Origin of the sequence: Robinsoniella sp. RHS (assembly GCF_001029355.1) — a bacterium.
Lineage (GTDB): Bacteria > Bacillota > Clostridia > Lachnospirales > Lachnospiraceae > Robinsoniella > Robinsoniella peoriensis.
In genome coordinates this window covers 1-57,671 of record NZ_JNGB01000004.1, presented here as the reverse complement: position 1 = coordinate 57,671, position 57,671 = coordinate 1, and the positions used below count along the sequence as shown (strand labels likewise).

38 protein-coding genes and 1 pseudogene (1 of these 39 running past the window's edge) are annotated in these 57,671 nt (G+C 39.8%); 17 read left to right on the top strand and 22 right to left on the bottom strand.

The genetic code is table 11. The annotated features are described in order from the left end of the window. Positions 1-67: the 5' portion of a site-specific integrase gene (locus RHS_RS03295; RefSeq protein ID WP_044297570.1), read on the bottom strand. It extends 1,067 nt beyond the left edge of the window; only the first 67 of its 1,134 coding nucleotides appear in the window; its start codon is at positions 65-67; its stop codon lies off the left edge, out of view. A 386-nt stretch (positions 68-453) separates the two neighbouring features. On the opposite strand from RHS_RS03295, the gene RHS_RS03290 reads away from it, so the two are divergent. Continuing rightward, positions 454-1,194: a LytTR family transcriptional regulator DNA-binding domain-containing protein gene (locus RHS_RS03290; RefSeq protein ID WP_047832297.1), complete on the top strand. Its 741-nt coding sequence runs from the start codon at positions 454-456 to the stop codon at positions 1,192-1,194. A 5-nt stretch (positions 1,195-1,199) separates the two neighbouring features. On the opposite strand, the gene RHS_RS29995 is transcribed toward RHS_RS03290, so the two are convergent. The 7 genes from RHS_RS29995 to RHS_RS03255 form a co-directional block, all read right to left on the bottom strand. Beyond that, positions 1,200-2,066 carry a sensor histidine kinase gene (locus tag RHS_RS29995; protein ID WP_395021117.1) on the bottom strand — a complete coding sequence of 289 codons (867 nt, stop codon included), beginning with the start codon at positions 2,064-2,066 and terminating at the stop codon, positions 1,200-1,202. Between the two features lie 1,182 nt (positions 2,067-3,248). Next, positions 3,249-4,160 (bottom strand): helix-turn-helix transcriptional regulator, encoded by a 912-nt coding sequence (locus tag RHS_RS03280; RefSeq protein ID WP_242849024.1) that lies wholly within the window; start codon positions 4,158-4,160, stop codon positions 3,249-3,251. A 178-nt stretch (positions 4,161-4,338) separates the two neighbouring features. Next, complete coding sequence (locus tag RHS_RS03275; protein WP_027292344.1) at positions 4,339-5,481, bottom strand: glycoside hydrolase family 88 protein; 1,143 nt, start codon at positions 5,479-5,481, stop codon at positions 4,339-4,341. 20 nt (positions 5,482-5,501) lie between these two features. Next, entirely contained in the window at positions 5,502-6,497 is a 996-nt protein-coding gene (locus RHS_RS03270; RefSeq protein WP_395021115.1) for a glycoside hydrolase family protein, read from the bottom strand. A gap of 211 nt (positions 6,498-6,708) precedes the next feature. Further along, on the bottom strand, positions 6,709-7,539 hold the full coding sequence (locus tag RHS_RS03265) for a carbohydrate ABC transporter permease (RefSeq protein WP_027292345.1): 831 nt from the start codon (positions 7,537-7,539) through the stop codon (positions 6,709-6,711). Between the two features lie 14 nt (positions 7,540-7,553). Next, complete coding sequence (locus RHS_RS03260; protein ID WP_047832428.1) at positions 7,554-8,438, bottom strand: carbohydrate ABC transporter permease; 885 nt, start codon at positions 8,436-8,438, stop codon at positions 7,554-7,556. A gap of 116 nt (positions 8,439-8,554) precedes the next feature. Further along, on the bottom strand, positions 8,555-9,958 hold the full coding sequence (locus RHS_RS03255) for an ABC transporter substrate-binding protein (RefSeq protein WP_395021112.1): 1,404 nt from the start codon (positions 9,956-9,958) through the stop codon (positions 8,555-8,557). Positions 9,959-10,214: 256 nt separating this feature from the next. Between RHS_RS03255 and RHS_RS29990 the strand changes: the two genes are divergently transcribed. Both RHS_RS29990 and RHS_RS03245 read left to right on the top strand, forming a co-directional pair. Further along, positions 10,215-11,960 (top strand): sensor histidine kinase, encoded by a 1,746-nt coding sequence (locus RHS_RS29990; RefSeq protein ID WP_395021110.1) that lies wholly within the window; start codon positions 10,215-10,217, stop codon positions 11,958-11,960. A 35-nt stretch (positions 11,961-11,995) separates the two neighbouring features. Then, the gene (locus tag RHS_RS03245) at positions 11,996-13,603 is read left to right on the top strand and encodes a response regulator (protein ID WP_047832295.1); all 1,608 of its coding nucleotides are present in this window, start codon (positions 11,996-11,998) and stop codon (positions 13,601-13,603) included. Between the two features lie 298 nt (positions 13,604-13,901). Here RHS_RS03245 and RHS_RS03240 read toward each other — a convergent pair whose 3' ends face one another. From RHS_RS03240 to RHS_RS03195, 10 genes are all read right to left on the bottom strand, one after another. Continuing rightward, a complete protein-coding gene (locus RHS_RS03240; protein ID WP_044297575.1) occupies positions 13,902-14,915 on the bottom strand; it encodes a uroporphyrinogen decarboxylase family protein in 1,014 nt (337 codons plus the stop codon). Between the two features lie 45 nt (positions 14,916-14,960). Next, positions 14,961-15,605 carry an SIS domain-containing protein gene (locus tag RHS_RS03235; protein ID WP_044297576.1) on the bottom strand — a complete coding sequence of 215 codons (645 nt, stop codon included), beginning with the start codon at positions 15,603-15,605 and terminating at the stop codon, positions 14,961-14,963. Positions 15,606-15,680: 75 nt separating this feature from the next. Next, positions 15,681-16,649, bottom strand: coding sequence for an ROK family protein (locus RHS_RS03230; RefSeq protein WP_047832294.1), 969 nt, complete (start codon positions 16,647-16,649; stop codon positions 15,681-15,683). Next, positions 16,646-17,566 carry a glycyl-radical enzyme activating protein gene (locus RHS_RS03225; RefSeq protein ID WP_081999065.1) on the bottom strand — a complete coding sequence of 307 codons (921 nt, stop codon included), beginning with the start codon at positions 17,564-17,566 and terminating at the stop codon, positions 16,646-16,648. Before RHS_RS03225 ends, RHS_RS03230 begins: the two co-directional genes overlap by 4 nt. Further along, positions 17,547-19,805: a pyruvate formate lyase family protein gene (locus RHS_RS03220; protein ID WP_395021105.1), complete on the bottom strand. Its 2,259-nt coding sequence runs from the start codon at positions 19,803-19,805 to the stop codon at positions 17,547-17,549. Before RHS_RS03220 ends, RHS_RS03225 begins: the two co-directional genes overlap by 20 nt. Before the next feature lie 29 nt (positions 19,806-19,834). After that, positions 19,835-22,984 carry an alpha-mannosidase gene (locus tag RHS_RS03215; protein ID WP_047832292.1) on the bottom strand — a complete coding sequence of 1,050 codons (3,150 nt, stop codon included), beginning with the start codon at positions 22,982-22,984 and terminating at the stop codon, positions 19,835-19,837. An 18-nt stretch (positions 22,985-23,002) separates the two neighbouring features. After that, positions 23,003-25,537, bottom strand: a complete 2,535-nt coding sequence (locus RHS_RS03210) for a glycoside hydrolase family 2 protein (protein WP_047832291.1) — start codon at positions 25,535-25,537, stop codon at positions 23,003-23,005. Between the two features lie 31 nt (positions 25,538-25,568). Further along, entirely contained in the window at positions 25,569-26,402 is an 834-nt protein-coding gene (locus RHS_RS03205) for a carbohydrate ABC transporter permease (protein WP_044297581.1), read from the bottom strand. After that, positions 26,399-27,349: a carbohydrate ABC transporter permease gene (locus RHS_RS03200; RefSeq protein ID WP_395021101.1), complete on the bottom strand. Its 951-nt coding sequence runs from the start codon at positions 27,347-27,349 to the stop codon at positions 26,399-26,401. The genes RHS_RS03205 and RHS_RS03200 overlap by 4 nt, the downstream gene beginning before the upstream one ends. A gap of 174 nt (positions 27,350-27,523) precedes the next feature. Continuing rightward, on the bottom strand, positions 27,524-28,834 hold the full coding sequence (locus RHS_RS03195) for an ABC transporter substrate-binding protein (RefSeq protein WP_044297582.1): 1,311 nt from the start codon (positions 28,832-28,834) through the stop codon (positions 27,524-27,526). 265 nt (positions 28,835-29,099) lie between these two features. Here RHS_RS03195 and RHS_RS03190 point away from each other — a divergent pair, with 265 nt between their 5' ends. The 3 genes from RHS_RS03190 (at position 29,100) to RHS_RS03180 (ending at position 35,990) form a co-directional block, all read left to right on the top strand. Then, positions 29,100-30,836: a histidine kinase gene (locus RHS_RS03190; RefSeq protein ID WP_047832290.1), complete on the top strand. Its 1,737-nt coding sequence runs from the start codon at positions 29,100-29,102 to the stop codon at positions 30,834-30,836. After that, positions 30,829-32,328: a response regulator gene (locus RHS_RS03185; RefSeq protein ID WP_047832289.1), complete on the top strand. Its 1,500-nt coding sequence runs from the start codon at positions 30,829-30,831 to the stop codon at positions 32,326-32,328. Before RHS_RS03190 ends, RHS_RS03185 begins: the two co-directional genes overlap by 8 nt. Before the next feature lie 2,435 nt (positions 32,329-34,763). Beyond that, positions 34,764-35,990, top strand: coding sequence for a hypothetical protein (locus tag RHS_RS03180; RefSeq protein WP_027292349.1), 1,227 nt, complete (start codon positions 34,764-34,766; stop codon positions 35,988-35,990). 3,290 nt (positions 35,991-39,280) lie between these two features. On the opposite strand, the pseudogene RHS_RS29985 reads toward RHS_RS03180, so the two are convergent. After that, positions 39,281-40,044 (bottom strand): annotated as a pseudogene (locus tag RHS_RS29985) (IS5 family transposase). A 412-nt stretch (positions 40,045-40,456) separates the two neighbouring features. Here RHS_RS29985 and RHS_RS03165 point away from each other — a divergent pair. From RHS_RS03165 to RHS_RS03155, 3 genes are all read left to right on the top strand, one after another. Then, positions 40,457-41,374, top strand: a complete 918-nt coding sequence (locus tag RHS_RS03165) for a sugar ABC transporter permease (protein ID WP_027295297.1) — start codon at positions 40,457-40,459, stop codon at positions 41,372-41,374. Between the two features lie 14 nt (positions 41,375-41,388). Beyond that, positions 41,389-42,279, top strand: coding sequence for a carbohydrate ABC transporter permease (locus RHS_RS03160; protein ID WP_027295296.1), 891 nt, complete (start codon positions 41,389-41,391; stop codon positions 42,277-42,279). A 66-nt stretch (positions 42,280-42,345) separates the two neighbouring features. Then, entirely contained in the window at positions 42,346-43,893 is a 1,548-nt protein-coding gene (locus tag RHS_RS03155; protein ID WP_047832287.1) for an ABC transporter substrate-binding protein, read from the top strand. 411 nt (positions 43,894-44,304) lie between these two features. Here RHS_RS03155 and RHS_RS03150 read toward each other — a convergent pair whose 3' ends face one another. Then, a complete protein-coding gene (locus RHS_RS03150) occupies positions 44,305-45,324 on the bottom strand; it encodes a S1 RNA-binding domain-containing protein (RefSeq protein ID WP_081820319.1) in 1,020 nt (339 codons plus the stop codon). Between the two features lie 320 nt (positions 45,325-45,644). On the opposite strand from RHS_RS03150, the gene RHS_RS03145 reads away from it, so the two are divergent. The 6 genes from RHS_RS03145 (at position 45,645) to RHS_RS03120 (ending at position 52,651) form a co-directional block, all read left to right on the top strand. After that, positions 45,645-47,297 carry a putative manganese-dependent inorganic diphosphatase gene (locus tag RHS_RS03145; RefSeq protein WP_027295293.1) on the top strand — a complete coding sequence of 551 codons (1,653 nt, stop codon included), beginning with the start codon at positions 45,645-45,647 and terminating at the stop codon, positions 47,295-47,297. Positions 47,298-47,318: 21 nt separating this feature from the next. Next, complete coding sequence (locus RHS_RS03140) at positions 47,319-47,897, top strand: flavin reductase family protein (RefSeq protein WP_027295292.1); 579 nt, start codon at positions 47,319-47,321, stop codon at positions 47,895-47,897. Positions 47,898-48,105: 208 nt separating this feature from the next. Beyond that, on the top strand, positions 48,106-49,530 hold the full coding sequence (locus RHS_RS03135; RefSeq protein ID WP_047832286.1) for an ABC transporter substrate-binding protein: 1,425 nt from the start codon (positions 48,106-48,108) through the stop codon (positions 49,528-49,530). A gap of 81 nt (positions 49,531-49,611) precedes the next feature. Beyond that, the gene (locus tag RHS_RS03130) at positions 49,612-50,478 is read left to right on the top strand and encodes a carbohydrate ABC transporter permease (RefSeq protein WP_027295290.1); all 867 of its coding nucleotides are present in this window, start codon (positions 49,612-49,614) and stop codon (positions 50,476-50,478) included. A 1-nt stretch (position 50,479) separates the two neighbouring features. Beyond that, positions 50,480-51,304 (top strand): carbohydrate ABC transporter permease, encoded by an 825-nt coding sequence (locus RHS_RS03125; protein WP_044296944.1) that lies wholly within the window; start codon positions 50,480-50,482, stop codon positions 51,302-51,304. Between the two features lie 105 nt (positions 51,305-51,409). Next, positions 51,410-52,651, top strand: a complete 1,242-nt coding sequence (locus RHS_RS03120) for a Gfo/Idh/MocA family oxidoreductase (protein WP_047832425.1) — start codon at positions 51,410-51,412, stop codon at positions 52,649-52,651. A 195-nt stretch (positions 52,652-52,846) separates the two neighbouring features. Here RHS_RS03120 and RHS_RS03115 read toward each other — a convergent pair whose 3' ends face one another. After that, positions 52,847-54,061 (bottom strand): DNA polymerase IV, encoded by a 1,215-nt coding sequence (locus RHS_RS03115; RefSeq protein WP_047832285.1) that lies wholly within the window; start codon positions 54,059-54,061, stop codon positions 52,847-52,849. A gap of 106 nt (positions 54,062-54,167) precedes the next feature. Continuing rightward, positions 54,168-55,226, bottom strand: coding sequence for a uroporphyrinogen decarboxylase family protein (locus RHS_RS03110; protein ID WP_047832284.1), 1,059 nt, complete (start codon positions 55,224-55,226; stop codon positions 54,168-54,170). A 64-nt stretch (positions 55,227-55,290) separates the two neighbouring features. On the opposite strand from RHS_RS03110, the gene RHS_RS03105 reads away from it, so the two are divergent. Together RHS_RS03105 and asnS are read left to right on the top strand one after the other, a co-directional pair. Next, positions 55,291-56,148: an AraC family transcriptional regulator gene (locus RHS_RS03105; RefSeq protein WP_047832283.1), complete on the top strand. Its 858-nt coding sequence runs from the start codon at positions 55,291-55,293 to the stop codon at positions 56,146-56,148. 107 nt (positions 56,149-56,255) lie between these two features. Beyond that, positions 56,256-57,647: an asparagine--tRNA ligase gene (asnS, locus tag RHS_RS03100; protein ID WP_044296949.1), complete on the top strand. Its 1,392-nt coding sequence runs from the start codon at positions 56,256-56,258 to the stop codon at positions 57,645-57,647. Positions 57,648-57,671 lie beyond the last annotated feature (24 nt).

Below are 57,671 nucleotides of genomic sequence, written 5' to 3'. Positions count from 1 at the left end.
CGGTAACATATCTTCCTTCCCATCTTCCATCCTTTCGTTTATATATATTCTCTCCACGTCTTGCCACGTTATCTGTCCCCTTTCTATTTGACGGCTTATTGACGGCTTAAAAATTTTCATCTGATATTTGCTTTTGATCCATAAAGTCCATATATTTTTCTACTTGTCCATTAATCAATACATTTTTATTTAGATATTGACATTATTTGACAAATATGGTAGATTATTACCATAAACAGTGATATTACAAATGGTATAGATCATATTTAATATCACGAAATCAGTAATTTTGCGAACGGGTCATTGGTTTTTAATTCCGATGAATAGTTCGTTTTTTTATGCCTTTTCCTGGGTCATTATAATGAAATAAATTCTTATATGTTAAATCATGGTATAAGCGGTATTTCTTTTGCCCTAATTGGTTAATTGGTGATGGGAAGGATTTGTGGATTAATGATTACAGTGATTTTTTGCGATGATGAATTGAATGTTATACAAAGATATATTAAGTTGTTTGACAACATTAAAAAAAAGATAAATGAACAGATTTGTATAGAAATATATACCAGTGGTGAACAGGTATTATTTCATATTTCAGAAAGGCCGGAAGCGGTAGCTGTGCTGTTTCTAGATATTCAAATGACTGGTTTAGACGGCATTGCTACCGCTAAAACCCTTCGTAAAATGGGATGTTTTGCAGAAATTATTTTTCTTAGTGCTTATAAACAATATGTGTTCGAATCTTTTGAAGTACATCCATTTCATTATTTATTAAAAGATATAATAAAACCAAAGTACTTTGAAACTGTCTTCTTTAAGGCTTTGGAAAAATACAAACAACGGCGGGATCATTTTTATTCCTTTCGTACTTCTGATTCATTTGTTCATCTCGATATTGCACATATTTTATTTATTGAGGTTTATCAGAAAATGATAACCATCCATTGCCAGGATCAGGTTTATCGTTTTAGAGGTACGATTTCGAAGCTTTGCAATGAATTTATTCCCCATGGTTTTCTAAAACTCAGTCAGAGTTGTTTAATTAATTATGATTATCTGGATTTTATAAAAGAAGGTACCGCTTATCTTTCTACAGGAGAAGCTCTGCCTATATCGAGGCGGTACCGTAAGGATGTAAACACAGAACTCAACAGTCGGGTTTTATCAAATTATTCGTCTCTATATAATATATAGAAGGATTATACATTTTTTTCTCCACACTCTAAATGTACTTTTGCCAGACATCTGCCCTCATGGATACAAATATCAAAACTGCCTTGATAATTTTTCAAAGCTTTTCTAATGCTTAGTAAACCATAACCATGCTGCATGGAATTCCTTTTAGAGGTAACCTTAAAATTAACATACGGAGATTCCACCGTATTTTCAATCTGGATAAATAAAATTCTATGGCGATATACCATTATCATTGATATTTCTTTCGGAGATAATTTTAATTTTTCAGTTGCTTCAATGGCATTATCTATCAGGTTTCCCATAATAGAAATCCAATCATCATCTTTGATATTTAACTGGCGGGGTATTTCTAATTTAGTTTTAAAAGCTATATTTTTATTTTTTGATTCCATTTGTTTTTCTGTTAAAATCGCATCCAGTACAGGATTTCCTGTTTCAAAATATTTTTTCGGACGTTTCATTTCATTTATTAACTTTCCCATATAATTTAAGCATTCCTTATTCATCCCCTGTTCCACCATAGTATAAATAGATAACATTCTATTTTTCATATCGTGCCGAAAAACAGTCAGGTCTTTATAGGATTGTATCATTCCAGCATAATGCCGTACTTGTGTTTTTAAATGTATTTTTAATGCCTGATTCTGAACCTGCTCCCGGACTGCTCCCGAAAAAAAAGTGCAATAACGATTTAAAATAAAACATAATAATATAAAAATAGTGATATAACTTGATCCAACTCCTATTCCAAAACTACGGTATACCTTTGGATAGAAAAAAAATCCATCTATAATAAAAGTAAAAAAATAAAGGACCGATATCAGCTGCCTTCCTCTATCTTTCGATCTTATATGTGCTAATACTGCCATTCCAAGACCGATTGCGGCGGCTGGATACCAGACCATCTGCATGTCCAGATAACCAAATTTATGCGTAAATTCTCCCAGGGTTCCTATGTAAAATAAATACCTATAAAAAGTTGTTGTTGTTTTCAGAATTTTCCTCCACTTTTTGTTTTCCACATATCCTAAATATTGTATTAAATAAATAATGCCAAAATAGAAACAGAAATAATTGATATAATAGATTAATACATAATTATTGAGAAATTGCAAAATTAACCTGCATTCTGTTAGGAGCCATACACCGATACACATATATGCTTTTCCCACATAATTTCCCTCCTTAACCGGTATACAATAAAAAATATTTAGAATCGCAGATGTTATAATTGATATACTTCCCATAAGAAAAATCAAAATGCCAATTATAGATTGCGGCAGTTCCTTTTTTAACTGAGCTGTCACTATATCCGTCCTGTTACCAATTAATACGGTTGGTTCTCTCATATACGAGATCGGGTAACTAGAACGCATTTCCATTACCAGTTCCATACCATTATACTCTTTTGGAAGGTCTACAAACAAATAGAGCATCCTTGTGACCGGGAGTTCATGTGTGCCGCAACTAAAATAATATATTTCTTTCCCATCCAACATTACTTGTAATTTCGAATACGTTGAACCTATCAACAGACACGGGTTGTTGTACTCTTTCGCATTCAATACTTTACTAACTGTAATCCTGTGTTCTTTTCGATAACTTAATGTTTGTGATAAACCCTCTTTTTGAAAAGAGTCCCATACGACAAGCTCACTCTTGACTAGGGATTTCTTCATAACATCCGGCATTTTGCCTCTAAACGATAATCCTTGAACTAATAAAAAAATAAATATTACAAAAATAAAACCGGGAAATACTTTTCTTACCTTCACCATACTAGCCATAATCTATGCCTCCTAATTAATCTAATTTTTTGCACTGCTTATAGGAAAACCTTTTTCAAAGTATTCTTAGGTTTGCAGTACAAACAAATTATATAATAAAAAACACATCTTAATTGAAGTATGCCAAAGTGAATTTTCAAAAAACGCAGGTCAGATGCAAGTAAAGGAGCTTTTCTCCCTTTCCGCTTCTGCCTGCGTTCTTTTTACTTAATATTTGAACTAACCTGCCCTGTCTCTCAATCCACTAGTATAGCTGAACTAATCCTATAACCTACAAACCGGAACTGCCTGCTTCGCCCCCATGACCGTATTCGCTCCATAATTGAACTTCGGTGCCAGCGTGGAATCCAATTGATATCCATAAGCTTTCGCATTATACTTTTCAATGGCATATTGGACACTGTCAATAGCTACACAGAAATCCTCTTCCTTTTCATATGGTTCCGATTGAAAATAAAGCATTTCACAAGGTTCCAGTTCAACCACATCGCATCCATTTGGAATAGCTCCTGCATAATCGTAAGGCACTTCCACTCCTGCCGCTACGGCAGAGGTTCCTTCTTTCACCAGATGTGCCGGAAGTTCCAAAATGGCCGCCAGATCATATTTCTCAGGAATGCTGTTAAATAAACCTTCCCAATCACACCCTGCTTCCTGGCAGAAAGAAAAGTAATCCACAGCTGTTGCCGAACGCATCAGTATTATCTTTCTTTTTGGTCTTGATACTGCAGTAATCATACATAATTTCATTTCTTTACACATATTTCTGTCCTCCTTGTGATTAATTAACGTAAAATAATTTCGGATCGGGTACTGAACAAACAATGGAATAGGATCCGGTGAATTCCGGTACGAACTGGGCGTAACATGGAAAGCCTCCCAAAATGCCTTTACATATCCCTCATGGGATTGATAACTGCAGTTCAGTGCAATATCCAGAATTCGCTGGCTGCTATTCAATAATTCCAGGGAACTATCCGACAGACGGATTGCCCTGACGTACTCTTTCGGCGTCTTTCCGATAAACTCCTTAAATATTCTGTCTCCGTGCCTTTTCGAATATCCTCCGCAGGAATACATTTCTTCAAAAGAAAATTCTTCACTTTCCACATGATCCCGTATATAATCCTGCATCCTTTGTACAGCATTTACTTTTTCCATGTCCCACTGCTTCATTCCGATACCTCTTTCTCATTTTATATCTTTTCAAATTTATTTTCTTGAACTGATTGGACAAGATTTTTTCTCCTGCCGCTTCCTCTTTTATTATAATGCTTTTTCTCCTAACAGTGTTAAAAATTAAATATCATAAAGGCAAAGCAAAACCGGGCGCGTCCTGCGCCCGGTTTTATCCCTACCAGTAAATCTCCCAATCCTTTGACAATCTCGTAAGCAGCTCCATATAGAAGTAATCTCCCCAGATAACACATTCATCCACACCCCTTGCTGCACTTTCCGGGATTGGGTTATAAGGCGTGGATTTCGCATACACACCATGAAGCAGTAACCCGTTGGATTCCCTCACATCACGGACACTATAGTCTTCTGCCAGTGACTGCGCAATCTTCTCTGCAAATTCACTATATCTTTGAGCTTCCTCTTTTGGCAGATACTTTGCCATTTCCAGCATACCGCAAGCTGCTATAGCGGCCGCTGAGGAATCCCTTGGCTCCTCGCCATCCATAAATTCCAAATCCCAATAGGGAATCAAATCATCAGGAAGACGTTTGATAAAAAATTCTGTTACCCTGTGGAACAGGTCAATACATGTTTGATCTTTCGTATAGCGATATCCCAGTGCCATACCATATATTCCCCAGGCTTGTCCTCTTGCCCACGCGGATCCGTCCCGGTAACCCTGATAGGTACATCCCCGTACAGGAGCACCCGTTTTGGGGTCAAAAAAGAAGGTATGGTAAGTAGAAGAATCCGGGCGTATCAGATTTGCCATACTGGTTCTAGTATGTGCCAGGGCAATCGCCCGGTACTTTTCATCTCCCGTAACATCCGATGCCCAATATAAAAGGGGTACATTTAAAAGACAGTCAATAATCAGACGGTAATTTTCTTCCACTCCCATAGTGCCCCATGCCTGTATAAACTGTCCTTTTTCCTGAAAGCGTGTCAGGAGCTGGTCCGCTGCCAGAACCGCTGCCTTCTTAGCGGCTTCACTACCCGTTAATTTGTATCCGGCAACGCAGGAAAGGGAATAAAGAAATCCCAGGTCATGGTGATCCACATCAATTTTTCTTTCCATACGGTCTAAAAAGCTGTCCACCTCTTTTAAAGCTTCTCTTTTGAAATCCTCATTGCCTGTCCGCTCATATGCCAGCCAATACTCACCGGTACAGAATCCGGTAGTCCAATCCACATTCTTTACAGACGGATAAAAGTTATTCTCACTGCAGGAATGCCGGAAGCAATCTCTAAAGTTGTCCAGATTTTCATGCAATAGCGCACATGCCCGATCCAATGATTTATTTAAATACTCAGTCATCTATTTCCTCCATCTACTGTCTACGCTAATGGGATACATGCATTCCATGCCCGATTCATGGTAATAAAGTCTACATCCGTTCCGTCATTTGTGGCTACAAACAGATGTGTTGCTTCTCCATTTTCATCTATGAGCAGAAATGGCCGGTCCATATTTCCCATCTTCCGCACTTTTCCATCATCCCAAAGTATGTCACGGGTGAATGACGGTCCTGACCGGACATTCCATTTGACACCGTCTTCACTGGTTGCATATACACCGTCTCCGATATTTCCTGTATAGATGCCGTTAAAGTCTTTGGCAATCATGGCATACCCCGTGTCCGTTCTCCAGATAAAAGGATCTTCCACTTCACCGCCATCCTCAAATAAAGGTTTATCCGTGATTCTTTCATAAGGTCCCGACCAATGGGGTGCCCATGCTGCCCCTAATTTCATTCCGCTATACATCTCATTGCCTGATTTATATTCTCCATCAGGAGGTTTCTTCCAGCTTCTGGTCTTATATACTAACAGGCAGCTGCCATCCGGATTGATACAAGGTGCCGGATTAGAAGTGAAGAAATCATCAAAGTGTCCCGGGCGGACATCCAGTAAAGGGCGGTCAGAACGTTTCCATGGACCGAAAATGCTCTTTGACGTTGCCATTCCAATCCGCTTATTGCTGCGTGAGCAAATCCACTGATAGCTTTCAAAATTCAGGCTTCCATCCTGGGGTATATCCGGATATGGATATGTAGACCCCATGTAGAACAGTACGTAGGTATCACCATGCTTTTGAATTACCGGGTTGTGTGTAATACGTCCATCCCAGTATCCTGCTGACCTGGAGGGTAACACTACTTCCTCGAATATGTATGGACCCTCCGGCGTCCTGGATACAGCCCTGACAATTTCACTGTCGATTCCCCATCCCGGATGAAATTGATAAGTCTTTTTCCACCTGGAAGCAAACATATGGTAATTTCCATCTTCGCCTTTTATTACGCTTCCACACCAAACCCAGTAATCCTCCATGGAGAATCCACCCTTCAACGGTGCGGGTTTAAAAAATTTATGTAATTGACATTCCTCTCGTCTCATATTTATTCCCATTGCATATTGCAGGCAAGCCTGCAATACTGCCACAATTAAACAGGTTGAAAGAAACACATCGTGGCGTCCTTTCTGCATTGTAATTTTCTTTCAACCTTACCCTGCTTTTCAATCTTTATTTTATTTTGTCTGATTACCCTTTTAATCCACTTGTAGCAATACCTTCTACGAAATAACGCTGACAGAACACATACAATATTACAATGGGAATCAGGCTGACCACGCTTGCCGCCATAATAAGCTGGTATTCCGTAGAATATTGTCCTACAAACATCCGGATTCCAAGTGGTATGGTTTTATTAGCTTCACTGCTGAAATAAATCATGGGACCCATAAAATCATTCCACACAGTTACAAAAGTAAATATCGTCAGTGTAGCCATTGCCGGTTTAGCCAGTGGAACTACAATTCGCCCAAAGGTTCCATACTCCGACAGACCATCAATACGTGCTGCCTCTAAGAGCTCATCTGGAATCCCCTGGAAAAACTGTTTTAACAGGAATACACCAAATGCCGCAAAGCTTTGAAGCAGAATATATCCCAAATGGGTATCTACCAGTCCCATTTTTTGCAGCATTACATACTGGGGAAGCATAAAAATCTGCCACGGAATCGCAATGGTTGCCACATAACACAGAAATAATGTATCCCGTCCTTTGAATTTACACTTCGTAAATCCATATGCTGCAAAGGCACAGGTTGCCAGCTGAATAATCGTGACAATTACTGTCAATTTTGTACTATTAAAGATAAACAGGGCAAAATCTATTTTCTGCCATATTTTGATATAATTTCCCCATTGAAATACCTCCGGAATCCATTGTATCGGACTGGTAAATACTTCATTAGAAGTTTTGAGGGAAGCAGACAACATCCATATTAACGGCAGCAGCGTCACCACTACAATGATACTTAGTCCTGCATATATCAAGGTGCGCACTACCGGATTTCTCTTTTCTACCATTTTCTCTTACTCCTTTACATATAATCAGAAAACTTTTTCTCCATTCGGAACATCACTACCGTAATCGTTCCCACTATGAGAAATAGAATCATAGATGCAGCACTTGCCATTCCAAAACGCATATAAGAGAAAGACTGGTCGTAAATATATGTACTAAGCAAGGTAGTCGCAGTACCCGGTCCCCCCTCCGTAAGTACAAAAATCAGGTCAAATGTCTTGAAGCTGTTAATCGTAAGCATCATAAATACAAAGAAATGATTTGGTGTCAGCATTGGAAATGTAATTCCTTTAAATATCTGCCACTTAGATGCTCCGTCAATCTTAGCCGCTTCATATACGGAGGAAGGAATGCCCTGAAGAGCCGCCAGATAAATAATCATAAAATAACCCATATTACGCCAGATACTGACGATAATAACTCCAGTCAGAGCCCAGTCCGTAGAAGAAAACCAACCCGGAAGATATTGTACTGCAAATCCCATTGCTTCCAGAGCTACGTTAACAGGACCGCCGTCTTTCATAAACATAGCTTTCCATACTGCTCCGATCGCTACAACAGAAGCTACATAAGGAAAAAATATGGCACTCCTGAAAAATGTAGTTCCCTTTAATTTCTGATTTACTAAAATAGCAAGTCCTAACGCAGCCGCCATACTGAGTATGACGGTAAAAAAGCTGTATTGCAGAGTCTGTGTTAAGGATGCTTTGAACACCCGGTCACCGAAAATAGCAAAAAAGTTATCCAATCCTGCAAACTTCATTTCTGTAAACCCATCCCACTCCATAAAGCTGAGAACAAATGAAAATACTACCGGGATTAATACAAAAACTGCAAAGCCAATAAAGTTCGGTAGAATAAATGACATACCAACCAGGGTATTCCGTGTTCCCAGAGACATTTTTCTACGGCTCTTATCCTTTTCTCTTTTAATACTCAAACCTCAATTCCTCCTTAAAACAACGGTGGGCACTTACATACCTTTCCGTAATATTATCATTTATCCACCTTAAACGTTTACTTCTGGATTTCTTCACTCCGTTCAGCCATTTCAGCCAAACCTTCTTCAATACTTACCTCTCCTAACATAATAAGACCATGAACCTCTGTCAGCACAGAATCCACTTCCGTAACGTTTTCCCCAATCGGTCTGTCTGCTGCAATGCTCTTCACCTTGAATGCTTCTGCAAGCCCTTCCGGCATACCTTCCAATGAAGCAATTTCCGTTAAAACGCTGTCATTAAGCCGAGCCGGAACAGCGCCGACTTTCGCATATTCGCCAGCACATTCATCACTGCTTAAGAAATTAATAAATTTCCATGCAGCATCCTGCTTCTTGGATGTAGGGTTTATAACCAGTGGTGTACTTGCTCCAACGGTATATCCTGCTTCTACGTTTTCCGGGTGAGGCATTGTCGCTACTCCCCAATTGGTTACTTCTGTATCTCCGGCTTTAATAGCAGCTGTTAAGGTAGTCACATACCAGGTTCCCATAGGCATCATTGCAACATTACCTGCCTGAAAAGCACTGGAGTAATGAATATTAGCACTTTGCAGCGAACCAAAGTCCTGTATAATTCCATCATCCTGCATACCTACAGCCATTTCATAATAAGGTTTAAAGAAATCATATCCGGTGCTGAAGTCAAGTGTATCATGCTTTCCGTCCTGAATACCTAAATTCTGTACCTGTGTCTGCCATGTATGGATATAAGCGCCGTATACATCCTCACTAGCCACTTCTCTGGCTGTCTTTTCAAATTCTGCCCAGGTCATATCATTTGTCGGATACGCAACCCCTGCTGCATCAAATAAGTCCTTATTGTAATACAATACATAATAATCTGTACGAACCGGCATCGCGTACTGTTTTCCTTCAATATTAAACGGCTGGTCCGTACCGTTAAATCCGGTCATGTCCACATTATCTTTTGCAATTCTATCCGTCAAATCTAGCATCTGGCCTTTTTTGTACAAGTCATACGTATTAGGCGCATCTTTAATGAAGTATGCATCTAATTCGCTTCCCCCATTTAACATCACATTTAATTTTGTATTATAATCTGTAGACGGGATATCAATAACCTCTACCTTAATATCAGGATATTTTGCTTCAAATGCAGCAATTGCATTGGAAGTACTGTCATTAGAGGTATAATCCCATGTTGCCAGCTTAATACTTGTCACCTCACCGGAACCACCCGTTTCTCCTTTGTTTTCCCCTGACGTATCCCCGGCGGTTTCTCCTGAACTTTCTCCTGAACTTTCTTCTGACGTATCTCCTGAATTTTCTGATGCTGTTGTGGTTCCTTCTGACGCTGCCTTGCTGCTCGTCTCCTTAGGAGCGCCTGTCCCACCGCATCCACTTAATAATGACCCGCAAATACTAATCCCCATAATGATTGCTGCTAATCGTTTCATACTTACCTTCTCCTTTTTTGTATTTTCTACTTTTTTGTTGGCTTTTCTTTCTGTCATTATTATATCAATTTGCATAACAAAAAGTAAACTCAGCATATTTTTCCGTTATAATACTATTTTACATTTTGTTATTTTCATCTATTACTTTTTTACGATTTAATACTATTTTTTGAATTTTTTTCACGAATTGAAACGTATATTCTTTTATGTTATAATGCGAATTATAAAAATAAATATATGTTTCTTCGGAGGCTGAATGAAAATTTATAAAATACAATTCAAAATTTTTATATCTACCGTTTTATGTGTTATGCTGGTAAGTCTTTTAGGAACAATGTATCTGTATCAATATATTAATAAGCTGATCTATGAAAAGTCTCGTCATATCGATGAGATTTATTTAAATACTGTATCGGAGCAGATCACTTCCTATCTGGATAATTCCATCGAGTTAGGTATGCGCTGCGCCAACGATACTTCTGTAATTCGTGCTCTTAATGCTTCTTCCCCCGATAGCAGTCGTTCAAAAGTATATTCCATTAATGCTCAAAAGCAGCTGAATGCCTATCTGGATAGTTTTATCGCCTATGCCTACGTGGACAAGTTAATTGCCTTTAACACAGACGGTACCATCGTTCAATCTATCAGCGCCCGTGAATTCGGTTCCCCAAATGATTATAATGAGTTGATTAATACCAAAATAGCCGACATACGCTATTTAAAACCAGATCAGTTAAGTCCTTATACCATTAGTCTGGATACTTCCATAACCAGGCAAAACCGGACCGCTCTCACCTTGCTCTGCCCTGTCTATGGAAAAAGTAATCAGTCCGTATACGGATATATTTATATCGAAATAGGCCTTAGCTTATTTTCCGACCTGCTATCGCCCTATGCCCAGGTAAACAATCTGTTTCTGATTGATGATGAAGGGAAAGCCCTGTCACAGCGTCCGAATATTTTACCTGCTGATATCTCTCTTTCCTCTATTGGAAATGGAATATATAACTTCGGAGATGCTTCATATGAGTTTTCCGGTAATCAATTTCCTGATATCGGCATGACTTTGTACAGCTGTGCCCCATTTCCTGTAATGGGAAATGACCGGAGCCATTTAATTTATATTATTATCCTGGTATTAATTATGGCACTATTAGTTGGTGCAGTGCTTGCGTTCCTTTCCTCCTACATTCTATCTCTGCCTATTCAGCGGCTGAATCAGCGGCTATGCAAAATAACCCAGGGTGATTTTTCGTTTGATGCCGAAATCGAACGTCCCCATGATGAAATAGGCGCGATCGGACACACGGTAAACGAAATGTCCAGCAGCTTCTTAAATCTATTGCGCAATACCCAGGAAATGTACAAGCAGCAAAAAAATATTGAAATTGCCCTGCTGCAAAGTCAGGTTAATCCGCACTTTTTATATAATACTCTGGATTCTATTTATTGGATGGCAGTCATTCAAAAGAACACCGGCATTCAGCAAATGACCCGCAGCTTAAGTAATTTATTAAAAAATCTTGCCAAAGGAACCGAAGATCACATCCCCTTACAAGAAGAACTAGCCCTGCTAAATGATTATATTTCGATACAGGCAATCCGCTATATGGATGCTTTTGAGATGAAAGATCTGATTCCCCGAGACTTATACCATCGCCGGATTTTAAAATTTACGCTGCAGCCGTTAATCGAAAATGCCATATTTCATGGAATTGAACCCAAAGGCATTTGCGGTATGATTTTATTAAAAGGGCATACCCAGGATGGTTACTTGTATATCGAAATCGAAGACGATGGAATGGGAATTACTCCTGACAAACTGGAAACTCTGTTAGATACACCAAATCCGGTTAAAAATAAGGCTTCCTTAAATAGTATTGGTATCTATAATGTAAACAAGCGGCTGCAGCTGATCTATGGAAAAGAATGTGGTCTTCACTACGAAAGTGAACCTGGTCATTATACAAGGGTAACGATTAAAATCCCTTTGGAAGATTAATCCAATTATAGAATATGTAAAGAAGGTGAATTTGTATGTACAGTGTACTCTTAGTAGATGATGAACCACTTATTTTGTCCGGAATTAAATCCCTGCTAAACTGGGAAGCAAACGACTGTAAGATCGTAGATACGGCCCGAAATGGACAGGAAGCTTCTGATAAAATTCGTGCGTTAGAACCGAACATCGTTTTTTGTGATATTAATATGCCGGCAATGTCCGGTATTGATCTCCTTCAATTAATATCCAGGGATTATCCTTCTATTGTATTTGTAATGTTAACAAATCTGCAGGACTTTGACCTTGTTAAGAATGCTCTCCATTATCGTGCCGTAGACTATTTGGTAAAAAGCCAGTTGGAACCGGATGTGCTGGAACATTCCCTGACCAATGCGAAAAAGGAATGGGATAACCGAAATCTTTTAAACAATGCAGATTATATAAAAAACCAGGGTAAAGTGATCCAAGAACTATTATGGAAAGAGATTTTTTTAAGACCTACTCCTCAGGCGCTCAGCAATGCCCCTTTGAGTGATAATGGCCACCCTTTTGATTTGGAATCCTATACTGCTATTTATCTGATCATGGATTATAGCTTACAGGATCATACGAAAGACCATGGTGAATTATTTACCTGGGAAAAAGACCTGGTCAATGCAATGGCTCAAAAGCATTTTTCATCCTTCTCCTTATTTGAGCCGGATCATTCCAGTGACAGCCTTGTAATACTTTGTTCCACGCCCAGGGACCCAAGGGCATTCAAACAATTAATGGAACAGTTTTATCAAAAACTATGCTCTTCTTCCGCTAATATTACACAGGTATCCATTTGCATGATGGCAGCAGAATGCTTTCATGGCTTACAGGCTATGGCTGATTGCCGCGCACAGCTTTTTGCAATGGTCGACCATTTTTACAACACCGAACAGCCTTTTTTACTGGGAAGCAATATTACTCCCATTTCCTATATGTCACTAGGGCTTACCGGTATATCCTCACATTTACTGGAAGCTCTGCGTGAAAAGAATGCAGTAAGATGCAAGTCCCTGCTGGATAAGGCAGCTTCCCGTATTCAGAATATAAATCATGAACGCAACAGTGCTATCTGGCTGTGCAGTGAACTGTATACAACAGTGGCGGAAATATTCCATAAAAGTATTCCTGATACCAGACTAAGTACTTATTTTTCCCAATCAGAAAACATGCTGGATCAAATAGAACATATGCATACACGATCCCAGATTTTAGACTGGCTGGAACATCTGAATAAATGTACAATTTCAGCAATTGAACAGGCGAATGCTGACCGGTGCAGTTTTGTGGATTCCGCCAAACAATACGTGGAAGATCATATTGAAGAACGTATCAGCCTTTCCGATGCTGCCGATTATGTGAATATATCTCCCGCCTATCTGTCCTCTATATTTAAAAAAAGATATGGAGAAAGTTTTATTGATTACGTCAATAAATGTAAGATGGAATATGCATGTAAACTTATTAAGGAAAGGAAATACTTAATATATGAGATTTCATTTCGACTAGGCTTTAATAATGCCTATTATTTTACGAAAACGTTCAAACGTTATACGGGATTGACTCCTATGGAATATCAGAACGCATTAAAAAATGATGAGGTTAAATAGACGTAAACTATAGAAAGCATGCTGAAATTTTGCACAGTCACTATAAAGTAATCTGTGCATTATATGGACTTCCAACACAAACTGTCATTTCTGAAAATAAGGAACGAAGTTTACCACAATTTTAAACACACGCTTGAGGGTGTCTGAAAATTGAATATTATAAAGATGTGAGAAAAAGTTTGTGGTAGGGATATGCGTGCCAAGTTTAGGAGGTGCAGCAGGCTGCACTGACCAAATTTGGCACATACATACGACAAAGCGGGACATGCAGGTGGATAAAATGAATTTTAAGCAAGCTCTACTCCCTCGCTGCCTCTGCCATGGCCAGAATGTTTTCAGGCGGAACATTTCCCAACAGCTCTTCATGGCTGGGGGAGACTACCAGACCCGGACCTAAAATGTCTTTCACACGGTGTACCTCATCCTTAATCTGCTGCGGAGATGCGTTTACAAAAAAAGACTGTGCATCAATTCCGCCCACAAATGCGAGATCATTTTTGTATTGCTGTAATTCAATAGCACTCATACCATATGCCTGCGCCTGAAGAGGATGAAGAATGTCTACTCCGGCATCGATCAGATCCGGTATGATTTGATAAATGGATCCGCAGGAATGTACCATGACCTTTTTCCCATGCTTCTTACCCACATCAATCAGCCTCTTTAGAGATGGCATCACAAATTTCCGAAAAAGTTCCGGTGAGATCATAAGATTTCTCTGGGTCCCAAAGTCATTTCCAATAAACATCACATCCGAGCGGTGTCCTGTCTCTTTTAACATTTTATCGTTAGCTGCCACATAGTAATCTACAATATGCTCCGTAGCCGCCTCTACAACTTCCGGATCCGTATACATTTTCACGAAATAGTTTTCCATTCCGAAAAAATTACATAAATCCTGGAAAAATCCGCTCCATATCCCACCCAGTATCATTTTATCCTGATGTTGATCCATCTGGGCAATCACCTCTGAAAAGTCAAAATGGCTCACATCCGGCCATGGATATGCTTCTATTTCACTAATCTCCTCACATTCTGCAAAACATCCGGGACAGCTTAAGGAAATCCCTCTCTCCATATTCCAAAAGTAATCAAAGGCAGGTTTTCCATCAGGAGCATGGTAGCAGTTTACGCCTCCAATCCAACGGATATCATCATTTAAATAGTTAAAAACAGCTTCCCTGTCCGGACGAATCTTCCAGGCATCTGCAAGCAGCGGAATAATATCATCACTTGGATGACCTGTCCACATTGCCCCTTCCGGCACTTCTTTTCTTTCAAAAACCCTCATTACTTTTTCTCTCGCATTCATAATGATTCCTCCATATTATTATCTTCTTATTATTAACTTTATCTGCTACAATAAGCCAAATCTCTCATTTTCCACTGCCGCACATAGCGCATGGTATACGGGAAGATGCAGTTCCTGGATCCTGTATGTTTCCCTTTCCGGTACCGCAATTGTTACATCACAGAGATTTCCCAGTATACCTCCGCCTGCTCCCGTAACACCAATTGTATTCATGCCAAGCACTTTTGCCACTTTTACAGCGTTTATTACATTCCGTGAATTTCCGGAAGTTGTGATGCCAATGAGCACATCACCACGTTTACCATAACCCAGTACCTGTTGGGCAAAAACAGTATCCGGAGATACATCATTGTTAAAAGCGGTCATCAATGCGGATTGGGATGTTAATGAAATTGCAGGGAGTGCTTCCTGTAAATAATCCGCCAGGTCCTCTCCCTGAAATTCCCGTTCCATTTTTTCTCTCAGTTTGGCTGGTAACGGACGTTTCAGCCGGAATCCCTTCATGAGTTCTCCAACGATATGTTCTGAATCGGCTGCACTGCCGCCATTTCCGCAGACAAGCACCTTATTTCCCTGTCGGTAACTTTCCGATAAAATAGAAAAAGCGGTTTCAATTTCCCCTGCATATCCTTTTAACGCAGGAAAATTCATATAAAGGCAATTAAATATATCTTTCGTTTTTTCTTTCATTCTGCCCCTCCATATTCTGTACCTGCTCCTGATCAGTAATTCATCCTGTTTCTATACCTGGTCCTGCTCCTGTATCTAATCCTGCCCCATTCCATCCCCTGAACCTAATGCCGTAGTCAATGCCGCCATATCCCCAATTGACTCTGCCAGCTTTGACGGAAGGATTTTGCAGTTTTCAGCCGATGCCGGGAGACATTCTCTTTTCACTGCTCTGGTTACAGCCGGTATAAGCAAATCATAGTTCCTCGCAAATATACTTCCCCCTATGACCGCCTGCGGGTTTAAGATATCAATTAAAATAGCAATGCCTCTTCCCAGATATTCACCTGCCGTATTGCAAATTTCCCTGCACAGTTCATCTCCATCTTTAGCAAGGTTAAACACATTTTTCGCCGTAATCCCAAACTCCGTCAACGGATGCTTTATTCCATTCTGGGTAAGCTCCATTACCTTTAATTCTGCCAAATGGGCAATACCTCCGCCGCTGCCAAATCCTTCAAACGCACCGCTCTTTCCAAATCCCACGGGTCCGAATTCCGACAGCCTCACATGTCCCACCTCGCCTGCCAGATCCTTACTTCCTGAATATAATTTTCCATTTAAAATCAATCCTGCTCCCAGCCCCGTACCACAAGTCAGAAAAACCATGTCTGAAACCCCCTGACCCGCGCCGAATTTCCATTCCGCCAATGCCCCGGCATTTGCATCGTTTTGCAGATACACCGGTAATCCAAACCTTTTTTTCAGAAACGTTGTAATCTCTACATGATCCCATCCCGGCAGATTCGGTGGGGAGAGGATACATCCTTTTTTTGTGTCAAGCGGTCCCCCGCAGCTGATGCCAATACCGCTGTAATCCTGTATCTCATTACCTGCAATTTTATCTATCAGTTTTTCTATTTTCTCCAGTGCACAGTCAGGTCCCGGATAATATTTCGTTTCAAAAGTTTCTTTTGCTATGATTTTCATCTGCTCCTTACCGGCTACTCCGGCAAGAACCGCACATTTCGTACCTCCAATATCAACACCCAGTATTTTATTCATATTCCACTTCCTTCAGATACAAATAAGGTTCTCTCCAGTTTTATTTTTTCTTCTGCTTCCATAGATTTTAATTTATTTAAAGAATAGTGCAGTCCTATTTTCGCCCACTTTCCTGATCCCGTACTGTGATATGGCATTAATTCTGCTTTACAGATACAGCCAAATTTTTTCAGGAGCTTTTGCACCGTCTTTAAATGTACTTCGTCATCATTCACACCTGGTATTATGGGACATCTGAGAATAACATCCTTTTTTGCTTCATTAAGCAGCTCTAACGTTCGGTAAACGTCTTCATTTCCCCTGCCGGTATATTTCATATGCTTATCACAATCCGAAAGTTTAAAATCCAGCAGAAACAAATCCGTAACTTTCATGATCTCAAATAAAGAATCTCCTGCACCGATACCATTTGTTTCAATTGCCGTGGAAATCCCACGTTCCTTACAGCCCTTCAATAGGCTAAGTAAAAAGTCCTTCCAGATAGCAGGTTCCCCGCCGGAAAATGTGACACCGCCGCCGCTTTTGTCATAATACTTCTTATCTCTTACGGCTATTTCTAGGATTGCGTCACTGTCCATCCATTCTCCAATCCGTGTAACTGCTCCTGTTTCACATACTCGCAGACATGCTCCGCACAATGTACATTTTTTAAAATCAACCTCATGCTTCTTTCCTTTAAATCTATGTACCTTCTGTAGACACACCATGTCACATTTGCGGCATCCCATACATTTGGAATAATCATATCCAAGCTGGGGTTCCCGGATAAAAGACTCCGGATTATGGCACCAGCTGCACCTGAGATTGCATCCTTTTAGAAAAACAGTCGTTCTGATTCCAGGCCCATCATCAAGACAGCCTCTCTGAATATCAAAAATGCACCCTTTTATGTCCGATTTAATATAGTGTTCTTGCAATTATCTCCCTCTGCTCCTCTTCCTGTAATTCTACAAACCTGGCGCTGAAACCGCCAACCCTGACCAGCAGGTTTTTATATCTCTCCGGCTGCTGCATGGCATTTTCCAGATCTTCTCGCCCAATTACACTGATCATAGCCTGGCTTCCTCCCGACTGAAAATAAACAGTTAGCATGGCAAGTACTTTATCCCAATATTCAGAAAACATTTGCTTTGAAAATTTGATATTCTGAACACACCCCGCATGAATAGTAGGATCCAGCTTAACCAGTGAATTCAGCATGGCTGTAAGTCCATTTTTATCATTTCCATTGAAAGGATTATTGGCATTTGCCATAAACGTATGTGCCAGACGACCATCCGGGGATGCTGCAGTATGTTTGCCCAGAACGGTATTGGCATTATTGTTAATCGTAACCGTAAGATAACTGTGAAGATTCGTATACTTCTTCCCTGCTTTTGCGGTTTCCCTACAAATATGTTCGTGTACCATCTGCGCCATGGCATCCGCCCCATCGTGATCGTTTCCATATTTTGGGGCATCCAGCAATTTACACCTTACTTCTTCATAACCTGCAAAATTACTCTTTAATGCCTTAAGCAGCATACCTGGATCTATTGATTTTTCCTCGTAAACCAGCTGTTTTATCGCTGTTAGACTGTCAGCCGTATTAATATTTCCGTATGCTTCTAATGTTCCTCCCAGATATCGCACTCCTCCATCCAGCAATGCCCGCCCCCGTTCCATACAGTCATCGTAAAGCAGGCTGAAATAAAGAAAAGCACATTGGCTGTTCGCAATTTTATATTCTGTTTCTTCCTGTATGGCAAGGTATTTCAGAAAATACTCGCATTGCTTTTTATAAACATCTACCAGTTCATCAAAAGTATGAAAATCCTCTATACCGCCCCATTCCGGCGCCAGCTGTTCTCCTGTATGGATGTCATGTCCATTATTTAAAGTCACTTCCAGTACCTTTAACAAATTAATCAGTCCGCTGGGTGTTCCGATGCTCTGGTGGGCAATTACATATTCCCCGCATCCATAAGGACAGTAGTCCTGTGCAGTCCGGAGACTGACACCAAATGCTTTCTGTACAGCGGGAATATTGACTTCATCGCTATAGAGCATAGGAAACGTAGCACCTTTACCTATACAGTCAAAAGCTTTTTTCATAATCCACTCCGGTGTTTCATGAGAAAACCGCAATGTCAGTTGAGGAACTACATCCATTCTTTCCATCGTAGCCTGAATTGCAAGCCCGCAGAACCGGTCTGCCGATTCTGTATCCTCTCTTCCTTTTCCACCGATCACCACCCGGGTGTCATAAGGTTTGTTCCGCACAGAGAGCGCTTTCCACATCCCATTCAGAAGTTCCTGCGCTCTTTCTTCCGTGATCCTGCCACTGTCCACATCTGCTGTGTAATAGGATGCCAGATACGTATCCATTCTGCCCAGATTCAGGCTGCCTGACTGAAGCCAGTACAAAACCACTAATTGAATGGCTTCCAGAAAGCTCTCCGGCTTTCCATTACTGATATGAAGCAGTGCCTCAGCCAGTTCTTTCAGATGATCAGCACGTTTATCTTCTATTGGTTCTTCCAGCATTTTCAGTACCATCTGCCGATAATACAGACAGGTATCTGCTAACGCTTCCAACGCAATTTCCATGCCCTGATAGAATGCTGCTTCCTTCTCATCACAACCTTTCCGTTTATAAGCAAGCATACAGCATAATTCTTCTATCCCATGCTCTAACAGATACCCATAATTTAGCTGGGTTCCCGAAATACGGTAAAGTGTATATGCCGCTGCTCTATCATAGGGATAAAATTTATCCGGGATTGCTTTGTTAAGCTCACGATTGTATGCTTTTTTTATTTTCCCAATAGTATGGTTGTCTTCCCAGAACCTTTGCAGCTCTTCCATTATCATTATCTGATCTGCCGAAATATCCTCATCCATTATTTTCTGAAAATGATATTCATCAAAATAGTACCCTAGCTGCTGACATTCCTCCTGAGGATTAAACCCAATGGGCACAGCCCCCAGCCTTCCGCCAAACAGATCCTCATCCGTCATATTTCCCATCACTGCTGGAAACTGTACCTTCAGACACATGGCCTCCCTGATTGGAGACGGCGCATCCTCATACTTCCGGTAAGTATCCGTAAATTCTTTCATTACACGAATTTTTTCACTGGTAGAAAGCATGCTTTCATTCATAATCGTAAACATATCTGCCTCCTGTTCCGATATCCGTAAATCTATCCTTTTTTCTCTTCTTCAAATATAATTTTAAATGTTTTTATTTCATATGGGGTCATCTCACAGGAAAATCCTTTTCCTTCAGTCTTAATCAATGCCAGCTCCTCTTCCATCAGATTGCACTCAGCCACTTTGACTGGCACTTTCCCTAAGGTAAATTTCACCTGTCCCCGGTACTGCATACACTCGTAAGCACGTAATATCCAGCCATTTCCGTCTTCCGCTTTTTTTACGGTTTCCATTACTACATTTTTGCTGTCTGTCCCTGCAAATGAAAAACTCTCCGGGAGATATCCAACTTTATTTTTACTTTTTCTGCGCGCATATAACGGATAATTAAATTCATAAGCCTTGCGGTCCGCTCCTGCTTCTTTCCATGATGAACCATGTGGCAGAAGAGCATAAGAAAACAGATGTTTGCCCTGATCTGCATTTTCATCCGGATAAGAGGATGTTTTAATTAAAGTCAGGCGCATTTTGCTGTCTTTAATATCCCAGCCATATTTACAGTCATTTATCAGTGTCACCCCATAGTTCCCTTCTGACAAATCTGCCCATTTATGTGCACAGACTTCAAACTGGGCATAGTCCCAACTAGTATTGGAGTGGGTAGGCCTTTGCAGATTTCCAAACTGAATGTCATAAGTTGCATTATTCGAGCGGATATCCAGTTCGAATCCCGTTTTCAATAAAGCCTGTCTCTCATGCCAGTCACACTGGGTATCAAAACGTATTTCCCGGCTATGCTGGTATACAGTAACTCTTTGACAGATTCTGGATCGGTTAAACCGATAGGTAAACCGCAGCACTGTCTTCACTGGTCCGCTTTCTTCAATTACGGACTCTTCTAAATCTATAATACTATGACATTTCTCATACGCATAAATTTCTGTATTCCAGGCGTCAAACTGATGGGGCTTGTCTTCAAATACACACAACTCATTTCCAAGCCCTCCGCTTTTTAATACGTTCCTTTTGAATTCTTTATCATATAGAACCGCGATCTGCCCATATTGATTAAATCGAATCCGGTAGTACGGTGTTTCCAGTTTGCCATCCCACATCTCCGTTTCCTGATGAATATGGTGATTTCCCTTCTCCCACCGGTAAAATTTATAACCACAGGACGGGACCTCATACAGAAGATATTCTGCCGAAATTCTGCCTTCCTCCAGATAGTATTGTGCCTGCACGATCTCTTCACCATCCATCAATACCCTGTCTAAAGGAACATCATCCATTCTTAAATACCCGCTTCTCTCCCATGGCAGAGAATTAAATACCGTTACACCGCCGGTAAGAGATCTTATGGCGCCTGTAATTTCATCCAACGCACTGTTTCTTATTTCTTCACCCTCCTGCCGGATTGTCCGATAGGACTCTGCTGCATCCTCATAGACTTCTCTTATACCAGAACCTGGTATAATGTCATGGAACTGGTTGGTACAGATTTGTTTCCAGTTTCTTTCAAGGGCTTTTGAAGGATATTTCTGTGTTTCAGCCAGAATATCTCTGAGGGAGGCAAACAATTCTGTATCGTGATACAGCACCTCTGCTTTTCTGTTTTCCCGCTTTACAAATCCCTGGGAAGTATAGGTTCCTCTGTGATATTCAAAATAAAGCTCGCCGTCCCAGACGGGTACTTTCTCATTCTGCAGACGTTCTTCCAAATCCTTTGCAAATTCTTCTATATGCTTCATACTGACTTTCGGGATGCCAGGAAGATCTTCCATTACTTCGTAGGCTTCCAGCATTTCCCTGGTAGGGCCTCCTCCTCCGTCACCCCATCCAAAGGGCATAAGCACCTCCTGATTTATTTCCTTCTGCTGGTATTTTTCCCAAGTCCCCTTTACTTCCCAGGGAGCTATCACACCATTATAAGTGCTTCCCCAGGTTACATTTTTTTCCGGACAGGTTCCCAGCTGGGTCAGAATCTCAGATCCGTCCATGCCCTTCCATAGAAACGTATCATAAGGAATCTTATTGTATTGGTTCCAACTCATTTTGTTCGTCCAGAACAGGCGAATCCCGCTTTTTCTTAAGATCTGGGGAAGCACCCAGGAATATCCAAATACATCCGGCAGCCATAAAACCGTTGTATCTTTGCCAAACTGTTCTCTGATATACTTCTTTCCGTATAAAATCTGGCGCACCAGAGATTCTCCTCCGGGTATATTCGTATCCGGCTCTACCCACATTCCGCCTGTTATCTCCCATCTTCCTTCACGAATCTTTTCTTTTATTCTTTCATATAGCCTGGGATATTTATTCCCAATCATTTCATAAAGCAACGGTGAACTCTGTGAAAATATATATTCCGGATACCGGTCCATCAAATGAAGCACGGTAGAAAAACTCCTGGCTCCCTTATCAGCAGTATGGCTGAGCCGCCATAACCATGCCATATCAATATGGGTATGGCCGCATACTGAAACAGTCGGTTTCCCGCTTCCATCCATGCTCCACGCCTTCCATTTTTCCTTTAGAAAACCATAGGCACTTCTAATGCTGTTATAAAATTCTTCACTGCCCTGGTTGCGGTAATCAATACAGTTAAAACTTTGATCCAGGTTTTTAATCAGCGCAATTCTGCGATAATCCTCTTGATCCATTTCTTGAATGGTTTCCAGCAGAATCTTCGCCAGATAATAATACTTCTCCGTATCTTTATGAACTGTTTCCAGCCAGATTCCCTGAAAATGCCGCATTTGTTTTGGCTGGTTCATCCCTGACCATACCCGCAGGGCAATACTAAATTCTGTTCCGCTTGCCTCCTCATCGCTCAGGCGCATCCTCGAATGCCATTGATCAAAAGCACAGGCTTCCGTTCCATTTATCCAGAGCAGAGCTTCTGCCTTTATTTCCATGGATTCCTCAGGCCCTGCCTCCACCTTTAGATCCAGTGTTTTCTTCCTAAAAGCTTTTGGTATCCTGATCTTTCCTCTGATCCAAATAACCTGATCTCTGCCGCCCCAGACCTGTCCGCCCCTTAAGTCCGTCCACCCGGAATCATCAAATACGGTCTCACTATACCGTCTGTCATCCTTCTCCAGATAACATAATTCCGTTACCGGAAGTGACTCCATATGGATATAACTCTCCAGTTCCCGTATGCGATGCCCAAGCTTTTCTAACACATATCTGTCCATGTTTTACCTCCAGTAAACCTATCGGTTAAAATAATCCATTTTTATATTTGGGATTCCGTTATTCTCCTTCACCTGGTGATTCAAAAATCCGGACTCAGATTTCGCCGTATATTGTACCTTTATTTCTGCTGATTCATTTGGAAATAGGGTAAAGTAACTCCGGTCACAGAGCAGATCATACGATTCCTCACAATACGGATGAATATGCAACACCGGAGTATTTCCTGTATTTCTGATTTCTGCCTTTATTACCCCATCGTTTTCGTTTTGCTGCTTTACCACCAACTCGCCCTTTTCCATTCCCATTGCCGCTTCATAAGGCATTCCATCTCCGCAGCCAAAGAAATATAGATTTTCACTGCTTTGCTGATTCATTTTTACCCGTAACCTGACTATAAACATTTCATCCTGAATCTGGGGTAACCTAAATTGGAGATTCATCGCCTTTAACGTTTTCGTGCAATCCGCTTTCCCTGCCTGCTCTTTTTGAAGGATGCTCCTTCCCTTCAGATCTATCACTTCACAGGTCAGCAAGTACTCCATATCAGCTTCCGGCTGCTCTTTTCCCACATAGACCGTCCCCTGAAATAATTCACCCGACTGGTAATCCAGTTTCCGGTAATCCATAGAAACTGTAAGATCAGAAAAAACTGTTTTACTCCAGTAGTATGCCATTTTGGGTTCCATGTAATAATCTATCAGACTGGTGCAGTACACATTAGGCCAGGGTTCATTGATCTGCCAAATGATACTACCGCTGTTATGGAATTTTCTTCTCCGGTTTGCTTCTAAAATATATCTGAGTCCCTCAGCCTGCAGCCACTGGCTGCATTTAGACATCTGCTCCATATTGTTCCGTTCTCCAAATATAGCCTGATCCCTTTTATAAGTACACCACCATTCTCCATGATGACGGTATGCCATGTTGTCCTCTGCCGGCAGTAGATTCCGGTACTCATCAGAAAGAAATTTTTCCAGGCTTCTTACGGAACACATTCCTTCTGTCCCGAATTCACTGTGGAACAGACTGTCAGAACCTGCATATAATTCATAATGTTCCGGATTCCCCATATAGTTCCAGTTTCCGTGTATGTCATGGCTGACACCTTCCTCTTTGTTTATAAACTCGTTAGGACCGGACGCTGATGTGGGCAGAAAGAGCCTCTGGGGATCCATTGATTCCACCAATTTTTTTAGCATTGCAATATTCTCATCTTCATAACCTGCCGGCACAAAATCATTATCTGTTAATTCATTTCCCCCGCTCCAGACGGTCAATGAAGTGTGGCTGCGGATCCTCCGTAATGCCGATTCCGCTGTTCTTTTCAGCAGATTTAAGAAAACAGGACGTTTTGAAGGTGTATTATCAATTCCCGAACTGGACTGTATAAATTCCTGCCATACTAAGATACCGTACTGGTCACACAGCCGGTAGAATACATCCTTTTCAATGACCCCTCCACCCCATACGCGTACCATATTTACATTCATATTTTTCATCATTTTAATGAGATGCTCATAATGGCTGTCCGAAACATTTCCATAAATGTGATCCAGCGGTGTCATATTCACCCCTTTTATGTAGACCGGTACCTCATTAATACAAAACGTATACGGCAGCGCATTTTCAGGACTGCCTTCATTGTTCCGGTACTGTACGCTCCGGATACCGATTTCCGCCTCGTAATTATCCAGAACCCGGTTGTTCTTTTTCAATGTCAGCTTAAGTTTATAAAGTTCCTGACTTCCATATCCGTTTGGATACCACAACAGTGGATTTTCCACCACAAAACTCCCGGTTACCCGTTTTGCTAATACCGGAAATACCTGTTGTATTTTTATGCCATCCTTTTCCAGAATTGCTTCTGCTTCATATTTCCCCTGCCCTGAATATCTTTCACTTATTTTCACTTCAAAGCTGATAAATCCCTTACTATCCTGATAATCCGAATAAATACAGGGTTCTTCCAGGAGGGCTTCATCTTCAAACCTTATATAACAATCGTCCCAGATCCCCAGATTCACCAACCTGGTTGAAAAATCCCATTTATAGTTAAAGCGGCTTTTTTGTGTAAATGTCTGTGATGTTTTTCCAATCTGCCCCATCTCATCCGGCGCATGCAAAATCAATACTTTTAATTCTATATCTTCTCCGGATGCTGCTTCATTTGAAATATCCAGGGTAATTGGTTCAAACATTCCTTCATGCCGGCATTTTTCCATTCCATTTACATAAATAATTGCTTTATAATCAATTCCTTTAAAAATTAATGACTGGTATTTCCCCTGAATTACCTTGCTATGTACCACTGTTTTATAAAGCCACCATCTGTTTTCCACCCATTCACATTTGAAACTGTCCATATCCTTATATGGATCGGAGATCAATCCTGCCCTGTATAAGTCATAATGTATACCACCAGGAACCGTGGCTTTAAGCCATTCTGTAATTCCAAGCAGTTCCTTTCCGGTCTCCATACTGCGGTCTTTCAACGGAACCCATGGATAATATCCTTTTACTTTCCATTCACAATTCGATAAGCTGTAAACCATATGCTTTACCTCAACTTTCCTGATGCCATAGTTATCCCTTGACTGCCCCGGCAGCCACACCTTCAATGATATATTTCTGAAGCAGCAGATAGATTATAACCATCGGCAGCATCATAAAGACAATATCCGCACTCACCAGCGTCCATTTCAGACCATACTCCGTAGTGAACGTATACATGCTCAACGGCAGGGTTTTTATGGAGCCATCCGTGAACATCATCAGGGGAAGAAAGAAGTCGTTCCATACTCCAAGACCATTTATAATCCCGATCGTCGATATCTGTGCCTTCGTCAAAGGGAGCATAATCTGGAAATATGACCGGAAATGTCCGGCCCCGTCAATCTGCGCCGATTCCAGAATTTCTTTGGAAACCGTCTGCATAAACTTAGTAAATATAAAAATACAGGTAGCCAGACCTGTTGCTATGTAAATAATAATCAATCCGAATCTCGTATTCAGTAAATGTAATTCTTTATAAATCATAAATAATGGAAAAATTACGGTTTGAATTGCAAACACCAGCGGAATCAGAAACAGGGCAGAAAATAATTTTGCATGTCTGAATTTCATGCTGGTCAGCGCATAAGCCGCCAGGGAGCCTATAAAAACCTGTCCAAGCACAGCACACACGGTAATGGTCAGACTGGTAAACGTTACCCCTGGTATATCGGCATCTTTCCATACTTTAATGTAATTATCCAGATGAAGGGGAAAACCCGGCAAAAAATTTGACTTCATAAATTCCGGTTCTGTCTTAAAGGAAATTATAACTACAATTAAAATAGGTGCCATTACAAAACACGCAATTACTCCCAGAAGAAGAATCTTCAAAAACTTCTGTAATCGATTATTTTTTGTGATCATAAAACCCCCACCTCTCTCTTACTTAAAAGCCGATTCTGGACATAGGAAACCAGCAGAATCATAAGGAACATAAGGAGTGACATGGCAGATCCAAGTCCTGCATCCTTTTGCCTGAAAAATGCATCCACACTTGCCATGGCAAAAGTCTGGCTGGCGTGTCCCGGCCCTCCATTGGTCATAACATACATCAGGTCGAAAGCTTTTAATCCGCCCATGGTAGCCATTACTGTATTAATCGTAATGGATGGTGCAACCAGCGGCAGTGTAATCTTAAAAAACTGATGTACTTTATTAGCACCATCAATAGATGCTGCTTCATATAACTGGTTTGGTATGGACTGCAGTCCTGCAAGGTAAATTACCATATTGTAACCGGTCCACTGCCAGACGTTTACAAGCACAATGGAATACATGACAATCTTAGGATCGGAAAGCCACTTGATATTAGAGAGAAATTCCCAGCCAAAATGGTCTGCAAGCAACCCCAGCGGCCCCATGACCGGATTGAAGATCAAAGACCATGCATATCCAACCGCTACCATGGAGACCACACAGGGCAGAAAAAATACCGTTCTGAACAGATTTCTTCCACGAAAGCTCCTGTTTAAAGCAACTGCCAGCAGAAGTGCCAATACACCCTGGATAACTACAGTTAAAATGGTAAACTCAAATGTATTGAGCAGCGGTTCCTGAAGACTTTTATCCGTAAAAATTTTTATAAAATTTTTTAAACCAATAAATTCAAAATTTGGTGAAATTCCATTCCAATCCGTAAACCCAAGAACAGCCGTTGCCACCATTGGTCCGGCATACACAAATAAGAAAATGACAATTGCCGGCAGTATAAACAGATATGGCAGCCAATTCTTTCCTTTCTTCTTTGCTTTTAAATTCATATTATCACCCATTGCATATTGCAGCTTCCCAGAGCGCATTTTAAAATACATCTCCGCCATCTGTATATCTACGTTTTGGCTATACCTCCGCAACAGCAGCCTTTCTCTTTAATCATTTTTTTAAACCCAGACGTATAACCTTATTTTTAAAAACAGATGGAAAATCACTACTTTTTAAGTTTTCATAGTTTGTGATTTTCCATCTACTTTTGATCATACTTTCGATTATGACGCAGATCTCTCCCTGGAATCAGCTAATCTCTGCGCCAACTCTTCTGGCGTAATAACATCCAGGAACATTTCCTGCAGTAGTTTGTCAAATTCAGAGTTATCCTCTGCATTCTGGCTGGAATAAAAGAAATCCACACTTTTTTTATTGAGAAACGGATTAAATAAGTTCATTGCAGAGTCACCCTCTAACTCGACTCCCTTTACGGGGCTAAATGACTTCATCTGATCCGCAATGATAGATGCACCTTCTTTGGAAGACATAAATTCAAGGAATTTATTTACTTCTTCCGGATGTTTTGAACTGGATATTCCGGCATTAAAAGAGCCTACGGAAACTGGAATTACGGTCTCATCCGTACTTTCAACCGGAATTGCAAACACCCCTAAATCAAACTCTAACTGGGCATCATCAAAAACTGTAGCCTGCCATTCTCCCTGGCATAGCATAGGAATCTGCTGACTGACAAAAAGTGACACAGCATCATCTCCCGTAAAACTCATAGAATCGGGGTGAATATAACCGGCATTGTAGAAATCGTCTATTTTCTTAAAAGCATCTGCAAACACCGGATCCGTATAAGAAATTTCACCGCTGTTTGCCTTTTCAAATATTTCTGGATCTTTGACAATCAGGTCATGCATATAAGTATAGATATCAAAATTAATTGGCCAGCCATCTTTACATCCATTCGCCATGCTGTATGTGCCTTCTTCTTTAAACTTATTGCAGGCATCTATAAACTCCTGATAAGTTTCCGGAACTTTAATTCCATTCTCTTCAAACATGGTTTTGTTGTAATATACACCGATCAGGTTTATAGCATCCGCAATACCATAGACCTTACCATCTTTTGTAATCTTATCCAGCATGCCCTCTTTATAATTCTCCAGATATTCATTACCGGTAAGATCCATCAGATATCCGGCTTGTACATAATCAGCAATGCTTTCAGGACGTACTGTAGTAACATCAATATCTGTACCGGAGAGCATTCTTACCTGTTGTGCTTTTAAATATTCGTCAATATTTTTAACTACCTGATAATTTACTTTTATTCCTGGATTTTGCTTTTCAAACTCTGCGATCAGCTTCTCGGGATGCCTGTCCGCCTGAGAACGATATGTAAAATAATTGATCTCCACAATCTCTTTGGAAGCCTCCTTTTTATCCGCATTTTCCGAAGTACCTTTTTCTGTACTTGCTCCGGATGTTAATGCCTCAGTCTGAGTTTCCTTTTCTCCGCATCCTGCCAGCACAGAGGCTGTCAGTGAAACCATTAATAATGCCGCAATTGCTTTTTTCATTTTAAATCCTCCTTAAATATTCTGAATTTTAATATGCTCTAATATTAACATTACATGTACCTGTTTTCCATGATGCCATACTGACATAATCTTGTGTTTTATATTCATACTCCATGCATTTATAACATTTTCTAAACTATCTTGTGTTTTTTATGACATAATGTTGTGTTTTTTTTAGAACTGTTTACTGCCCTATATTTCCTGCTTACATGTACTTCTTTTTCTGATATAATTAGGTTCAAATTCAGGAAAAGAGGATTGTAAAATGGGGAAGCGATTTAAAAAAACTTTTTCCGCAAAATTGATGGTACTTCTCATTTTTGTCATTTTTATGCCCATGGCAATTTTAAGTACATTCATCTCATATAAACTTTACCACACTGCCATGCAGAATGATGCCAGGATGAACCAGAGCAGCCTGGATTCTATTTCCAGCAGTTTAAAAGTCTACTTTGACGGCTTTACTCATATCACGGACTCTATTTTTATTTCTGAAAGCCTTCAAAATCTATTGCTTTCAAAGCCGTCCACACCTTACGAAAGGCTATTATCCGACCGTAATTACGATGAGACTATACAGAATATTACCATTAATAACTATGACATAGAAAGTATCTATTTAATGGCAGAAAATGGCGCTGAATATTTTTCCGGGGGAAACCGTTATATTACCGATATCCGGAAAAAGTGCAAAGAACTTTCAGATATTAAGAGTTACGATTTTCCTCTTCAGACTGGTTTCTCCACTTCCAGTTACCTGACTGGTAATGTACCCGTTTACATAACAGTAATCATGCAGCCTGTATTTAATTTAGACACCCGTGAATATCTGGGCATGGCCGTACTGCAATTTCATGCCAATATTTTGAACAAACTTCTGGATTATAATGCAGATACTACTTTTATTACCGATCCCAGTCAGAATATTATTTACGATTCATCGAATAAAAACCTGAATCTTACATTAAAAGATTTATTCCCGGACGGTTTGGAACAGCCGGTTCAGTATCAAAATGAGACTATGCTGCCCACCTATATGCTTCTGGAAAATGGGTGCTATCTGATTCAGCTAAAAGATTATGAAACCAGTAATATCAACTTCTTCATGGAAACCGTTCCGGTCATCTGGCTGTTTTTCGCCTGTACCATTGTTTTTATTATTGTAGCCATTTTAATGGCAAATAAACTTATTTTTCCAATTAAGGTACTGCAGTCTGCCATGACTACGATTCAGCCGGACGGACTCAGCAGTTATGTACATATTAAGACCCATGATGAGTTTGAAGAACTGGGCAACAGTTACAACCACATGCTCAACCAGTTAAAATTATTTATAAAAAAATCCTACAACCAGGAGATACAGCACTTGAATGCAGAATTTCGTGCTCTGCAGTCCCAGATTAATCCGCATTTTCTGTATAACGCATTGGAGAGTATTAACAGTATGGCACAGATTAAACACCAGCCGGAAATTTCCCGAATGACTTGCTGCCTAGCCGATATGTTCCGGTATACGACACAGCAAACGGAAAAACTGATTCCTCTGAGATTTGAAATACAGCACGTTAAAAATTATTTCCAACTTCAAAGCATAAGCTGCGACAATAAAGTTTCACTTCAATACAAGATTCCCGACCGGCTTCTGGATTATCCCGTTCCAAAAATGATTCTTCAGCCGATTATAGAAAACTGTTTTAACCATGCTTTTGACAATAAAAATCTTCAAATTATATTGAGTACGGATTTAGACGATAAGACCCTAAACATCAAAATTTTTGATAACGGGAAAGGATTTGATTATGAAAAGCTGAAAGAAATACAGAAAAAACTGCAGCAGGATGATCTCTGCTGTGACCATGGTACTTCCATAGGACTGCTCAATATCAACAAGCGCCTGAAGATGCTCTACCATTCTGACAGCGGGCTGGAAATTCTCAGCGCTGCTGATGAAGGAACCACAGTCCTTCTTAAATTTATCGAAAAGGAGATTTCAGATGTATAAAGTTTTAATTGCAGAGGATACCTCTCTAATCCGCCGGGGAATTATCAGTATGGTTCATTGGGACCAGCATAACTGCATCCTTGCGGGAGAAGCAGAGAATGGAAAAGATGCCATAAAAATGCTGGAAACACTATCCCCAGACATTATATTACTGGATGTAAAAATGCCCTATATTGATGGAATAAAAGTGTTGGACTATATCACAGAAAGCCATATAAAGGTAAAAGTCATCATGATCAGCGGTTATAGTAATTTTGAATATGTAAAACATGCCCTTCGTTCGAATACGGTTGATTATATCCTGAAGCCCATTCACGAAGAGGAACTGAACCAGGCAATTGCAAAAGCAGTAGGGCAGTTAAGCAGTTCCGGCTGCAATTCTTTACCGGAAAGATCACATGACCGCCTGCTATCTCAGATGGAAGAAAATATCTACAGTACCTTTGGTGATATTTTTGATTTATTTTCGGCCCAGACTTTTTTCTGGGTGGCATCTGTAAAAAATAAATACAATGATTATGCTTTTTTCAAAGATAGAATCCAGACCCTGATCTCTTCATCTATCCACACCTTATTCAACGAACATCCGGATCATATGGATATTATTTTTTATTCGGCTTCCAGGGATGATTTCTCCGCCGTCACAGATCTGATGCAGCGTATCTATATGCTTGCCGATGCACTGCTTAAAAATCTGCTTTATATAGGAATAAGCGATATTCATACTTCTGACTATATTATTACAAAAGCCTATTATGAGGCTCATAAAGCACTGTGTAACAAAATGCTGCATCCCTCCCGTTTCCTGTTACTATACCGGGATTTCAGCCATAAAACATATAATCTGGAAGATGTATTTCATGCAGAACGGCCGTTATTAAACTTTTTACTTGCAGGTAACAGCACCAATGCTATTACTCTCTGTGGTGAGATCTTAAAAAAGCATCTAAACAGCTCTGATATTAACCTGGATGAATTCTGCATGCTGCTAACAGAATTTTATTGTACAATTTCTAAAACCGGTACGGATCGAGTATGTGAATTACAGCAGGAAATCAGTTCCCTGCACAACCTGGAAAACCTGCTCAATTACGATACTACCGGTCCTTTAACGGAAACCTTATATAAATACTGTGCTTCTATAACTACTGAGGTTATAAGCCGCAGGACAAATATTGATACTTCCGTACTGGAAATACAAAAATATATTGAGCATCATTTTTCAGAATCGATTACATTAAAAAACCTGGAAAATTTGTTTCATCTGAATGCCTCCTATATCAGTGTCACATTCAAAAAGATAACCGGTACAGGCATTAATAAATATATAAGGAAATTACGCATGGAAAATGCCATAAAACTGCTTTCTACAACAGATTATAAAATGTCTGATGTCTGTGAAAAATCCGGTTTTACAAACTATGTGCATTTTTCGAAAGAATTTAAAAAATATACCGGCGTGTCACCAAGTGATTATCGTCAAAAACAATAATTTCTGCATTGAAAAATCGGTTCTTCCGGATAAATCGAGTGAAAGTGAATTCCTTTAATTCTATGAATACCTTTCACTCTTTTTCACCTACCAGACAAAAAAACACCATGCATTATTATTTAATAGTACAGCAACCACATTCATTACATGCTATTCCTATATTGAATTTAGTCGCTATCTATCGTATGTAAAGATCATCTCGCTAATAAAATTTATACTTTGTGAGAACACCTCTTATTATTTTCCATTCTAAAATTTAGTCGCTATCTTTTCAAATCAGCCTTTACATTTCATTAAATAATCCCCGATTTTAACTGGATCCGGCACTCCTATCTGATTCTGTTATTAATTTAGTACGCTATTTTCTGCATGTTTTTATGGCTTTCATCTCGCAGTTTTTCACTATTTTAGTCGCAAAGTCTGATCAACCATAAACTATACTGAATATTTTCCACGTACTGCGATCCAACTATTCACAATTTAGTACGCTATATTCAGCCTATTTATTTGGATAGTACTGACCCCTTCTTTAAGGATTTTAATCATTGCCGCTGTGATTTAGTCTCTAAAATACTATTTTTACTATTTTACATGGACAGACTTTTTATGTATTCATGCCATAAATCAGTATCACGAGACCCGACAAAAGAATTTTTAGACCTGATTATTTTAGACCTTTACATATTTAGTGCAGGATTTCGGGCTTATTTTTTTGAAAATATTTCTTATTCTCATTACAGTTTTTATATTTAGTACGCAAATTCCTGCACATTTTTTTATATTTTTTTCTATTAAAACGTTAGTTACTTCATCGTAGACATTGAACTTTATTGTCATTTATATTAAAATTTTTATATAAGCAAAGATACCTCTATTATTTAGTGCGCGATTTCCTGCACATTTTTTTGGCTTTTACTCCCACTTGAGACACCAATATCTTAATAATTATATTTTTTTATCCTAAAATACGCTCTGATATTAATAAAAACAGAGCTGATGGCGCATAAATGACCTTCATATCCCCTCATATTTCAGCGAATTAAATTTAGTCTCTATCTTTTTCAAAATACAACCTTTCCGGTATCTGTCTGAATTTAGTCGCTAACTCTATCAAAATAATACGTTTTCAAATTTAGTCGCTATCTTTTCACATTATATCGCCAGACCGAAAAAAACTATTTTATTCTGATTGATTTTACTTTACATAATTTAGTCGCTATCTTCTGACATAGCCCCTTTTTAATCTCTCAGGTAAAATATATATCAATGCCGGATTGTTTGTTTTTATAATTTAGTCGGTATCTCAAATAAAGGAAATTAAATTTAGTCGCTAACCCTCATAACTTCCAGAAAAATTTTTCCATAAATTTACCATTTAACCACTGAAATTTGCTTGATACCCCCAATTTAGTTCGGAAAAACATGCAAGTTTTTTTAATTTGATATATTTAGTGCTCAATTCTGTGTATTTTTTTATGGAGCCCTTTTATTTAGTTCGCTAAAATCTGCACGTTTTTATGGATACTAAAGCAGGGGGGAACATACTTGCCTTTATTTTTTTACCACTTATAAGAAAATACATATGATTACAAAAAAATCAAGGATTTAGTCCGCCAAAACATGTCTATAATTATAAAAAACGGCATATTCTGATCAGTTTTAATTTAGTACGGAAATATATGCATATATTTTTGAAAAGTTTTTTAAAATTTTTTTTCATAATGCAAAAAGGAGCTGAAACCCTTAATTTTCAAAGATTTCAGCCCCTTTTCCCTTTACAGCACATTTTCTTTATTTTCACTTATAAAGTGCAGGAAGATAGGTGAAATCAAGACTTTTCTAAATTCAGTCCGCTAATTCCTGCACGAAATTATTGTTTTACAAACTCCGATTTTTATTGTATATTATAGAAAAAAGTGGATAACCTATAAAATTTTGGCGATTTTACATTTGGTTATCCACTAGACAAAACATTACCGTTAATATTGTAGTTTGGCGATTCCAATATTAACGCGCTTACACCGATATTTTTACCGATGGGCTTTATAGCTTCATTGTACTATTAAAGTACGCCTTTTTCAAGTCCCTTGTGTAAATTTTGTCGCTATCGTACAGTTTTTTTGGCAAATATGAGCAAAGGGTGGTAATCTCTTACATTCTTATTTTTCGATTTCTTATCCTGAATAGCTCATTCGCTTTCCAACTTGATTATTATAGGGTGTTTAAAATTCATTCCCGCCATCTGCATGCCCCACTTCGCGTATAATATTCGCGTATAATATGCTCCTAAAATAGTCTGCGTAGCCCGCTGCGCCTCCTGTTTCTGGAACATATTTACCACAAAGTGTGACGCACAGGTGTAAGAAAGCAATTTAAAACATGCTCTAGTGACTAACATTTGAAATAACATGTATTAAATACGAGGTGTGCTGGAAATGTTACTTAACTTGAATAATTTTGCCCGTGTTGGCAAAGGACCTGCTTTGAAGGCTATTGGTCTTCAAAAAAACTATAAGGAATATTATACAGAGTATCAACAGCTGGATGAAACCGCATCTGGCTGTTTTGCGTGTCCACATTTTAAGTACAAATCCTTTTTAGAATATATGCCAGAGGAGATTCAGAAAAACATATGCCATCAATGCGGCAGTTGTCCCAAAGCTGTTTACAAAACTGCTTACAAAACTCACATAAAATACATGAACGAAAAAAATATGTACGGCTATCAGCCTCGCCTGAAAGGAAATGCACTAAAACTGCTAATCACTTATCATTTTCTTTCGCCCAATCCTCGTGGTTTTATTTCTGATATATCTGAAAAAGAACTGGCGGAGTTTATCAAATGTGATATTAAAACAATCAAATATTCCAATGAAATACTTGCTAAATATGGCTACATATCTTATCACGCAACCGGCTGGGAGAAAAATCATATTTCTATACTGCTTCCTGAATACAACACCTATCACCTTACCGCTTCAGAAGGCGGCAGAGGCTACGCAACGATTAGCAAAGAACTTCTTCAGCAGATTATGAATATAAAGGATATCAATCAGCTACGTATTTACCTGCGTGCTATTCTGGAATCTGATGCATCTTCTGCCCCCCAGGTTAAGCTGGAGCGTTCTTATGAACAGCTTCGCCGATATCTTCCCGGCTACTGCAAGCCCAATGTAATCAAAAAGGCCTTGGTTACAAAAAGTGATATTTTCAATGTTGAGTATGAAAACAGCAAAATTGTATTTCACTTAAATGCAGCTTATAACACACGGCAGGCAAAAATACATCTGATCGAAGAAAACCGCGGTGAAATACAGTCTTACATAACTGCTTTAAATGATATGCTGGATCAATACAATTTATTACAGGAACGTCCGGATGACGAGATCGGCGATCTGGCAGAGCAGCTGCGGGCAAATGGAATTAAACCATACTTAGACACTAATAGAAAATTATCCAATACATATCCTCCTGTTATATTAAAGGACAACGATTACCGGGATCTTGGACTTTTAAGTACCACCTATTCCCTATCCGTTGTAAAACAGGCTGTTTTAGAAATTTACAATTCCTATATTCTTCTAAAACGTCCAATCGAAAGTTTTGGTGCTTTAACCAGGACAATAATCAAAAAAGAAGCCCTTTTTTCAAAAGCTTCCTGATCGAGGGCTTTTTTGTCGTGCCTTTTTTTAACTGAAAAGGTCTATTTTGGGTTTACCTGCTCATTTTTCCATCCATATTTTCATCATTTTTATAAATTTACTTTCTTTACTGCTAAATTCTCATTTATAGATGGAAACTTTTCTTCCACATTTGGAAAGTTTTCATCCACAATAAAGTATATTTCATCCATAGTAATATACTTTTCATCCTATTAAGAAATTATTCATCCACTCTAAGAATTTTTTCCTCCTCACACAGAAATAAAGCATCCACAAACCGTATTTTTACTCCACTTTTAGAAAAACTATTCCACATTTTTCAATTCTCTTCTTCTTCTATTACTCAAAAAGCTTGTAAATAAAGGGATTTTGTCATTTGGATTTAGCAATTATGTTTTTTTAATTATGTTCTTATAAATATGTTTTTAATTATGTAATAAATATGTTTTTGTATTTATATAAGTTTCCTATTTATTTTTTAGATAACAGGATCAATATGCAGATGATATAGAAATATATCTTTTATTATATCATGAATCAAAAATATATAGAACTTGTAAAACATTTCTATACCATATAAATCTATACCAATTAAATCTATACCAGTCCCCTCTCCCATGTTCATCCGATTTTTTTGAAAAGAATAAAAACGAATTAAAAGTAAAATTATATTTTTTTAATTAGTAATAGAAAAATAGATTTAGTGGAAATCATATGTTAATAAAAATATTCAAAGATATTCTGACAGTCAATCCACTGTATATAAAACGATGCCATAAAATGCCTTAAAACAACTTTTTTTGACATTAGGCAATAGATTGTAGCCTCAATAATGAAAATGGATATATGGGCAGATTATAACGTTTTAAAGGGATTGCTAAAATCCTAAATAATATTAAATATGGCTAAATATAATTTGTGTAATTATATAATTAAAATACGACATAATATATTGTAATATATGTATTTGCAAAAATAATTGGGAAAATATAAAAAAATTTTACTGTGGATGTTCACAATAATGATAAGTGGGTGGATGTTTTATATCATTATTATGCGATCAAAGATAATGTAAAAAAAGTACTGCTTTTCTGCTCAAGCAATATCAAGAGCAGAGGCTTCAGGGGAATGGGGTATTGCTAAGATTGTGAAAATAGATTTTTCATGAAAAGGAACAGGAATGTAAAAACGTTATGTTATCGTGTTAGCCATTATAGAAGTAATCGCCAATTATCGTAGAACTTATTATGACTTTATCTGCTGCTCAATATTTTGTCAAATACCAAATTATTCTAACACACCTTTAGTTTTCTACGAGGTATTAGTAGCATTAGCGGCATTTGCACTGTAGGATACAATATAGCTATAAATATTGCAGACAGTTCATGATCTTATTTATCAAGAATAGAATGAACAGAAGAACTCACAAAATATTAAATTAGGTGTTGGTGAAAAGAGACACTTTGTGTAACCGGGTGTGCGTGGGTAAGAATTGAATCGGAACCAATTGTAGGGACTAGGGACTTTGCACGACTTATTTCTCCTACGCTCCTGTACTTCTTATCTAACTATATTCAGGTTTCCCCCTAAAGCAGATTTTTCAGCATTGGGAAACCTTGGAGATGGATTGCTGTACTTTTTTGGAAGTAATTAAGGGATTGGAAAATTAAAGACGAAGATAGCTTATACTGTTGTATACGTTTATTCAGATATTATACATGAATAAGATTAGTTTCTGAATATACTCCATTTATCCGTAAATGTATATAATCCTGTTTGGTAGATGGAACACCTAATTCAGGAGGTTTACTTGCTAATTAAATTTTACATATTAGTCTGCAAAGTTGGAGGAATAGATTGGTGTAATGTATCTATAGAAAGCGTTACAGAAAGCTTTTCTACATAGTAGCAGTTTAGTATCACAAATATACGTTATCAGGTTAATTCTCTGTATTACCATCAGACTGAGAAAACCTGCTTTGTATTATTGCCTGTGCGTAGCTCTTTTTGAATACTATCTGCATATGCAATATGTCCTAACTTAACTAAACTCAAGTATAATTAATCTGTAATATTATAAGTATATCCTATAGCCAATTATAGAGGGCTCTATTTAATGTAGTGGCGCATAAAGAGATGATGTTTATTTAAGAATTTCCGCCCCGCGGAAAAATATGTATATTTTATTATAATTTTAAAGAGACAATTTCTCTTTAATAAGAATAATAAAGAAGCATGTTATTCATCATAAGTATAAAATAAATACGAAAAGTAAACGAAAAGCTATTAGCATTAGAAGAGCTGCGTTAACCATCATTATAAAGTAACTAAATTAACCGGCGAAGTTCATGTCGATTTGATCTGTTTAGCAGCGTTTACTATAATACTACAATGATTCTATAAGGTGGGACAATCTTTATGATGGTTGAAAGTCTTTTGTAACTGATGTCTAGCAAACAACTTGGATGCAATATGCAATTCTTTAATTGAACAAACACAGCCATCACTTCGAACAACGTGATGTAGTAGTCAATAAATCAGTTAAGCGAAGTAAGATATTTTAGTCATAGTGTTTATCAACTGGTAAATGAAAATAGTATCAACAGCAAGAAGCTCAGATTGTAAAAGGGTAATTTATGCAATATCTATATGAAAAGTAAAAAGATTCGGCTTATATACAATTTAAGAACTGGTCAAGGACCATCTTTATCCGTATTCTTTTACATTGCCTAATGAGGAGGCCTAACAGAGTATAGGTGGATCCAACTGCGTATCGTTTTCGTTATCAGCAGCGTGAGTATTTCCGACGCGTGAGACAATATTCACTTGTAGCCGTATAAATGTTAAGGATGTAGTATGGACCTTTTATAGTCAAATACAAAAAATCAATTTTAATTTACAGAACTATACATTACAAAATGTCTGGTGGCCGACAATTGTGCTGTGATAGTTAAAAGACATAGTATGTATCAGCTGACGCTTAACATTATTTATTTGGATCTGCTATGCTGCCTTCATGTGAAGACGCTGCCAGGCGATAATGATACAACTTTTGATTATCAGTATATCATAAATGTTCCCGATTTCTATCATCTCTAGTATGCTTGGACATTTAATGTATATTGTAGATTTCAGCTGTTAACTTGAAATTTATCAAGATAACTTTGTCAGATAGTATCATTTGTACTGGAATACCTGTCTGATTTATAAACACAGATGGTCTTGAGGACTGAAACTTAAGCTTGAAAAGCATATGGCCAAGGGCGTGTTTGAAAATTGCTACACATTGGTCATTTTAACCAAATTAATATTGAAGCGATACACAAAAATCCCAGATAGGTGAATGCAAGTTTGTCATAGTGGGTGGCAATTCTATGAAATGCCTTTAGCTTTAAAAAGAGTTTTTCTATCAGATGCCGCTCTTTATATAGCCACCAATCGCAATGACGTTCAAACTTTGCTCCCTTTCTTGATGGAATTGTTGGTTCACCACCTTGCTCATAGATATAGTCAATCAGTTTATCACTGTCATATCCACGATCAGCAAGTATGTTACTTCCTTTTAAATTTACATGTTTCAATAAGGGAATCGCGAAATTAATATCGTTGCGTTGTCCTTCACTGATCATGAAATACACTGGATTTCCATAAGCATCCACAATGGCGTGTATTTTTGTACTGGCTCCGCCCCGGCTGTGTCCTATTTCGCTAGAAGGCCCCCTTTTTTTGCACCTGCACTATGTTGGTGCGCCTGAACGATAGATGCATCTAACGAAAGTTCTTCCAATGCGGCTTCAAGGCTTAGAACGCGAAAAATATTATCCAGTACGCCAGCATCAATCCACTTACGAAAACGGCTGTATACACTTTCCCATGGCCCATAACGCTCAGGAAGATCACGCCATGGGGCTCCGCTTCGCGCCAGCCAAATCATTGCATTAAGCATGGTACGGTTTTCTTTTGAGGGACGACCTGGTTTTCCTGTGTTTTCAGGAGGAAGTAAAGTTACTATATGATTCCATTCATCATCTGTTAATTCATATCGTCTCAACATATAAAACACTCCTTTTTCTTTATTTTACCATAAAACGGGGATGCAAAACATTTGTTTTGTGCAACTTTTAATTTTAAAACACGCTCTAGGGCATTCCCGCGTGTGCCAAACGCAGATTCCCTTATAACTAAGAATTAATATAAGATCAGAAGCAGGAGGCGGGCGAAAAGCCTGATATCCTGCTTGTTTTTTGTGTCTGGAGCAGAGTAATAATGCACAAAATAATCTGCCTTAACAACAAGAAAAGTATAAAATAAACAATACGAGATGAAATTAATATTATAAAACAGTATTATATTAGATAATATTATATAAAATGCGTATTTTTATGATTGATAATAAGTCAAAATGACGATAAGATGCATCCATAACACAAGTACGTACAGTGAAAATAAAAAGAAAGAGGGAGGCTATGAAACGAAAACACACATTTAAAAAGGATTTGCCGCTCTATCTGATGGCGTTTCCGGGAGTTGTGGTATTGCTTGCTTTTGCCTATGTTCCTATGGCGGGCCTGATACTGGTCTTTAAAGATTACCATTTTAAAGGGGGGATCTTCGGAAGCGAGTGGGCTGATCCATTGTTTAAGAATTTTAGTTTCTTTTTCAATAATATGGATACGGCACTTAGAGCCACAAGAAATACGATTGGATTGAATATCCTGTTCTTTGTATTTGGGACGATTTTTGCGGTGGCAATAGCCATCATGCTCAGTGAAATAAAAAGTAAGAAGTTTATAAAGGGAAGCCAGAGCGTTATGTTCTTTCCTTATTTTATCTCCTGGATGGTTATGGGCGCCATACTAAACGCTTTGTTAAGCTCTGAAGTGGGAGTTATCAGCGGATTGTTAAAAGGAGCAGGGATTCATTTTGACTTTTACTCCAGTCCTGCTGCCTGGGTCATCATTTTAGTTTTAGTCGTGATCTGGCAGAGTACCGGATATAATTCTGTTATTTATTACGGTGTATTATCAGGCTTTGATACTTCTATATATGAAGCAGCACAGGTGGATGGGGCAAGTAAATGGCAGCAGATCCGTAAGATAACACTTCCGCTGTTAAGGCCGACTATTATCATTATGTTTCTCCTTTCCGTAGGAAATATGCTGAAAGGAAATCTGAACATGATGATCGGACTTACAAATCTAAATCCAATGCTTCTTCCAGTAACGGATGTAATTGATGTATTTGTTTACCGCAGCGGTGTAAAGAATGGAGACATGGCATTTGCGTCAGCAGTTTCCCTTTACCAGTCTATATTCGGATTCCTTTTAGTTATAATCTCCAATAAGATAGCGAAAAAATTCGATAAAGACACTTCATTATTTTAGAGAGGAAATTAGAAATGAGAAAAAGGACTTTAAAATCGGATCGTATTTTATTGGGCGGCTTCTATGTACTTTTGGGAATATTTTCCCTGATCTGCCTGCTTCCCATCGTTTTGGCAATCTCCGGCTCGTTCTCAAATGAAGTTGAAATTGCCACAAAAGGATTTTCTCTGGTACCAAGAGGCTTTTCCCTGGATACCTATAAATATGTTTTCCAAAGCCAGGGAGATACGCTGCTGGGTGCATATGGGGTAACTCTGGCGACTACGATACTGGGAACCATCTTATCCGTAATTATTACAACTTGCTTTGCCTATGTTATTTCGGTTAAAGATTTCCGTCATGCGAACAAACTGGCGTTTTTTGCTTACTTTACCATGCTGTTCAGCGGGGGGATGCTTCCCTGGTATCTGGTTTGCACAAAGTATTACCATCTGGGAAATTCCTTGTGGGGGCTGATTCTGCCTTACAGTATGAATGTTTTCTATATGTATCTGATCAGAAACTTTATCAAGGGGCTGCCCTATGAATTGACGGAGAGTGCTAAAATTGATGGAGCCGGATATTTTCAGATTTTCTGGAAAGTAGTCCTGCCCCTGTCAAAAGCAGGAATTGTAACCATTGTTTTATTTTATGCATTGACCTACTGGAATGACTTTTATCTTCCGCTAATGCTGGTTAACAAAGATGAGTACTATTCCATGCAGTATATATTGTACATAATGAATGCCAATATCCAGTATCTGGCGACGAATCCAAATGGTATGGGAGCAGGGCATATTGTTTTGCCCACGCAGACAATCAAAATGGCAATTACCTGTATTGCCATCGGACCAATCGTACTGGTCTATCCGTTTGTACAAAAATATTTTGTAAAGGGTGTAACTGTAGGTGCTTTAAAAGGGTAGTGTGACATGAGGTCGCACAGAAAAGGGTAAGTGTGACACGAGGTCACACAGAAAAGGAGAAAAGGTATGAGAATGAAGAGTTTAAAAAAGGTAACAGCAATATTAGCAGCAGGGGCTATGGTAACAGCCATGTTTACAGGATGTGCTTCCTCAGAGGAAAAGAAGACAGCAGGTACAAATGCAAAAGCTTCCGATACTGCCTCTCAGGATGCCGTTCCTGTGAAACTGGTGATGTTCGGGGAAGAATCTCCCCGTATGAAAGAGCTGATGGCCAATGAAATCCATCAAAAAGTATTGGATGAGATCAATGTGGATCTGGAAATCCAGTATCTTCCCTGGACTGAATATGCAGGGGGGAAATCGGAATTGATGTTTTCCGCAGGTGAAAAATTCATGTGCTACACCAATACGGAAGTCACTGCAAAAATGGTTGGAAAGGGTTATTATGCGGATGTTACAGAGCTGCTGAAGGATAATGCCCCGGAACTGTATCAATACTGTGACGAAGAAAATGCTGCAAAAGCATTTACCATTGGCGGCAAAATATATTCCATACCGGTTGGATATAAGCCAAATGCCGGTGAAGATTATCTCATGATGGTGAGAAAAGACTTGATGGATGAGGCAGGAGTCTCAGAAATTAAAAGCATAGAGGATTTAGAGAATTTCTATACTATATGCAAAGAAAAACATCCCGATTATATTGGCCTGGGGCGCGGTTTGAATCCTAAGGTGTTAAATGGAGCCATAGCATCTGACATCAATATGAACTTTATCAACAATTTTGCCATGACGGATGCCAATGCCCCGGATGATCCTAAAGTCTACAGCTACTATGAGTCCGAAGAGTATAAGCAGGTAAGTGAGATTGCAAAGCGCTGGAACCAGATGGGAATCATTCCATCCTACCAGCTGTCAAACGGAGAGCAGTCCAGCAGTGAATTTGCCGCCGGAAGAGCCATGTTTGCAGTAAGCTCCAATGACCGTATCTTCGAGATGATGGAAAGCGTCCGTTCCTCTGCACCAAATGCAGTATTTGAAAATGTATATCTGGGTGATACAGCCAAAAAGCCTCTGATGAGCTGGGGAACCTACGTTACCGCCTTTGGGATCAGCGCAGGAGTAGAGGACCCGGATGAGCTGGCAGCATATATCAAGGTCATTAACCTGTTCCAGAAGAACCAGGAATGGGTGGATCTGTGGATATACGGAATTGAAGGAACCGATTATAAGCTGACTGAAAATGGTCGTGTGGAAAGGATCTGTACGGATGAAATCATTCATAACTGGATGCCGGTTAATACGGAATTCCGCCGTTATCCAAGCTATATTACAGATGAACAGATTGAAACTTTTAACAAACAGGCAGAGGGAAGTATTACCATGAAGTCCACCAATTTCATTTTTGACACGGAGCCTGTAAAATCGGAGTATGCGCAGCTGCAGGCTGTAGAATCCGAGTACCTGAATCCCATCTCCAATGGATTCAAAGATTACGATGAAAATATTGATAAGGCAATTGAGAAACTAAAAGCAGCAGGACTGGATAAATTTATGGAAGAGCTGCAAAAGCAGTTTGATGCATTTATGAATGAAAAAGGGAATCAAAAATGAAAAAATGGTTTGGTCCGATCGAATGGTGGACGCTAGATGAAAGATATGCTTATGAGTATCAGTTGATACGGATGGGAATCTTAAAAACACCTGTGATTTGCCTCGTGTAAGATGCAAACCCTTATTTCCCCCATAAAATGAGGAGTGCCCCGGTGTCTGGTACACCGAGGCTATTATGAAAAAATTTATCTATATGTGTAATGAAAACATTACGCTATAAACCGGAAGTTATCTCTTTTGAAGATGTTTAAAGTATAACAATCAATTGTGAACGAAGTATGAACTCTAAGTGAATTTATTGTAAAAAATAACGAAAAACAGGTTCGTCAAGAACCTGTTTTAGTGAATTACGACAAAGTACCGCGTTAAATTGATGTAATATAAAAGTCAAAATGACAGATAGTTTGCCGATTATAATTTAATTTTAGCGAAAAGAGATCCCAGATTAGTTGAAACACTTTCTGTTTCAGGGAGATCGAACGTTTCTTCTGTCACTTCTTCCGCAGCAACATCGTTCAGTGCTTTCATACTAAGGCTGAGTTTTCCGTCCTTAATATTAATAACTTTTACCTTTACCTGATCTCCTACTGTAAGAACTGCTGCTGGAGTTTTAATTCTCTTTTCACAGATCTGTGAAATATGTACAAGTCCGGACAGACCGTTTCCGATATTAATAAATGCACCGTAAGGCTGAATAGACTCAACGGTACCTTCCGTTACAAGGCCTACTTCTACATTTGACACTTTTGCTTTTCTGTCTTCATTCGCTTTTTCTCTTAAGATTTCTTTTGCGGATAATACAAGCTTATTGTCTTCTTCATCAACAGTAATGACACGAACCTGGATTTCCTGTCCCAGCCACTCGTTCAAGTCTTCCACGTAATTTAAAGAAAGCTTGGATGCCGGAATAAATCCGCGGATGCCTTCTACATATGCAATGACACCGGCATTAACAACGCCGCCTATTTTTACGGTAAGGTTTGTCTGATTTTCTTTCAGCTCTTTTAATTTATCCCATGCCAGCACTTCATTAGCTTCTTTGCTGGAGAGCATGATTTGACCTTGTCCGCCATCTCTTCTGACAACGGTTGCGGAGATTTCGTCGCCAATATGAACAGATTCTTTCAGACAGCAGCTCGGGTCTGCACTATAATCTTCCAGACGGATCACACCTTCGGTGTAATATTTAAGGTCTAAAGTGATCTCTGTTTCCGTAACCCCGATTACGGTACCTGTAATGATATCACCTTCATGGATTTGTTTCAGAGAAGCGGTTAGCTCTTTTTCGTAATCAGCCATGCTTTCCGCTGCAGTCTCTTCAGGTACAGCAGTTTCAGCTTCTGGTGTGATGCCGGCAGCAGTTTCTGTTTCTGTTACGGCTTCAGCGGTTTCCGGTGTGGCAGTTGTTTCGTTGATTAATTCTTCTGACATATGATCCTCCTTATTTCCCACTATAGAATGATAAAACTATAACATTTTTGTATAAAAAAAGCAACAGAAATGGCTTAAAATGGGCAGAATAGGCAATACAGTGTTTGAAAAGCAAAAAGAAGTATGATATGATGAAAGTCGGATAATGACAAAGAATTATGTGAAAAATATAGTATGTGTACAGGATTGCAGAGGAATTCATCAGAATGATGAATAGAATCAAAGATGGCGGTGCACTGATAGAACATGAGGATATGAAAAAATTTAGTAAAAGAGGTAATTGAGAATTGAGTACATTAATCGGAAAGGATAACGATGAAATGCAGGAGACAATGAAGAAAAAAGTATATATCATCGGACACAAGAACCCGGATACAGACTCTATTTGCTCCGCTATCGCTTACGCAGATGTAAAGAATAAGATAGGTGATGCAATCTATGTCCCGAAAAGAGCCGGACAGGTCAGCGAGGAGACGCAGTTTGTTCTGGACCGGTTTGGAATAAAACCTCCGGGCTATGTTCCAAATGTGGGAACCAGAGTAAAGGATATGGATATCCGAAGAATACCGGGTGTCAGCCACAGCATTTCCCTGAAAAAGGCATGGACGCTTATGAAAGATGAAAATGTAAATACACTGCCGATTACAAAGGATAATAATATTCTGGAGGGACTTATTACTATCAGCGATATTGCACAGTCTTATATGGATATATTAGACAATGAAATTTTGTCTACGGCAAGAACCCAATACAGCAATATACTGGAGACCCTGGAAGGGAATATGGTGGTTGGAAATGAACATGCCTATTTTGTGAAAGGAAAAGTGGTTGTTGCAGCTGCAAACCCTGATCTGATGGAAAACTATATTGGAGAGGATGATCTGGTCATCCTGGGAAACCGGTATGAATCCCAGTTATGTGCCATCGAAATGAATGCCAGCTGTATTATTGTATGTGAGGGCGCTCCGGTATCCAGAACCATTCAGCATCTGGCTCATGAAAAGGACTGTGCGATTATCAGCACACCCCATGACACCTACACCGTAGCAAGACTTATAAACCAAAGTATGCCGGTCAAATTCTTTATGAAGAAAAATGACCTTCTGACTTTTGAGCTGGATGATTTTACGGATAATATTAAGGATACCATGGCGAAGAAGAGATACCGTGATTTCCCGGTACTGGACAAGCACGGCTGCTATGTGGGTATGATTTCCAGACGTAACTTACTGGGTATGAAGCGGAACAGACTAATTCTGGTAGATCATAATGAAGCTTCTCAGGCAGTGGACAACATTGAAAGTGCAGAGATACTGGAGATTATTGACCATCACAGACTTGGCTCGCTGGAAACCATGGCGCCGGTATTTTTCAGGAATCAGCCGGTTGGATGTACGGCGACAATTATTTATCAGATCTATCAGGAAAAGGGAATTGAGATACCGCCCAATATAGCAGGGCTGCTGTGTTCCGCAATTATTTCGGATACTCTGATGTTCCGCTCCCCAACCTGTACGGCAGTGGACAGAGACGCGGCACAGAGACTTGCACAGATTGCGGGAATTGAAATTGAAACCTTTGCATCTGAAATGTTTGCAGCTGGAAGTAATTTAAAGAAAAAGGCCCCGGAAGAAATCTTTTATCAGGATTTTAAAAAGTTTGAACTTAACCAGGCAAATTTTGGAGTTGGGCAGATCAATTCTATGAATGCTTCGGAATTAAAGGATATTAAGGGTAGGCTGATTCCTTATCTGGAAAAGGCACTGGGGCAGCATGGAGAGTCGATGTTGTTTTTCATGCTTACGGATATTATGAATGAATCCACGGAGCTGCTATGCTTTGGCGGAGATTCGGAAGACCTGGTAAGAGAAGCTTTTCATCAGCAGCCAGAGGATCATTCGGTATATCTGCCAGGGATAGTTTCCAGGAAGAAACAGCTGATTCCTGCATTTATGAATGCATTACAGCAATAACGAAAAAAGGGAGGTTGTGCTATGGGTAAACAGACCTGGAAGCCGGGCAATATGATATATCCGCTGCCGGCAGTGATGGTAAGTTGTGCCAGGGAGGGCGAAAAGCCGAATATTATTACGGTAGCGTGGACAGGCACGATTTGTACCAATCCTCCCATGGTTTATATATCGGTGAAGCCGGAACGGTATTCATATGATATGATTCGGGAAACAGGGGAATTTGTGATTAATCTTACGACCCAGAAACTGGCGAAGGCGACAGACTACTGCGGTGTCCGGTCCGGCAGGGATGTAGACAAGTTTCAGGAGCTTCATCTGACGCCTGAGGCAGCAGAGCAGGTCAAAGTTCCCATGATTGGTGAGTGTCCGGTTAACATTGAATGCCGGGTAAAAGAAATAAAAAAACTGGGCTCACACCATATGTTTATTGCGGATGTACTTGCAGTTCATGTAGACGAGGCTTACATGAATGAAAATGGTAAATTTGAGCTGAATAAGACCGGACTTCTGGCTTATTCCCATGGTGAATATCTGGGACTTGGAGAACATCTGGGGACATTTGGGTACTCGGTTAAGAAGAAAAAGAGAAAACGCAGGTAATACAGAAACACGAATAGGCAGAATAATCATTTTTATAGAATACACTCTGAGGCAAGGGCAATAACCCGTTTGATGGTTATTGTCCTTATTTTGCGTGTAAGAATACTGTTCAAGATTATCCACATAAGAGTCTCACATTGTGCATTTCCAACCACGATGCCATCGGCTATAATGAACTCAACAATTCAAGTTAAAGGAGGAAACAAACATGAAAAAGAGAAAAATGCAGTTATTAGCAGGTGGAATGTGCCTGACATTAGCAATTGGATCCCTGGCAGGATGTGGGAATCAGAATACGAAAGATACGGCGGATACAACAGCAAAGACTGACGGGACGCAGACAGAAGCGGCAAAGACAGAAGCGGCAAAGACAGAGGATGGAAAATCAGAGGAATCAAAAGCTGAGACAACGGCTGGGGATAATGATGAAGGAAGCGGTGAGAAAGTTACTTTAAATTTTGCGGCATCACAAAACTGGATCGAAGATGTGGATAAGGAACTGGCAAAAGAGTTTGAGGAAAAGACCGGTATTGCAATCAATTTCCAGTTAAGTCCGGATGACCAGTATCAGACCATTGTGAAATCGAAATTGAATACAGGTGAAGGACCAGATATCTTCATGTCCTATTCCGGAACGAAATTAAAGGATTTTAATCCTGAAAAAAATATGGTTGATCTGTCAGAGGAATCCTGGGTAAGTGAATTAGAGCAGTGGGCAATCGACGGATGCTCTTACAAAGGCAGGCTTTATGCACAGAATACGGCTGGAGTGGATGACACCAACGGAGTTCTTTATAAGCCGGCAGTGTTTGAAAAACTTGGAATCAAAGTACCCACCAATTACGCTGAGTTTAAAGAAGCATGTGATAAATTGCAGGCAGGCGGCATTACCCCGGTCTATGAATTTGTAAAAGATCTGTGGCATACCCATTACTGGATGGAAGGTGCAAGTGCCCTTGCAGCAGCAAACCATCCCGGACTTTATGATGATCTGAATACCAATAAAATCGGATTTGCAGATGTACCTGAATTTGTTACTGCATTAACACAGCTCAAGGAAATGGCGGACAGCGGATATTTTGGTGAAAACCATATGTCTAATATTTACGATAATTCTTATGACGCAATTGCAAGCGGCAAATATGGAATGATTATCATTCACGGATCTTATCCAAACGAAATGGTCAATAATATCGATGGCGTTAATCCGGAGGAATACAGCATGTTCCCAAGCCCGCTGGCAGATAACCAGTATGCGACCCTGACCGCTGGAGGAACTACAAAATGCATTAGTGCCGGCAGCAAACACATTGAAGAAGCAAAACAATATTTTAATTTCCTGGCAGAGAAACAGAACCTGGAAAAACTGTATAAAGAAAAAACAGTTTACGTTTCCTCCTCCGTAAAAGGGATTGAAGCAAGCCCTACAAAGGCATATAAAGACCTGATGAATATTGTCGGTGACAAACAGCTTCAGGGTGCAGAAGCAAGTGTATATTTCTATGACGGCGGCAAGATCAGCGAACTCTGCCAGGAAATGTTCACCGGTTCCCTGACACCGGAACAGGTATTGGAAGAGTATGACAATACCAGAAGAGCCCTTGCAAAAGATTCCGGTCAGGAAGGATTCTAAATAAAATAAGCCTGGTTTTCCGGCCGGTGTCTGGTACACCGGCTGTGTGAAAAACCGGAGCGGAGAAAGAAGGGAAGCTCAATGAATCATAAAAAAATATACCCGTCCTATTTTATTCTGCTTCCTTTGGTGTTATATCTGGTATTTTTCATCGTGCCAAGCGCCATGGGGCTGGCTCTGTCATTTACAGACTGGAATGCAATGAATGACGAGATCCATTTTGTAGGACTGTCACATTTTAAAGAAATATTTACGAACCAGAGATACCTGCTGGTTATCTTTACTACTATTGTTTTTGCCCTGGTCACCACCATCTTTAAGAATGCAATCGGGCTGGGAATGGCATTGGCTCTGAATAAAGGATTTAAAACCAGAAATTTTCTAAGAACAATCTTCTTTTTCCCGGTTATGCTCTCACCACTGATTATCGGTCTGGTGTTCAAATCCATTTTTAATCCGGAATATGGTGTAATTAATGGATTCCTGGGTTTCATAAGTCTGGACTTTTTACAGAGAGACTGGCTGGGGGATGTGAACACCGCTTTGGGAGCGGTAATCTGTGTGGAGATCTGGCGCCTGGTGGGACAGAACATGGTCATTTATATAGCGGGACTGCAGGCTATCTCCGAAGACTATCTGGAAGCGGCTTCTATTGATGGGGCAAACGGATTCCAAAAATTAATCTATGTCATAATTCCACAGCTGATGCCGTCCATTACCATAAATCTGGTGCTCAATCTGATCGCAGGACTAAAAGTGTTTGATCTGGTATTTGTGCTGACCAACGGTGGTCCGGCCAGAAAGACAGAGGTTTTAAATACGGTTATTTATAAGGAATACAGTTCCGGAAGGTATGGATTTTCTACGGCGCTGGGAATGATTCTCTTTATTTTTACCTGTATTGTGGCATTTTCTGTTTTAAAAGGCATGACCAGGGAGGAGGATTGAAATGACAAGAAAAAACCAAATCGGGAGAATTGTAAAATGTATCGTTCTCTGGGGCTTCTCCATCCTTGTTTTTGTGCCGCTGATTATTATTCTGCTGAATTCCTTTAAGGCACAGGGTGACGCGGTAAATATGAGTTTTTCACTGCCAAAGCAATGGATTTTTACCAATTATCAGGAGGTTGTGAGCCAGGTGGATGTGTTTGGCGCTTTCCGCAACAGCCTGGTTGTATCTGTCTGTACCGTCATTATAGCCACAACCGGTGCAGCACTTTGTTCTTTTGTACTGTCAAGGAGGAGAACAAAGCTCCACCGTTTTATGTACCTGTTCTTTTTACTGGGACTGGTAGCCCCTTTGAATATGGTACCTGCCATTCTGGTTCTGCAGAGGCTGGGACTGATGGATACGCTGGCTGGGCTGATACTGCTGTATTCGGCATTGGTAACACCGTTTACCATATTTCTCTATTATGGGTTTATCGGATCGGTGCCCAGGGAAATCGATGAGGCTGCAATTATTGACGGATGCGGCTGTATGGGGCTTTTCTGGAAAGTAGTATTTCCACTGTTAAAGCCGGTAACCGTAACGGTAATCATTTTAAACTTTATGAATGCATGGAATGATTTTATCACTCCGTTCTATGTAATGAACAGTTCATCAAAAATGCCCCTCACCACAATGGTGTACAGTTTCTTCGGGCAATTCCAGAGAAGCTGGAACCTGGTCTGCGTCATCATGGTCTTAATTCTCGTGCCGATCATTGTTGTATATGCTTTCGGACAGAAATATATCATAGCAGGTATGACTGCAGGCGCGGTAAAGGGCTGATTCAAAAAGAAAAAAGGCTTATGTATCACAATAGTGCAAAATAATTATTTGCGAATAAAAACTATAAGTAGACAGGGCGGTATGCCGGAGAGGAATGAAGCTTTTATGAAACAGATAAAGTTAGGATTAATTGGTGCCGGGGAAAGAGGGGCGAACTGTTATGCGCCCTATGCGCTTAAGTTCCCCTCAGAGGTAAAGTTTGTCTGTGTGGCGGAACCGTTGGCAGACAGGCGCAATACATTTGGGAAGACGCACCGCATTGCGGATGAGGACAGATACGAAGACTGGAAGGACATGATTGGGAAAGGATATGAACTGGATGGCGTTATTATTGCAACCCAGGACAGACAGCACTATGAGCCTGCGATGGCTGCGATACAGGCAGGATTAAATGTGCTGCTGGAAAAACCCATGGCGGAAACAGCGGAAAAAACAAAGGCAATCGTGGAGGCAGCAAAAGAAAAGGGCGTATTGCTGATGGTATGCCATGTACTGCGGCATACACCATTCTTCCAGTCAGTAAAAGAGACGCTGGACAGCGGTGTGATTGGAGAAGTAAAGTCCATACACCACATTGAAAATATCGGGTACTGGCATTTTGCCCACAGCTATGTCAGGGGAAACTGGCGTAATACAGAAGAAACAACACCAATGATCGTGGCAAAATGCTCCCATGATACGGATATCTTTAATTTCCTGCTGGGAGGGAAAAAATGTGAACGAATCTCATCGTTTGGTTCCTTGTCTTATTTCACCAGGGCAAATATGCCGGAACATGCTACAAAAAACTGTATGGAAGGATGTCCCCACAATAAGACCTGTCTGTACTCTGCCTACAATTATCTGGATGACCGGGAAATGAGGCAGAACTTCAGGGATATTGTAATGCGGACAGATGACAGGGAAGCCTTTCTTACCCATTTAAAAGAGTCTCCATACAGCAGATGCGTCTATCAATGTGATAATGATGCGGCAGACCATCAGGTGGTGAGCATGGTCTATGAAGACGGGGTGACAGTGTCCTGGCAGGCATCGGCATTTACGATGGATATCAAACGCCAGACAAAGATTATGGGAACGAAAGGGGAACTGGAGGGAAGCATTGATGAAGACCAGTATGTGGTCAGGGACTTTGCCACAGGAAATGAGACAACCATAAAAATACATACACCCAGGACGTTACATTCCGGTGGGGATGAATGTATTATACGTAATTTTACCCAGGCACTGTTAAATCCGGATAAAGAAAGCAGGAGATTTGGTGCGGAATTATCGCTGCAGGGGCATGTTATGGCTTTCGCAGCAGAGTATTCCAGAAAACATGACGGGGAAGTTGTGGTATTATAACATAAAAAAATATGGATATTGCAAGAGGTTATCGAAAAATAGGAATAATCTAAAAATCATGGGGGAGCCATAAAAAGAGCGGCTTCTCCATGATTTATTTTTGATAAGATTTAAGTAAAATGCATTAGATATTTTACGCCTCAGCTTACAGACATCTCCGTTATCAGACATCTCCGTTATCAGACATCTCCATTATCAGACATCCTCCGGGTCATCCTTAGGCGGCAGCATACTTGCACGGGTGATGGCAGTATTACCAAACTTCAGCCGGATGGAATCCAATGCCTGATCCAGCTTTTTCTGTTTTGCGTTATCAGAGGCTGGTAAATCAAAGAGGCTTAGCTGCACCGGCGTATCGTCAGATACAAGTTTTGAGCAGCGGATTCCAAGAAGGCGTATGGGCGTTTGATCCCATAACGCATCAAATAGCTGGCAGGAGGCACGGTAGACTGCTTTTTCCGTATTGGATGGAGACAGTAGCTGCATCTGGTGGGATGATACGCTAAAGGTACTGTATTTTATTTCCACGCAGACATTTCCTGCAAGCTGCCCGGCTTTTCTAAGACGGCCGGATACACTTGCAGCCAGTTTCAGCAGAACAGCTTTTGCATCTCTGGCAGAGGTTACATCCATGGACAGAGTAGTGGAATTCCCGATTCCCTTAGCTTTTTCGGGAGTAGAGACCAGAGGGGTGCTGTCTATGCCGTTTGCGTATTCCCAGAGCATCTTTCCATGACTTTTTAAATGAGGCGTGAGCAGTGCCGGATCTGTTGCCGCCAGATCCCCAATTGTGTAAATACCAAGTTTATTCAGTGTTGCTACGGATGCTTTACCGGCCATATACAGTTCAGCAGCAGGCAGAGGCCACATCTTGGTCTGGATTTCAGAGGGAAACAGGGTATGAACCTTCCCGGGCTTTTCGAAGTCAGAAGCCATCTTAGCCAGCAGTTTATTTGATGATATTCCAATGTTAACAGTGAAGCCGAATTTATCATAAATGCTGTTTTTGATCTGTGTGGCTGCACTTACCGGGGAATCATACAGATGGGAAATCCCGGAAAACTCCATATAACATTCATCCACGCTCACCTGTTCCACATCCGGAGTAATCCCCTTTAGAAAATCCATAAGGCGGTGGCTGTATTCAGAGTAGAGGTTGTGGTTTGGGGGATAGATTAATAAATCCGGGCATTTTTTTAATGCAGCAGCAATGGGCTCACCTGTGTGTATATGATATGCTTTGGCTGGGATTGATTTTGCAAGTACAACCCCATGCCGGCTTGAACGGTCGCCTCCGATAATCGAAGGAATTAAACGAAGGTCAATCCCTTGCGGATTCTTTAAATTTTCCACAGAAGTCCAGCTTAAGTATGCGGAATTAACGTCTATATGGAAGATAATGCGCTTCATATGCTCACGGCCTTTCAAATAAAATATAATTTAGACAGGTTATCTATTTCATATTATACAAGAACGTCCGTTCCTTCGCAAGGAAAGATTCGGCAGGCGCATCTGTTTATCGTTTACTATACTTTTCGTAGAATTTCTGATACCACAGACAGGCTTCTACAGGTGTATTTGGCGGTATATGGTTGCCTACTGCAAGAAAATAGCCCGGACAGCCGCGTCCCAGACCGATGCAGCGTTTTACTTCATTTTCGATGTATTCCCTATCCTTATATAATAGTGCGCGGGTATCCGCATTACCAATGATTACATGGCTTTTTCCGTACTTTTCACAGATATAGGACATATCGGTACAGGGCTCCATTACAAACCCATGGATTCCAAGGTCTGCAATGTCATCAATAAACTGTGTAAAGTTTCCATCCGAGGTAAAAAGGACTTTTTTGCCGCTTTCCAATAAAGGAGCCAGCAGTCTTTTGTGATTTGGGAAAATATAGGTGCGGTAAAAATCCGGAGATAAGAAGGCACCCGAACCCCAGACGATATCATCGTGAACCATGATTACGTCCGACTTACATTTCGCAAGTGCCTCAAAGTACTGCAGGTTCCAGGTTACATACCGGTTTATAAATTCTCCGAATTCTCTGGAGTCTATACCTGCAGCCAGCAGCAGCATATCCCAGCCCAGTATTTCGATGATGCCGGACATACAGGTCGTATACATACCGGTCATATTTACCGTATCGGGGTGTTCCAGGCACATTTTATCATAATCAGACTGAAAACCCTGAATCAGATCCTGGCTGTTTCTTCTGCCATAGACCTGATCAAAATCAAAATCAAATACATCTTCGGGTTCTTCTATAAAACTTTTTACTTCATTAGAGTAATCTACGGCATCAGCCTGATAAGAGGCATGCCCCATTTTCGTTTTCTTTTCTCCAAAAATTGAGTCAAAGGGGAGAATATTCCAGAAGAGACCATAATCCCATGCTTTTATAAATTCACGGGATGCGTTTGTCTGTTCTTCTGCGGTGCTCTTTGAAGAAACCGGAATACCTGTAACTTTTTGTACCAGATCCCAGTGGAAATGTGCAGAATACTCCGTGCGGGGAATCCTGTCAGGCATTTCCAAATTGAGTGCGCTTAAACCATTTTGCAGTGACATATGGCAGTTTCCTTTCTATTTCTAAGATTATATGTTATGATCATTATATAAAAAGGTATCTGGAATGTACATGAAGATAACAGGAAGAAAGATGGATATTTTTGCTATGGAAGATAAAAAGTTTCGTATGATAGATGAAGATTTCAACGGTCTGCAGATAAAAATAATTGAACACGGACTTCTGTACGGGGATACAGACTGGAATCACAAAGAGGTAGTATCTCCCTTTAACCGTCTGTACTTTGTAATAAAAGGAGAAGGATGTATCGAAAATGGGGAATATCACCATAATTTAATCCCAGGAAATGTATATTTGATTCCGGCAGGGACAAAGTATAATTACATAGGAATGAGTGCGTTTATAAAGTTATATTTTCATTTTGAATTGCAGCGGCTTCCGGGAATTGATGTGTTTCAGAGTCTGGGCAGGGCAATGTCCATGCCATATGATACAGAGAAAACTAAAAGACTAATAGATCTCCTGGAGGGCGGGACGCTGGGTGACCAAATGTTTTTTAAAGGGGCATTAAATGAAATTCTTGGACACTTCTATATAAAAATGAAGGAAGACGGTATAGCACAGATGGATTTAAGCGGATACTACAGACAGAAGGAAAGTCTGTATTATATAGAAAAGAATCTTTCGGCTCAGCTTAAAATAGAAAATATGGCGAAAGATATGCATGTGTCTTATTATTCACTGTCCCGGAATTTTAAGCGGGATACCGGAATTGGAATTAAAGAATATCTGGAAGTAATGCTTTTAAAGAAAGCAAAACACCTTTTGCTTACAACGGATCTTCAGCTTCAGGAGATTGCCAATGAGCTTCAGTTTTGTGATCCGTTTTACTTTTCCAGGTTTTTCCGCAAATACGAGAAGGTGCCTCCCAGGGAATACCGCAAAAAGAGATTGAATGGATAGAGAAGGAAATGTGAGAGAAAAATAGTGTTAGTGGCTTGCACACCAGCCAGGAATAGGCTATACTAGAAAAATAGTGAGAAAGAATAAAGAACAAAGGAGTTCGAACAATGGAATTGGTAACAGTTAGAGAGATTTATAAAGAAAGAGAAAAATATTTAGATCAGGAAATCCGCGTTGGCGGCTGGATCAGAAGCATTCGTGATTCAAAGACATTTGGTTTTATCGTTCTGCATGACGGAACTTTCTTTGAGACACTTCAGATTGTATATCATGATAAAATGGATAACTTTCAGGAAATCTCCAAATTAAATGTGGGAGCAGCCATTATTGTAAAAGGAACTTTGGTTGCCACACCTCAGGCAAAACAGCCGTTTGAAATCCAGGCAGCCGAGATTGAAGTGGAAGGAAACTCCACACCGGATTATCCTCTTCAAAAGAAGAGACACAGTTTTGAGTATTTGAGGACCATTTCTCATTTAAGACCCAGAACAAATGCATTTCAGGCAGTGTTCCGCGTGCGTTCCATGATCGCATATGCAATCCATCAGTTTTTCCAGGAGAGAGATTTTGTATATGTTCATACACCACTGATTACCGGAAGTGACTGTGAAGGCGCGGGTGAAATGTTCCGTGTTACCACGCTGGATCTGGATAATATTCCGAAAACAGAAGATGGAGCAATCGATTACAGCCAGGATTTCTTCGGAAAAGAGACAAGTCTGACAGTCAGCGGACAGCTTAACGGTGAGACTTATGCGCAGGCATTCCGTAACATTTATACATTTGGTCCGACTTTCCGGGCAGAAAACTCCAATACGACCAGACATGCAGCAGAGTTCTGGATGATAGAGCCTGAAATCGCATTTGCAGATCTGCAGGATAATATGATGCTTGCAGAGTCCATGTTAAAATATGTGATTAATTATGTACTGGAACATGCACCGGAAGAAATGGAATTCTTTAATTCATTTGTGGACAAGGGTCTGTTAGAACGTTTAAAAAGCGTGGCGGCTTCTGATTTTGCTCATGTTACTTATACGGAAGCAGTTGAGATTCTGGAAAAGAATAATGACAAATTTGATTATAAAGTATTCTGGGGATGTGACCTTCAGACAGAACATGAACGCTATCTGACGGAAGAGATCTATAAGCGTCCGGTATTTGTAACGGATTATCCAAAAGAGATCAAAGCATTCTATATGAAATTAAACGAAGACGGCAAAACAGTTGCCGCGATGGACTGCCTGGTGCCTGGAATCGGTGAAATTATCGGTGGAAGCCAGAGGGAAGATGACTATGATAAACTGCTGAACCGCATGAATGAACTGGGATTAAAAGAGGAAGATTACGGGTTCTATATGGATCTTCGTAAATACGGTTCTACAAGACATGCAGGATTCGGACTTGGATTTGAACGCTGCGTAATGTACCTGACTGGAATGTCAAATATCCGTGACGTAGTTCCGTTCCCAAGAACAGTAGGTAACTGCGACTTATAGGAGGAATATAGATGGGGAGTAAGA

What these genes read in the sequence shown, in the direction of transcription:
- RHS_RS03290 (WP_047832297.1), top strand. Translation starts at nt 454, where the DNA reads ATGATTACAGTGATTTTTTGCGATGATGAATTGAATGTTATACAAAGA.
- RHS_RS29995 (WP_395021117.1), bottom strand. Translation starts at nt 2,066, where the DNA reads ATGGCAGTATTAGCACATATAAGATCGAAAGATAGAGGAAGGCAGCTG.
- RHS_RS03280 (WP_242849024.1), bottom strand. Translation starts at nt 4,160, where the DNA reads ATGAAGCAGTGGGACATGGAAAAAGTAAATGCTGTACAAAGGATGCAG.
- RHS_RS03275 (WP_027292344.1), bottom strand. Translation starts at nt 5,481, where the DNA reads ATGACTGAGTATTTAAATAAATCATTGGATCGGGCATGTGCGCTATTG.
- RHS_RS03270 (WP_395021115.1), bottom strand. Translation starts at nt 6,497, where the DNA reads ATGGAGGATTACTGGGTTTGGTGTGGAAGCGTAATAAAAGGCGAAGAT.
- RHS_RS03265 (WP_027292345.1), bottom strand. Translation starts at nt 7,539, where the DNA reads ATGGTAGAAAAGAGAAATCCGGTAGTGCGCACCTTGATATATGCAGGA.
- RHS_RS03260 (WP_047832428.1), bottom strand. Translation starts at nt 8,438, where the DNA reads ATGTCTCTGGGAACACGGAATACCCTGGTTGGTATGTCATTTATTCTA.
- RHS_RS03255 (WP_395021112.1), bottom strand. Translation starts at nt 9,958, where the DNA reads ATGAAACGATTAGCAGCAATCATTATGGGGATTAGTATTTGCGGGTCA.
- RHS_RS29990 (WP_395021110.1), top strand. Translation starts at nt 10,215, where the DNA reads ATGAAAATTTATAAAATACAATTCAAAATTTTTATATCTACCGTTTTA.
- RHS_RS03245 (WP_047832295.1), top strand. Translation starts at nt 11,996, where the DNA reads ATGTACAGTGTACTCTTAGTAGATGATGAACCACTTATTTTGTCCGGA.
- RHS_RS03240 (WP_044297575.1), bottom strand. Translation starts at nt 14,915, where the DNA reads ATGAATGCGAGAGAAAAAGTAATGAGGGTTTTTGAAAGAAAAGAAGTG.
- RHS_RS03235 (WP_044297576.1), bottom strand. Translation starts at nt 15,605, where the DNA reads ATGAAAGAAAAAACGAAAGATATATTTAATTGCCTTTATATGAATTTT.
- RHS_RS03230 (WP_047832294.1), bottom strand. Translation starts at nt 16,649, where the DNA reads ATGAATAAAATACTGGGTGTTGATATTGGAGGTACGAAATGTGCGGTT.
- RHS_RS03220 (WP_395021105.1), bottom strand. Translation starts at nt 19,805, where the DNA reads ATGTTTACGATTATGAATGAAAGCATGCTTTCTACCAGTGAAAAAATT.
- RHS_RS03215 (WP_047832292.1), bottom strand. Translation starts at nt 22,984, where the DNA reads ATGGACAGATATGTGTTAGAAAAGCTTGGGCATCGCATACGGGAACTG.
- RHS_RS03210 (WP_047832291.1), bottom strand. Translation starts at nt 25,537, where the DNA reads ATGGTTTACAGCTTATCGAATTGTGAATGGAAAGTAAAAGGATATTAT.
- RHS_RS03205 (WP_044297581.1), bottom strand. Translation starts at nt 26,402, where the DNA reads ATGATCACAAAAAATAATCGATTACAGAAGTTTTTGAAGATTCTTCTT.
- RHS_RS03200 (WP_395021101.1), bottom strand. Translation starts at nt 27,349, where the DNA reads ATGTATTTTAAAATGCGCTCTGGGAAGCTGCAATATGCAATGGGTGAT.
- RHS_RS03195 (WP_044297582.1), bottom strand. Translation starts at nt 28,834, where the DNA reads ATGAAAAAAGCAATTGCGGCATTATTAATGGTTTCACTGACAGCCTCT.
- RHS_RS03190 (WP_047832290.1), top strand. Translation starts at nt 29,100, where the DNA reads ATGGGGAAGCGATTTAAAAAAACTTTTTCCGCAAAATTGATGGTACTT.
- RHS_RS03185 (WP_047832289.1), top strand. Translation starts at nt 30,829, where the DNA reads ATGTATAAAGTTTTAATTGCAGAGGATACCTCTCTAATCCGCCGGGGA.
- RHS_RS03180 (WP_027292349.1), top strand. Translation starts at nt 34,764, where the DNA reads ATGTTACTTAACTTGAATAATTTTGCCCGTGTTGGCAAAGGACCTGCT.
- RHS_RS03165 (WP_027295297.1), top strand. Translation starts at nt 40,457, where the DNA reads ATGAAACGAAAACACACATTTAAAAAGGATTTGCCGCTCTATCTGATG.
- RHS_RS03160 (WP_027295296.1), top strand. Translation starts at nt 41,389, where the DNA reads ATGAGAAAAAGGACTTTAAAATCGGATCGTATTTTATTGGGCGGCTTC.
- RHS_RS03155 (WP_047832287.1), top strand. Translation starts at nt 42,346, where the DNA reads ATGAGAATGAAGAGTTTAAAAAAGGTAACAGCAATATTAGCAGCAGGG.
- RHS_RS03150 (WP_081820319.1), bottom strand. Translation starts at nt 45,324, where the DNA reads ATGTCAGAAGAATTAATCAACGAAACAACTGCCACACCGGAAACCGCT.
- RHS_RS03145 (WP_027295293.1), top strand. Translation starts at nt 45,645, where the DNA reads ATGCAGGAGACAATGAAGAAAAAAGTATATATCATCGGACACAAGAAC.
- RHS_RS03140 (WP_027295292.1), top strand. Translation starts at nt 47,319, where the DNA reads ATGGGTAAACAGACCTGGAAGCCGGGCAATATGATATATCCGCTGCCG.
- RHS_RS03135 (WP_047832286.1), top strand. Translation starts at nt 48,106, where the DNA reads ATGAAAAAGAGAAAAATGCAGTTATTAGCAGGTGGAATGTGCCTGACA.
- RHS_RS03130 (WP_027295290.1), top strand. Translation starts at nt 49,612, where the DNA reads ATGAATCATAAAAAAATATACCCGTCCTATTTTATTCTGCTTCCTTTG.
- RHS_RS03125 (WP_044296944.1), top strand. Translation starts at nt 50,480, where the DNA reads ATGACAAGAAAAAACCAAATCGGGAGAATTGTAAAATGTATCGTTCTC.
- RHS_RS03120 (WP_047832425.1), top strand. Translation starts at nt 51,410, where the DNA reads ATGAAACAGATAAAGTTAGGATTAATTGGTGCCGGGGAAAGAGGGGCG.
- RHS_RS03115 (WP_047832285.1), bottom strand. Translation starts at nt 54,061, where the DNA reads ATGAAGCGCATTATCTTCCATATAGACGTTAATTCCGCATACTTAAGC.
- RHS_RS03110 (WP_047832284.1), bottom strand. Translation starts at nt 55,226, where the DNA reads ATGTCACTGCAAAATGGTTTAAGCGCACTCAATTTGGAAATGCCTGAC.
- RHS_RS03105 (WP_047832283.1), top strand. Translation starts at nt 55,291, where the DNA reads ATGTACATGAAGATAACAGGAAGAAAGATGGATATTTTTGCTATGGAA.
- asnS (WP_044296949.1), top strand. Translation starts at nt 56,256, where the DNA reads ATGGAATTGGTAACAGTTAGAGAGATTTATAAAGAAAGAGAAAAATAT.